Raw genomic sequence first — 56,914 nt, forward strand, 5'->3', positions numbered from 1 at the left:
TTCGTCACGCCGGAAGCGATCAACTTCATGGCCCGCTACGGCCGGGGGCTCGTCTGCCTGACGCTCACCCAGGAACGCTGCAAGCTGCTGAACCTGCCGCTCATGACGTACCGCAACGGCACGCAATACGGCACGGCGTTCACCGTCAGTATCGAGGCGGCTGAAGGCGTCACCACGGGCATTTCGGCGGCGGACCGCGCCCGCACGATCCTCGCCGCCGTCGCGCACGACGCGCGGGCCGAACATATCGTGCAGCCCGGTCACGTGTTCCCGATCATGGCGCAGCCCGGCGGCGTGCTGGTGCGCGCCGGCCACACCGAAGCCGGCTGCGATTTCACGGCGCTGGCGGGGCTCACGCCTGCGGCGGTGATCTGCGAGATCATCAAGGACGACGGCACGATGGCGCGCCTGCCCGACCTGATGGAGTTCGCGCAGGAGCACGGCCTGAAGATCGGCACCATCGCCGACCTGATTCACTACCGCAGCCGCACCGAATCGATCGTGGAGCGGATCTGCGAGCGCACCATGCAGACCGCGCACGGCCCGTTCCGCGCGGTCATGTACCTCGACCAGCCGAGCGGCCAGCCGCACATCGCACTGGTGCGCGGCACGCCCACGCCGGAGCAGGACACGCCGGTGCGGGTGCATGAGCCGCTCTCGGTACTGGACCTGCTCGAAGTCAGCACGTCCACCCACTCGTGGACGCTGGACGCCGCCATGAAAGAAATCGCGGAACGCGAGCTCGGCGTGGTCGTGCTGCTGAACTGCGGCGATTCGAAAGATCACCTGATCGACGTCTTCAAGGCGTTCGATTCGAAAGACAGGGCCGACGCACTCAAGCGCCGCCCGGTCGACTTCAAGACCTACGGCATCGGCGCGCAGATATTGCGCGAACTGGGTGTCGGCAAGATGCAGGTGCTGTCGAACCCGCGCAAGCTGGGCAGCATGTCGGGCTACGGTCTCGAAGTCACCGGCTTCGTGCCGATGCCGGGCTGCCCTGCCCAGACGCCGCAAACGCCTTGACCGGCGCCCGCGGCGCAAAGCTGATCCGACCATTCACGCGCATTAGCGCTTACTCAAACAACACTACGGACTGACTATGGAAATCGGACAATACCAACCGAACCTCGACGGCGACGGCCTGCGTATCGGCATCGTTCAGGCGCGCTTTAACGAGCCCGTCTGCAACGGCCTCGCGGATTCGTGCATCGAAGAACTCGAACGCCTCGGCGTCACCGGTGAAGACGTGCTGCTCGTCACCGTGCCGGGCGCGCTGGAAATCCCGCTGGCGCTGCAAAAGCTCGCCGAAAGCGCCCAGTTCGACGCGCTAATCGCGCTCGGCGCGGTGATTCGCGGCGAGACGTACCACTTTGAACTGGTGTCGAACGAAAGCGGCGCCGGCATCACGCGCATCGGCCTCGACTTCGGCATTCCCGTCGCCAACGCGGTGCTGACCACCGAAAACGACGAGCAAGCCGTCGCGCGCATGACCGAAAAAGGTCGTGACGCCGCTCGCGTGGCCGTCGAAATGGCTAACCTCGCGGTCGCGCTCGAGCAACTCGGCGGCGACGACGAAGAGGAAGACGAGGACGACGAAGAGGAACAGGCATGAAGAGCGCTCGCCGACGTTCCCGCGAACTGGCCACGCAGGGGCTGTATCAGTGGCTGCTGTCGGGCGCGCCCGGCGGCGAGATCGACGCGCAGTTGCGCGGCGCGCAGGGCTTCGACAAGGCGGATCACGAGCACCTGGACGCGCTGCTGCACGGCGTGATCCGCGACTCGGAAGCGCTGTCGGCCGACATCGCGCCGTGCCTCGACCGTCCCATCGACCAGCTTTCGCCGGTCGAACGGGCGGTGCTGCTCGTCGCGGCATTCGAGCTGAAGAATCACGTCGACATTCCGTACCGCGTGGTGATCAACGAAGCCGTCGAACTCGCCAAGACGTTTGGCGGCGCGGATGGCTACAAGTACGTGAACGGCGTGCTGGACAAGCTGGCGGCGCAACTGCGCGCCGACGAAACACAGGCGGCCCGCAAGCGCTAGGCGGTCGCACGCGGACCGGCCCGCCGGAGCGACGCGCTGCGGGCAATCTTCCGCAGCGTGTCGCTCCGGCGGCAGGCAGCGGGCGGGGTCGCCCCGGTTGCACTGCGCCGCGCCGGATCGGGCCGGACCCAGCCGGACTGCACCGCACCGGGAACCATATGCGCCAGGCGCGCCAAGCCCTTGAAACCGCACTTACTGTATGAACTCCGTGACCGAACCATTGGTGCGGCTTGCTGCGCGTGTCGACGCCATCCAGCCTTTCTACGTGATGGAACTGGCGAAGGAAGCCGCCCTGCTGGAGCGCGAGGGACGCGACATCATCCACATGGGCATCGGCGAGCCCGATTTCACCGCCCCCGAGCCGGTCATCGAAGCTGCCGCGAGCGCGCTGCGCCGCGGCGTCACTCAGTACACCAGTGCGCTCGGACTGCACGCATTGCGCGAGGCGATTGCCGGACACTACGCGCAGGCCTACGGCATTCGCGTCGATCCGGCGCGCATCGTGGTCACCGCCGGCGCTTCGGCCGCGCTCTTGCTCGCGTGCGCAGCGCTGGTCGACCGTGACGATGAAGTGCTGATGCCCGATCCCTGCTATCCGTGCAACCGGCACTTCGTCGCCGCCGCGGAAGGCAAGCCGGTGCTGGTGCCGAGCGGCCCGGCCGAGCGCTTCCAGCTGACCGCCGCGGATGTCGAGCGTCTCTGGAACGAACGTACGCGCGGCGTGCTGCTCGCGTCGCCGTCGAACCCCACCGGTACCTCCATCGAACCGGCGGAATTGAAGCGCATCGTCGAAGCGGTCCGCGCGCGCGGCGGCTTCACGATCGTCGACGAAATCTATCAGGGCTTGAGCTACGACGCGCCGCCCGTCTCCGCGCTGTCGTTCGGCGAGGACGTGATCACCGTCAACAGCTTCTCGAAGTACTTCAACATGACAGGCTGGCGGCTCGGCTGGCTGGTGGTGCCGCCGTCGCTGGTGGGCGCGTTCGAGAAGCTCGCGCAGAACCTGTTCATCTGCGCCTCGGCGCTTGCGCAGCACGCGGCACTCGCGTGCTTCGAAGCGGACACGCTCGCGATCTACGAAGCGCGCCGCCTCGAGTTCAAGCGGCGCCGCGATTTCATCGCGCCGGCGCTCGAATCGCTCGGATTTTCAGTACCGGTGATGCCGGACGGCGCCTTCTATGTGTACGCGGATTGCAGCCGGGTCGCCCACACGGCCGCCGGCGACAGCGCCGCGCTCACCCAAGCCATGCTGCACGACGCAGGTGTGGTGCTGGTGCCGGGCATGGACTTCGGCAATCATGCGCCGCGCTCGTATATCCGCTTGTCGTATGCAACCGCGTACTCGAAGCTCGAAGAGGCGGTCGAGCGTTTGCATGGGTTCTTTGGGCGCTGAGCGGATCCAGGCGGGACTGAACCGGACGAACGGCCGAGCGGCGCGCTCGTCAAGCAACACGAGCACGCCGCCAAAAACAAAAAACTTCGCCGCATGAAAAAAGGCACCCGCGGGTGCCTTTCCTATTTGTCCTGCCGGTGCTACGCACGACCTTTACCGCGATGCCGCTGCCGCCATTCAGGCGCCCAGCTCCGAGGTCGAAGCATGCTTGGTCGCCGTGCTGGCGTCGTCCTGTTCCGGCGCCTTCACCGGGGTGGTCGCGGTCAGCGGATGCGCCGCATCGAGCGTCACCTGGACACGCTTGACCGGTGCCGCTCCGCTAGCCGGCGCCGCCACCGACGCAGTGGTCGTGACCGGCGCTTGCGGTGCGTTGATCGGCACCTTGCGGCCACGTGCCACGTCGCGCAGACGGCCACGTTCGGCCATCACCTTCGCGCCATAACCGCCGTCGTCCTGCGTGGTCGAGCCCACATAGAGACGCAGGCCGCCCGGCAATGTACCGCCGCGAGCGATGCAGTCCTTCAGCACGAGCGCCCCAACCTTGATGTTGGCAAGCGGATCGAGCGCGGCGCTTTCGCCGCCGAAATACTGGAATTTATCCGAGTGCACCTTCGACATGACCTGCATCAGGCCCTGCGCCCCCACGCCGCTTTCGGCATACGGGTTGAAGCCCGATTCGATCGCCATCACGGAGAGCAGCAGCAGCGGATCGAGTCCGACTTCACGGCCGGTATCGAACGCCGCCTTGACGAGTTCGCTCACCGGTTCCTGGGCGACGCGATAGCGCCGCGCCAGATAGGACGCCACCAGATCCTGCTCGCGGGTGGAGACCAGCACGCGGTCGTCGCGGGCGTCGGCCGCCACACGTTGCGAAGGAATCAGACGCGCCAGCGCGCTGATGCTTTGCACGGAATGCGGGTCGAGCGCGTTGAACGCCGTGACGCCGAGACCGCTCGTGCCACTGCCGTCAAAGGCGCCGTCATAGCTCGTGTTGCTGGTTGCGCCATTGCTGGCGTCGCTGCCGGCCGCATTGGCGGACAGCGAATCGTCGGACGACACCCCGTTGGAGGGCGCGAACGACGGCAGCGGGTTGCCCTGCAACAGACGGGCGGGGCCGGCCTGCACAGCGGCAGAAATGACCGGCATCAGCTTGGCAGCCAGCGTACCGCGCCAGGTGGGCATCAGCCACAGCGCGAGCGCCAGCAGGATGGCGGAACCGCCAACAATGCTGAACAGATGATGACTCATACGCGTACCGCGACGCAAAACACCGCGCATGGCTTGCGCAAGTTTCTCGTCGGGACGCCACGTTAACCAGGCGTTCATTCAGATCTCCCATCTTGCATGATCTGCGAACCCCACCGGTCGAGCCGGCATCAAAACACGTTCGCAGAGTCAAGACGTCGCGTGCTCTGGTTAGGGCAGCAGCGGCGTCGGGAATACGGCATAACCGTCGGTGGGGAGCCATCTCGGAACTGCTCGGCGCCGTGCCTAAAAAGCACGCACGCAAAGGCTCCCACGCGAAAAACCAGCGTCAGGTCGCGCTGGCGAGGACTGCAAAAAAGGCCGTCAAATACCGTGCAGGGGGGTCGGTAAGCGGTGACGCGTTGCGTCGTAAGGACCGGGGGGCGGTGGTAAAAACGTTCACGCCCTGCAACCAATGTGGACGGATTCTAGCAGGGTTTAATAGATCGTCAACACTATAGAACCGCAAATGTATAACTAATTGTAATAACGAACAGTGTTCAGCAGGTGGAAACCCGCGCGCTGCGCGCCTCTCAGGTCAGTTACAGATTCGCGCCGTAACGTGCGCTAACCAACGCAGGTAAAATCGACAATCGTTCATGCGCGCTGCCTGGCTGTCGCGCCCCACTTTCCCGCCGCGCTGCGCGGCTCTGTATCCGGACCAGATGAAATACAAAGACCTGCGCGACTTCGTCGACCGTCTCGAGACGCTAGGCGAACTACGCCGTATCCCACAAAACGTCTCGCCCGTCCTGGAAATGACCGAGCTATGCGACCGCGTGCTGCGCGCCGGCGGCCCGGCATTGCTGTTTGAGAGCCGGCAGAGCCATGCGTTCCCGGTGCTCGGCAACCTGTTCGGCACGCCGCGGCGCGTCGCGCTCGGCATGGGGATCGAAAGCGGCGAGCAGGACGGCGATAGCGGCGCGCTGGAGTCGCTGCGCGACGTCGGCCGCCTGTTGTCGGCCCTGAAAGAGCCGGAGCCGCCCAAGGGCCTCAGGGACGCCGGCAAGCTGATCTCGCTCGCCAAGGCGGTCTGGGACATGGCGCCCAAGACGGTGAACGCCCCGCCCTGCCAGGAAATCGTCTGGGAAGGCACCGACGTGGACCTCGCGAAGCTGCCGATCCAGACCTGCTGGCCCGGCGACGCAGGGCCGTTGATTACATGGGGCCTGACGGTCACGCGCGGCCCGAACAAGAGCCGCCAAAACCTCGGCATTTACCGCCAGCAACTGATCGGCCGTAACAAACTCATCATGCGCTGGCTCGCGCATCGCGGCGGCGCGCTCGATTTCCGCGAGTTCGCGCTGCAGAACCCGGGCAAGCCGTACCCGGTCGCGGTCGTGCTCGGCGCCGACCCGGCCACCATCCTCGGCGCGGTCACGCCGGTGCCCGACACGCTCTCCGAATACCAGTTCGCGGGCCTGTTGCGCGGCGCCCGGACCGAACTCGCGAAGTGCATCACGCCGGGCGTCGACACGCTGCAGGTGCCGGCACGCGCGGAGATCGTTCTGGAAGGCTTCATCTATCCGCAGGAAGGCGTCCCCGCGCCGGCGCCGGCCGGCGCGCCGCCACGGCCTACAAAAGGAGCAAGCGCCGCATACGAACACGCGCTCGAAGGTCCTTATGGCGATCACACCGGCTACTACAACGAACAGGAGTGGTTTCCGGTGTTCACCGTCGAGCGGATCACGATGCGCCGCGACGCGATCTACCATTCCACCTACACGGGCAAACCGCCTGACGAGCCCGCCGTGCTGGGCGTCGCGCTCAACGAAGTGTTCGTGCCGCTGTTACAGAAGCAGTTTGCCGAGATCACGGATTTCTATCTGCCGCCCGAAGGTTGCAGCTACCGGATGGCAATCGTGCAGATGAAGAAAAGCTACCCCGGACATGCCAAACGGGTGATGTTCGGCGTGTGGAGTTTCTTGCGACAATTCATGTACACGAAGTTCATCGTCGTGGTGGACGAGGACGTGAATATTCGCGACTGGAAAGAAGTGATCTGGGCCATCACCACGCGGATCGATCCGGTACGCGATACGGTGCTGGTCGACCGTACGCCGATCGACTATCTGGATTTCGCCTCGCCGGTCGCGGGACTCGGTTCGAAGATGGGCCTCGACGCCACCAACAAATGGCCAGGCGAAACCGATCGCGAATGGGGCCGTCCGATCGAGATGGACGCCGCGGTGAAACGGCGCGTCGATACGTTGTGGACAGAGTTGGGCCTGTAGTTTCAGCCCGGAATTCAGCCCAGAAACTGCGCCAGCCGCGCCAGATCCACATTGCCGCCGCTGAGCAGCACGCCAACCCGCTTGCCCTGCACCGGCACGATGCCGCTCATCACCGCAGCGGCGGCGAGGCAACCGGTCGGCTCCACAACGATCTTCATGCGCTGCGCGAAAAAGCGCATCGTCTCGATCAACTGGGCATCCGTCACCGTCACCACCTGTTCCACCAGACGCTGGATGATCGGAAAGGTGTACAGCCCCAGATGCGTTGCCGCTGCGCCATCCGCGATGGTGTGCGGCACTTCGATATGCACAATCTCGCCACGCGCCAGCGACTGCTGGCCGTCGTTGCCGGCCTCCGGCTCGACGCCGATCACCTTGCAGTCGGGGCTTAACTCGGCCGCCGCCAGCGCGCTGCCGGCGAGTAATCCACCACCGCCCAGACACACGAACAGCAGATCGAGCGGACCGGTTTGCGCGAGCAGTTCCGTCACGGCCGTCCCCTGCCCGGCGATCACATGCGGATGGTCATACGGCGGAATCAGCGTCATGCCGCGCTCGCGCGCGAGCCGCTGGCCGATCGCTTCGCGATTTTCCTTGTAGCGGTCGTAGATGATCACTTCGCCGCCGTAGCCTTGCGTCGCGGCCACCTTCGCGGCGGGCGCGTCGTGCGGCATGACGATCGTCGCGCGCATGCCCTCGAGCTGCGCCGACAGCGCGATGGCCTGGGCATGGTTGCCCGACGAAAAAGTCACGACGCCGGCATCCCGCTGCGCATAGTCGAAGTGCGACAGCGCGTTATAGGCGCCGCGAAACTTGAACGCGCCCATGCGCTGGAAGTTCTCGCATTTGAAGTAGATCGACGCACCGGTGCGTTCATTGGCCGTGCTGGACGTGAGGACCGGCGTGCGATGAGCGACACCCTCGAGACGCGCAGCGGCATCGACGACGTCGACATAGGTGGGAGCGGGGAGCACTGGCATCGGCGGGGCACTCCAAAGCAGGGAAAGAAGAAGGCATTCTCCCAGCTTCGTCCGCAAAACGAAAACGGCGTAACGCGGCAATCAAGCCTGCGTTACGCCGTTGCGATCCCTCATGCGCTGCGGTTCAGGTGACTGACACCTGCCACTCACCTGCAGCGCGCGTCGCATGCGCGACGATTAGCGGCGATAGTAGCCGTGCCCGTAGTAACCGTGGCCGTAATACCCGTGCCCGTAATAGCCGCGGTGGTAGTACGGACCGCGATAGCCGTAGTAGCCATAACCACCGCCCACCACGACAACCGGCGGCGCATAGACGACCGGCGGAGGCGGCGGTGCGTAATACACCGGCGGTGGCGCGGCATAAACCGGATAAGCCGGCGCCACAGGAATGCCGATCCCGATACCGACGGACACGTGCGCCTGCGCAGCGGTGGCGAGCCCCACACCCAGTGCAGCGGCAACAACAAACGGAATGATCTTTTTCATTTTCTTCTCCAAGCGCGGCCGGATGACCGTGTCGCATGACCATGCATGCTATGGAATTCAATGTATCGAAAAAGGATCGGCACTGCTGTGGACATTTGTTGCAAATTGCAATCGGTGTATAGACGCTGAAATACGCGGCAATCTCTGACTCCACGCCTGGCAGCCTCGCTGTCTCGAAAACTAAGGGTTTGCGCGCGGCCATAGCGTGCGCGGAGCGCGACTTTACCGGCTGGCGGAACGCGGGAGCACCGCGACCGGTAATCTTTAATTACAAATTCACTTCAATCTACGCCGCACTGAAGGCTGGTCGAAACACGGCAATCTGCGAGCCGCGCCGTAAACGCAAAATGCCCGGCGCGACGGCCGGGCATTTCTTACCCTTTGGGGGACAAATCTTCAACCCACTTTTACATAGGTGAATTCGCGGGTCACATTCGGTGGCACGTAGGCCCCGCTGATCTTGACACGTGGCGTGAGGCGCTTTTTTTGATCCCACCAGCGGCGGCGCTGCGAATGAGTCAAGAACCGCAAGTGCTTTCGGTAAGAAAAGATGCTCATAGTGACCTCCCGAATCTGACTGCGAGACAGAAAAAATGCCAACAGCAAACCCACACTTCTTCGACCAAATTCATTCTGAGCAGTTTCCGGGCCTACAGGGGTCGCGCGGGCGGATGACCCGTCGTGCGCACCATACGGCGCAGAAATTGATCTGAGGAAACGGCCGTCGCGGCGCACCTCGTCCCACCCGCTCGGCCGGGGATCCGGCCCCCGGCTCGCGAGCGCTTATTGAATGCGCGATACTCCAGCTTTCCGTTCACATTCATTGTGCCGCCCGGAGCAGGAACCATGTCCCAGTCCTCCTTGCCGCGTCTTGGCTTCATCGGCGCGGGGCGCCTTGCGCGTTGCCTTGCGCTCGGCTTCACCCAGGCCGGCTATCCGGTCACGGCCATTGCCAGCCGCACGCTGGAATCGGCCCGCCGGCTCGCCGGCCAGATCGACCAGTGCGCGGCGTACGACGACCCGCAACAGGTCGTCGACGCCGCCGATATCGTCTTTCTATCCGTTCCCGACGACAGCATCGGTACGACGGCGAACACTTTGCGCTTCAATTGCGCGCCTGGTTCGCCCGACTCTCCCGATGCACCCGCCTCGGCCGGGCGTCTGCGCGCGCTGGTTCATTGCAGCGGCGCCTCGCCGGTGGAACTGCTCGCGCCGGTACAGTCGCAGGGCGCGTCGATCGGTGGTTTTCACCCACTGTACCTGTTTAGCGGCGATCCCGCAGATACGGAGCGGATCGGCGGCTGCTCGATCACCATCGAGGCCGACGGCGCGCTCAAGGAGGCCCTCACGGCACTCGCCGTGGCGCTGCGCTGCCATCCGCTGTCGATTCCGCCGGGCGGCCGCATGCTCTACCACGGCGCAGCCCACTACGCGGCGAGCTTTGCGCTGTGCAGCCTCGCCGAATGCGTGGCGCTCTGGCGCACCCTCGGTTTTGCCGAAGAGGACGCGTTGCGCGCGCTCTTGCCGATGCTGTCCGGCACGCTTCAGACGGCCCGCGACCGAGGTTTGCCCGGCGCGCTCGCCGGCCCGATCTCGCGCGGCGACACGGGCGTCGTGCGCAAGCAGCTTGCGCTGTTCGAAGGACTGGGCGGCGACCACGCGGCGCTATACGGCCTGATGAGCCGGCGTGCGGTTGCACTCGCGCGCCGGCGCGCCACGCCGCCGGCCACGATCGACGCCATCGCGGACGCTGTCGAAGAATCGCTCGCGCGTTCGCTGAATCAGGCGCCGGCGGGTACTAGCGTCAAGTAAGCCGTGATAATGTGACGACCGGCGCAGCGCGCAATCCGCTTGCGCCTCGCTCCGGGACCAACCGACGAGAACGCATAATGATCAAGGTCAGCATCCTCTATCCGTACCGCGAAAACGGCACATTCGACGTGGACTATTACTGCGGCACGCACATGCCGCTGGCGGCCAGGCTGTTCGGGGCAGTGCTCAAAGGCTGGTCGGTGGATATCGGCATCAATGCCGGGCCGCCGGGCACGCCGCCGCCCTACGTCGCGGCCGGGCATTTCCTGTTCGACACGATTGAGGCGTTCTACACGGTCTTCAAGCCGGCCTCCGAGACCCTGCTTGCCGACATCCCGAACTACACCGACGGCGGCAACGGCTCGATCCTGATCAGCGAGATCAAGGTCACGGTCTAGCTCGATTTGCATTGGACAGCGCGGCTTCGGCTTCAGCCGTGGCGGCGCAGCGGATGGCAACGCGCACAGTACGCGAACTTATGAACACGCCGGCGTGCCCATCGGGGCGAGCCGGCGCCCGGCGTCCGGTTCCCATCGGACGCTACCCTGAAGGAAAGGACCTGAGATGTTCGGCGATATCGCCCGTTTTCTGCTCAATACCGTTTTCACGCTGTTCGGCGCGGCGCTGCTGTTGCGCGCATGGCTGCAAGTCGTCCGCCTGCCGCCGTATAACCCGGTCTCGAACGCCGTGCTGCACGCCACCAACTGGATCGTGCTGCCGCTGCGCCGCATCGTGCCCAGTACCCGCAGCATCGATTGGGCGAGCATCCTCGCCGCGCTGATCGCCGCCGTCGTCTATGTCGTGCTGATGGTGGCCGTCACCGGCGTCGATCCGCTCGCGCTGTGGCCAACCTTGCTGATCGTCGCGCTGCTGACGGTGGTCAAGTGGGGGCTCAACCTGATCATCTGGTTGACCATCCTGATGGCGCTGCTGTCGTGGCTCAATCCGCGCTCGCCGGCTATGCCGATTCTGTTTCAGCTCACTGCGCCGTTTCTGAATCCGCTGCGCCGCGTGGTGCCGAATCTCGGCGGCATCGACCTGTCGCCGATCCTGTTGTTCGTGATCGTCCAGGTGCTGTTGATGATCGTCACCCGGGCCGCCGTGCAACTGACGTACTTCGTCATCTGAGTTGTCGTCGTCATGACGCGGTCGCCGACACCGTCCCCGTCGAAACCGCCGCCGCAAGACTGCCCGGCACGGTCGCCAGCAGATGGTCCGCGAGGCGGCCCGCGCGTTCGCGCTCGTCGGCGCTCAGACGCGCCGCCACCCGCGCTTCGACGATCCGCGTCGCCTGCGCGTACACACTGAACCCGGGCTCGGCGGCGAAGCTCGCCTGTGCGCGTCTGAGCCAGGCATCGCCCAACGCCCGGTCCAGCGTCATGCCCTCGCCGGTCAGATAGCGAACGCCAAGTTCGTACTGCATCATCGCATCGCCCAGCAGGGCCTGGTTCAAACACGACAGCGCGGCCCACTCGGCCTCGGCCCCCACGCCTGGCCGCACGGGGACGCTGTTGTTGCCGCTCGTGTCGCTCGCGTGGCCCGTGCCGCCGGTGCCGCCCGACGACGATGCGTCGTCCATCAGCCAATGCGCCTCGCTCGCGCTCAAACCCTGCACGTCGCCCGTGGCCAGCGCGCGCAGAGCCAACGCGATCTCCGACGTATCGGCTCCCTTCGCCGCAGCCTTGCGATGCCAGCTCAGCGCGACCCCATCGTCATGCGGCACGCCGGCGCCCATTTCGTAGAGCCGCGCGATGTCGCTGGCGGCCCAGCTCTCGCCACCGGCCGCGGCTTTCTCGAACCACGCGCGGCTCGCCGTCGCATCCGCCGCGACGCCGCGTCCGGACAGATAGGCCGCGCCCACCATCTCCTTGCCTTCCGGACCGCCGTTTGCCGCACGGCTCGCCCATTCGAACGCCTCGCGCTCATCGCGCTCGCCACCGAGTCCGGTGAGCAGATGCCACGCGAGCGAACCCTGCGCCGAGACGTCGCCTTGCTCCGCGGCCTTGCGGAACCAGTACACGGCCGCGCCGTAGTCGACGGGAACACCGTTGCCCAGATCGTAGGCGTCGCCCAGCATGGACTCGTAGCGGGCTTCGCCATGGCTCGCGAGACGCCACATCCAGTAAGCGCGGGCACTGGCGTCCACGCCCGCCAGATGTCGGTCCAACACCAGAATGCGCGTGGCCGGGAGATCGCCGTTGCGCGCGGCGGCGGAACACCAGCGCGTCGCCGTCGAGACGTCGCGCGGCACATCGACGCCATCCAGATACACCCCGCACAGGGCCGCTTGCGACACCGACTGGTTCGCTTGCGCGCCGCGCGTGAACCAGTCGAGCGCCACGCTGCGATCGGGCGTCACGCCCTGACCGTTCCAGTAGAGACGGCCCAACGCGAGGTAGGCCGGAGCGTAGTGCTGCGCGGCCGACTTCTGCATCCACGCCACGCCGGCACTAACGTCTCCCGCCTGCTTGCGATCGACCAGATGACCGCCGAACAGAAGCTGCGCCTGTGGGTCGCCGGCTTGCGCCGCCGCGCCGAGATACTGCTCGCCGAGCGCGACATCGCGCGGCACGTTGACGCCGGTCAGATACTCCCAGCCGACGGCGCGCGCGGCATCGACGCTTCCCAAATCCGCCGCCTTGCGATACCAGGCGACGGCCTCACGTTTATCCGCCGCCACACCATCGCCTTTGAACAGCAGCGAGCCGACCATCACGCTCGCCTCGCGGTTACCGCGCTCGGCGCCGACGCGCGCGAGCCGGTAGGCGGCGGCGTAATCGCGCGGTGTGCCTGTGCCGCTGTACGCGAAAGAAGCAAGATTGAAATCGGCCACCGCCAGTCCCTGCGCGGCCGCTTTCTCGTACCAGGTTTTTGCTTCGACGAGGTTCTGCGGCTCGCCCTCGCCATGCTGCAGCATCGTGCCGAGATCGTTCTGCGCCTCGGCCACGCCGGCGTCCGCCGCCCCGCGCATCCAGCCGATCGCCGCCGCCGGATCCTTCGGACCGCCACGGCCGTTGCGATACTCGAACGCGAGACCGAACTGCGCGTGCGGATCGCCTTCGAGCGCGGCCTTGCGATACCAGGCGCGGGCAGTCGCATCGTTGCGCGCCACGCCGATGCCGTTCGCGTACAGGTCGCCGAGCCGACGCTGCGCGTAGGTCACGTCACTGTGCGCGGCGCTCGACATCAGCGCGAAACCCCGTTTCGGGTCGCGCGGCAGTCCCGTGCCGCTCAGGTAGAGATCGCCCAGCAGGGCCTGCGCGTCGACGTGATGCTGGGCCGCCGCGGCGCTCACCCACGCGCTGCCCTTCGTCACGTCTTGCGCGACGCCGTTGCCTTGCAGCAAGGCGAGTCCGAGCATGAACTCGCCATCCGCGTCGCCGCCCACCGCGCTGCGCGTGAACCATACGACCGCGCCCGCGGCGTCGCGCGGCACGCCCTGGCCATTCATCATCAGACGGCCGGCGTTGGCCGCGCCGTGCGGGTCGCCGTGCTCCGCGGCGCGTGCGAACAGGGCGTAGGCCGCGACGTTATCGACCGGTGCGCCTTCGCCGCTGTAGTTCATCAAACCGAGGGTGTCTGCCGCAAAACCGTCGCTGCCGTCCGCCGCGAGCGCAAGCCAGCGACGCGCCGTCGCGTAGTCCTGCGGCACCCGCAGACCCTGCCGGTAGAGCGTGCCGAGCAACCGCCCTGCGACGCCGGAGCCGTCGCGCGCGGCGTCTTCAAGCAGCGCGAGGCCGCGCTCGGTGTCGGGCCGCGTAGCCACGCCGAACAGGATCATCTGCGCATAGAGCGCCCGTGCATCGAGACGGCCGGTGGCCGCTTCGGCAGCGCAGGTCGCCAGTAGTTGCGCCGGTTTGGCGAGCGGCGAAACGGCCCATGCGGCGTACGTGCTCGATAGTGCGCATGGGGTCGTGGGATCGCTGAACGCGGCGAGCGGCGCGCGCGTTGTGATCGACGGTGTGCCTGGGGTCTGGGATAGCAGCCATGTTGCGGGGCTGGCGGAGGCGGAGGTGCCAACGGTGCTGGCGGCCGGCATGGCGCCGGCGTCGAGCGCAGACAGCGCCGGCAGGGCGACCATGAGACAGACGTAAAGCCGGTGCAGAACGGGCCGGCGCAGCGCGAGGCCGCGCGAACGGCCGATAGTGTGATTCATTCGATCTCGTGGGAGGGGTCCCGTCCAAACGGCAACCGGCACACGATTCAGTGCCAACCCAAGGGTATCGGCACGCCGCGAAAAAACTTGATGGCTTGCAACGGCAGGTAAGGACGCTGCGCGAGATGCAGCGCGCAGCGGCTTGCACCACCGCCTTTATATAACGACGGCGACGCGATCAGGTCACGCCTCGCTTATTGCGGCGACACCTGACCATAGGCGACAGCGCTGTTGCTCGACGTGTGCAGCGAGTAGAGGATCGTGCGCTGGTACAGCGAGCTGGACTGGATCGGCAGGAACACAATCGCTGCGCTCCCCGAAAGCGTCACGTTCGGCGTTTGGCATGACGTATTCGTGCCGGTGGTGACGTTCAGCGTGTAGAGATTCTGGTTGGACCCGGCAGTAGCCAACAGCATCGTGCCGGAGACCGGGCAGTTGCTCAGCGTGCCGGAAACCGCGCCGCTGCTGCTGATCGTGATGGACGAATTGGTTTCCGCCCACGTACCCGCCACCATGGCTTGGGTCACCGCAAGCGCATTCGCCGGATCGTAGGTCCAGCCGATGTTCACCGTATTGCTGCCTTCGACGTAGCTGCCGTTGAACGCCTGATTGCCCGTGAAAGTCCCCGAGCCCGACGTTGCCGCCGTGTAGATATTCAGGTTGAACAGGCCGCCCGACGTCAATGTCCAGGCCGAGCTGCCCGGCGTGATGACACCGAAGAACTCCTGCATGACGGTCGTACCCAGCACGCTCAGGTACGACAGATTGTTTTGCGGATCGACGAAGGCCGTGGTCTTGTTGACGCTGGACGTGACCGACCAGATCCCTTCCACGCGGTTGCCGGTTGCCGCGGTCGAGCCGGCTTGCGGGCTGCTCAGACTCGGCAGTTGCTCGCCGGTCACGGTCGGTGTGGAAGCCGGCGAGTTCGCTGCCGGTGCGCTCGCCGTCGACGGTGACGACGCGCTGGTGGCGGCAGTCGGCGACGCATTGGAACCCCCGCCCCCGCCGCAAGCCGCCAGAACCAGCGATGCAAGCAGGGATAACGTCAGTGTTGCTTTGTTTTTCATATCTGTTTGTTTTATTGGGCCGGTGCGGCCTCTCAAGTCCGCGATCGCATGCCGTTAGTTAGATTGACCTCGATGGTTTGCTGCCAGCACGTATTCGGTGAATTACTCCAGGTATCCGCTTGACAGATGCACATCTATGCGGATTGGTGTAATAAATTGAAATGGTGCTATGGAGGTATACGGCTGGATTTCTTCTGGCTTTAATATTCTTGTGTGCGAAATCTTTGAGATTTGTGGTGAGGCGTTGTTATTGTGGGGTTTGGCTTGAATGCATAAATTAAGCTGTAACGCAAGGTGTGGCGTGCTTTGGCGAGGAATGCGCTTCTCGTCGCACACGTATGCGCTTTAGATAATTTTTTGATTTATCTTCTATCACGCGCCATCAAGGTATTAACGGACGAACGAGATCGTTCAATGCAATGGATAGTTAGTTGCATTGGCGGTGTATTCGTATCGGTTATAAGAGCGAGATCTGAACACGATTCGTAGTCGTTGAATTGCTAGTTAATTCAGGGAGTTATAGAAAACGAATCGCACCGGGGCCGCTAACGGCGGCCGGCCCGCAAGCTGCTGTTGACAACACCTGCGCGTTTCCGCACCACAGCGTCTACGAGACGCCAGCGAACCAACCGCTTCGGCCCCACGTTACACCCCGCCTACCCAGGCCCGATTTGCCTAAACGACCCAAACCCGCGTAAAATAGCGCGCTCTGCGGGCGTCGTATAATGGTAATACCCTAGCTTCCCAAGCTAGAGCCGTGGGTTCGATTCCCATCGCCCGCTCCACATTCAGCTGACCGTCAGCGGAATTCCAGCACGAGAGCCGCCTCCACGAAGGCGGCTTTTTCGTACTGAGGGCGGTAATGTAGGGCATCGCTGCTGTCGCGCCTTCCGGTGCACGCTGCGCCGCTCCTGCCGCCCTCACTCTTGCCGCTACCTTTGTAGCCATCGAAGATGATCCACGATCCGAACCAAGCCGGCCAGCCAGGCGAGCCCTCCCACACCGCCGAAGACAGCAACGAAGCCAACGCGGCCAACGCAACAAGCGAGTCGACCGATCCGAAAGAAGCCCTGCGTTTGCGCCGCATCCGCAGCTTCGTCACGCGCGCCGGGCGTGTCTCGACCGGCCAGCGTCGTGCGATGGACGAGTTCGGTCCGCGCTTCGTGCTGCCCTACACGCCGCAGCAGCCCGACTGGGACACGTTGTTCGGCCGACAGGCGCCGCGCGTGCTGGAAATCGGCTTCGGCATGGGTGCGACGACGGCTGAAATCGCCGCGCATCGCCCGGGCGACGATTTCCTCGGCGTCGAAGTCCACGAGCCGGGCGTCGGCGCTTTGCTCAAGCTGATGGGCGAGCAGTCACTGTCGAACATCCGCATCATCCAGCACGACGCGGTTGAAGTGCTCGAGCAGATGATCGCGCCGGACAGCCTCGACGGCGTGCACATCTTTTTCCCCGATCCGTGGCACAAGGCGCGGCATCACAAGCGCCGTCTGATTCAGCCGAAGTTCGTCGCGCTGCTGGTATCGCGCCTAAAGCCGGGCGCGTATCTTCACTGCGCGACGGACTGGCAGAACTACGCCGAACAGATGCTCGAAGTGCTGGGCGCGGACCCCGCACTCGAAAACACCGCCGACGGCTATGCGCCCCGCCCGGAGTACCGTCCGGTGACGAAATTCGAGCGCCGCGGCCTGCGGCTCGGCCACGGTGTCTGGGATCTGGTCTTCAAGCGGCGCAACGGCAGTTAAGCACTCGCGCGTTGACCATCAACGTCAAAAGGTCCGCACTCACGCGGACCTTTTTGTTTCCGGCTCAAGGGGTTCAGGAACGAGCGCGTTACTCCGACCAGTCCAGCGCGTCGCTATATCCCAGCAGCAGGATCAGCAAGCCGAAGGCGATCCGATACCACGCGAACACCGTGAAGTCATGCGCCGCGATGTAGCGCAGCAACCAGCGCACGCAAGCGAACGCACTGACGAACGCGGCGACGAAACCCAGCGTGAACAGCCCCAGCGCATCCGCTGATAGCAGACGCCAGCCGCGAAACAGTTCGAAGGCCGTCGCGCCGAAAATAATCGGCATGGCGAGGAAAAAGGAAAACTCGGTGGCCACGCGCCGCTCGAGGCCGAACAGCATGCCGCCGATGATGGTCGAACCGGAGCGCGACATGCCCGGAATCAGCGCGAAGCACTGCGCCAGACCCACCTTCAACGCATCGAGCGGGCTCAGGGCATCCACCGACTGCACGCGCGGCGGCACAACACCGCGAGCGCGCTGCCGCGCCTCCGCCCACAGGATCGCGAGACCGCCCACCACCAGCGCATAGGCAACCGGCAGCGGCGAAAACAGTTCGGCCTTGATGGCCTTTTCGAACAGCAGACCGAGGACGACCGCTGGAATCGTCGCGATCGCCACATTGAGCGCAAAACGCCGTGCATCGGGCCGCGAAGGCAAACCGGTAAGGACGCTGCCGATCCGCCGGCGATACTCCCAGCACACGGCCAGAATCGCGCCGAGCTGGATGACCACATCGAAGGTCTTGGCGTGATCGCCGGTGAAGTCGATCAGACTGCCCGCGACGATCAAATGGCCCGTACTCGATACCGGCAAAAATTCCGTCAGGCCTTCGACGACCCCGAGTATCAGCGCCTTGCCAGCCAGTAACCAGTCCATCCATCCCCCTCATCGCCCACGGTTGTCGAATCAGGGCTGGTCCCGCCTGCAACGCGCGGCCCTGGCGGCCGCGCGCGCGTCATTTCTCGACGATCTGCACGCGTATGCCGTTTGTAAGGATGGTGATTGTACCGGGTTCGTAGTTCACGCCCGCAAATTGCAACTGTTCGGGCTTGAAAGTGTAGATGGGATAGTTGGTCAGCAACTGCGTGGCGAGCAGCGCCGCGGCGGCGTTGATCTGCTGCGTGTAGGCCTGGGCGCCGCCGCTGACATTGACGCTGTCGACGTTCGGTGACTTCAGCACCACGGACTTGCTCGCCTCGTCATAGGCGAGTTCGCTCGACAACGTGAACACGCCATCCACCGGCTGGCGCAGGAAGGGGCTCGCGAGATGCGCATCGAGCCGCACCGAAACGCGGTTGGTATCCGGCAGGAAGCCGACGACGGGGTTGGTCAGCGCAACGTCGAAGACCTGCGAAATCGTGCGCTGATACGGGAATTTGCGTTGCACGGCCTCCTGCACCTGCTGCTGCGAGAACGTGTAATGCGACGGGATGAACGGAAAGGTCGACGCCGCGCAAGCCGCCAGCGACAGCGTGATGGCCGCGGCCGCACTGGCCGCGAGCAGGAATCGGCGCCGGGTCGGCGCAACGGGTTGAGTCATGCACATTCTCCTGTTGAAGCAGCCCCGTTGCGGGGATCGAACCATGGTTGTCAGTGAACGCGGCAGCAGGGTAAGCGGCACATGAGAAGCAGGGCTGACTCAGCCGTGCAGCAGGCCGTGCGCGGCGGGCTGCGTCAGCGTTTCGAGTCGGGTGAGCCAGGCGAGCGCCTCGGTGCGCGTCGTGCCGCACATCTCGGCCTGCGGCTGCAGGCCGGAGCAGCACGCCGGTCGCTCGGGCCGGCCGAAGATGGCGCAGCGCAGGTCGTCGCCGAGCTGCACGCAGCGCACCCCCGCCGGCTTGCCGTGTGGCATACCCGGAATCGGACTCGAGATTGACGGCGCGATACAGCACGCCCCGCAATCCGGACGGCACGCATGACCCACCACGTTAAACGGAGATTCGACAGTCACCACACTCTTCCTGAAACTTCCTGAAACGCATCGACACTCGCTGGCCGTAACCATGCGGCACGCCAACCCTGCATTGTGCCACTGCGCCGCGTGCGACCTTTTTACACAATGCGGAGCATGACTGCTCCCGTAAACTTGGACACATACGAAAGGCCACGCTCAAGAGGCGCCTGTCCCGTTCCATCCGGTCTAGCCGACCCGCAGGTCTCTGTCGCACTCCCCGGCGTGGCGCCCACCGAGCCGCCCATGACCCACGCCGACACGCTCTTCCGCCCCGACCTGCTCGCCAAGTACAGCGCAAACGGTCCACGGTATACGTCCTATCCGACCGCCCTTCAGTTCCGCGACAATTTCGATCCGGCCGACTACCGGCGCGCCGCGGCCGATCCGGGCGCCTCTGCGACGGATCTCTCGCTCTACTTCCACATTCCGTTCTGCGACACCGTCTGCTTCTATTGCGGCTGCAACAAGGTGGCGACGAAAAACCGCGCACGCGCGCGCCCTTACCTCGACCGCCTCAAGCGCGAACTCGCGTTACAAGCGGCCTGCTTCGACACCTCGCGGCCGGTTTCGCAACTGCACTGGGGCGGCGGCACGCCGACCTTCCTGTCGCACGACGAAATGAGCGAGTTGATGGCGGCCACCCGCCGGCACTTCACGCTGAGTCCCGATGCGTCCGGCGAGTTTTCGATTGAAGTCGACCCGCGCGAGGCATCGGCGCAGACCATCGTGCATCTGCGCACGCTCGGCTTTAACCGGTTGAGCCTCGGCGTGCAGGACTTCGATCCGCTGGTCCAGCAGGCCATCAACCGTATCCAGCCGCTCGAGATGACAGCCTCGGTGATGCGCGCCGCACGCGCGACGGGGTTTCACTCTATCGGCGTCGACCTGATCTACGGACTGCCGCATCAAACCGTCGACAGCTTCAGCCGCACGCTCGACACCATCCTCGCGCTCGCGCCTGACCGGCTGTCGGTGTTCGGCTATGCGCACATGCCGCAGCTCTTCAAGATGCAGCGGCAAATGGACGCCACCGCGCTGCCCTCACCCGCCGTGCGTCTGGCGATCCTGCGGCTGGTGGTGGAGCGTCTGACGAGCGCGGGGTATGTGTACATCGGCATGGATCATTTCGCGCTACCCACCGACGAGCTGGCGCGCGCACAGCAACAGCGCACCTTGCAGCGCAATTTCCAGGGTTACAGCACGCGGGCGGAATGCGATCTGATCGGCTTTGGGGTGTCGTCGATCGGCAAGGTGGGCGACGTGTATGCGCAGAACGCCAAGGATCTGCCGGGCTACGGCGCGGCGATCGACGCCGGCCGCCTCGCGATCGCGCGTGGTGTGAAGCTGACCGCCGACGACCGCTTGCGGCGCGACATCATCACGCAACTGATGTGCAACCTCGAACTGCGCTTCGATGAATTCGAAGCGGCGTATGGCATCCGCTTCGCCAAGACGTTCGCCCCGGAACTGGAACGCTTGCGCGGGTTTGCGGTGGACGGGCTAGTGTCGCTCGGCGTCGGCAAGCTCGAAGTATTGATGGCCGGAAGGATGCTGGTGCGCAACATCGCAATGGTGTTCGACCGGTATCTTGGGCAGCAGACCATAGAGCGGTTTTCACGGACGGTTTGAGGGGCGGGTAAGTGCAGACCGGTCGCAGATTCTGCCCGGGAAGCCGATTGTCACCAGGCGAACTTGCCCGGCGCGGCGTTTTCGGACATAATCTGCGTTTCCCGCCGCGCGCAGCCTTATGCGCACGTGTCGCAAGACAAGCCCAGGTGGTGAAACAGGTAGACGCAGGGGACTCAAAATCCCCCGCCGCAAGGCGTGCCGGTTCGAGTCCGGCCCTGGGCACCAGTCAATCGTTTCGTCAAGTTCTACTCCCAACCCCGCAAGAGCCTCGTGCCTGTGGGGTTTGTTGTTTCAAGGGACTCCGCGCAAGTTTGTTGCCGCCGCGCGTGGCAAACCGCCCAGGCGCAGCGACACCCGTGCCCGCCCCGCGGCACGGCGCGTATCTCACCCCTCCAGAAACTCGTTCAGCAAACGATTCACCTCCGACGCCGCTTCCATCTGCACCATGTGCCCTTTGCCCCCTAGCACATGCACGCGGACCTCGCCCGGCAGTCCCTGCGCATGCGAAGCCGGGATGATCTGATCGCCCTCCCCCCAGATCACCAGGACGCGCGGCGCGAGCCCCGCCAGCCGGTCGCGATAGCCCGCGCGCTGCGCGTCGCCCTCAAATGCGGACGCAGCAATCTTGCGCAACGCCTCCTGCACGCCTTCGAGCCGCTTGTACTTGACGATATCCTCCACGAGCTGACGCGTGACGAGCGACGGATCGGCGAACAGCTTCGCCAGTTGCGGCTTGAGCGCATTGCGATTGCTGCCTTCCGTGAAGCCGTTGATGTAAGCGCCATTGATCTCCTTGCCCAGACCCGCACCGGAAATCAAGGAGAGCGAAGCAACGCGCGTGGGCGCCTGATCGGCCACCGTCATCGCCACTAGCGCGCCCATCGAATGGCCGATCAGATGCGCACGTTCGATGCCGCGCTCGTCCATGAACGCGATCACGGCATCCGCCAGCTCCTGCGCACTGCCGCTCTCGACGGCTTTGCCCGACTCGCCGTGACCCGGCAAATCAAGCGCCCACACGGTGCGATGCGCGGCGAGATCGGCGTGATTGAACAGCCAGTTGTTCAGATCGCCACCGAAGCCGTGAATCAGCACCGCGGGTGTGCCGCCCTCGCCCAGCTTCAGATAGCGCACCGTGCGTCCGCCGATCTGCGCTTTCTCAGGCTGTGGCCCGCTTTCGCCCGCTTCCGCGCTGGCCGGCACGAAGTCGCGCTGGAACGCTTCCACCGCGGCATCGATCTCGGCCTCGCCGGCTTCGGCGTCGGCCACCACCGCGAGCAACGTGCCGACGGCCAAGGTGTCGCCCTCCTGCGCGATCTGCCGCCGCAAGATGCCGTCGAACGCACATTCGACGCCCGACGCAATCTTGTCCGTCTCCACGTCGAGGATCTCATCGCCTTTGGCGACCCGGTCGCCGATCGCCTTGAGCCAGCCGTTCACCTGTCCGTGCTCCATCGACAGGCCCCACTTGGGCATCGTAATCATATGAATCGGCATCGCTTAGCCTCGCACTTTCAGCACGGCGTCGGCAATCTGCTGGGCCGACGGGATGTACATGTCCTCGAGCACGCCGGCGAACGGCGTGGGCGTATGCGGCGCGGTCACCATTTCGATCGGCGCCTTCAGCGAATGAAACGCGCGTTGCGCGATCAGTGCGGAAATGTCGGTGGCCATCGAGCAGCGCGGGTTGGCTTCGTCGACCACCACCACGCGGCCGGTCCGCTCGGCGCTCTCGAGGATCGTCTCCTCGTCGAGCGGCGAGGTGGTGCGCAAATCGATCACCTCCACGTCGATGCCGTCCTTCGCGAGTTTTTCCGCGGCCTCCGTGGCGTAGTGCACCATGCGCCCATACGTGACGATCGTCGCGTCGTTACCCTCACGCACCACATTGGCTTCGCCGAACGGAATCGCATACGACTCTTCCGGCACGTCGCCTTCGCGTCCGTATAGCAGCTTGTGCTCGCAGAAGATCACCGGATCGTTGTCGCGGATCGCCTGAATCAAGAGGCCTTTCGCGTCATAAGGCGTGGACGGACACACCACTTTCAAACCGGGGATATGCGTGAACAGCGAGGTCAACATTTGCGAATGCTGCGCGGCCGCTCGCAAGCCGGCGCCCTGCATCGCGCGAATCACGACCGGCGTGACCGCCTTGCCGCCGAACATATAACGGAATTTCGCGGCCTGATTGAAGATCTGGTCAAAGCAGACGCCCATGAAATCGATGAACATCAACTCTGCCACCGGCCGCATGCCGCACGCCGCCGCACCCACTGCCGCGCCGATATAACCGCCCTCGGAGAGCGGCGTATCGAGCACACGGCCCGGATACTTGTGAAACAGGCCTTTCGTCACACCGAGTACGCCGCCCCATGCATCCTGCTCGCCGGGCGAGCCGGCGCCGCCGGCGTTGTCCTCGCCCATCACGATGACGGTTTCATCGCGGGCCATTTCCTGACTCAGTGCTTCGTTGATTGCCTGAGAGAAGGTGATTTTGCGTGCCATGTCTATCTCCTGGATCGTTTAGGTATGCAACGGATGCGTTACGGATAGGACACGTACACGTCGCTCAACAGGTCCTCGGCGGTGGGCAACGGCGCGGCTTTAGCTTCGCTCACGGCGCTGTCGATCAAGCTCTTCACCTCCGCATCGATGCCGCGCAACTGAGCCGCGGTGAGCATCTCCGCGCGCACCACGCGCTCCTCGAAACGCTTCAGGCAGTCTTTCTCGTCGCGCAGTTTCTGCACTTCGCCGGGCGCGCGATAAGTCTGCGCATCGCCTTCGAAATGGCCGAAATAACGCGAGAATTTCACTTCGACGAGCGTCGGGCCGCCGCCCTGACGCGCCCTTTCGATCGCTTCGCCGAGCGCTTCGTGCACCGCGAAGAAATCGAAGCCGTCGACGATCACGCCCGGCATGCCGAAGCCGCTCGCGCGGTCTGCGATGTTGTCGGTCGCCACCGACCACGTCGACGACGTCGCTTCCGCGTAACCATTGTTCTCCGCCACGAAAATCGCCGGCAAGCGCCACACCGAGGCGAGGTTCATCGACTCGAAGATCACGCCCTGATTCGACGCGCCGTCGCCGAAGAAACACACGCCCACGCCGCCGGACTTCTTGTACTTGGCCGCGAGCGCCGCCCCGCAGATCAACGGGCCGCCCGCGCCGACGATGCCGTTCGCGCCGAGCATCCCCTTCGACAGATCCGCAATGTGCATCGAGCCGCCTTTGCCGTGGCACACCCCGGTTTTGCGGCCGTAGATCTCGGCCATCATGCCGCGCACGTCCACGCCTTTGGCGATGCAATGCCCGTGGCCCCGATGCGTGGTCGCCACATAGTCCGCGTCGTTCAGATGCAGCATCGTGCCGACCGCCGACGCCTCTTCGCCCGCGTACAGATGCACGAAACCGGGTATTTCGCCGGTTGCGAACTCCACGTGCAGGCGCTCCTCGAACTCGCGGATCGTACGCATCATCCGATACGCCTTCAGCAATTCGTCCTTGCTCAAATCCGTTGAAACCGACATGGTGTGTCTCCTTGAAATGAATGCCCTGTCTGTCCACCGCTACCTACGTGTGCTGTGCAACGCCATTTGCCACTTCCCGAACCAGTTGCCGCGACGCCGAGTAACGCAGCGTGCGTTCGACATCGACGGTGAGCGGTCCGTCCCAGTCGAGCGAGATTTCGTACTGGTCGCCGCGCTCGAGTTCGATTTCGCGCTCGCCGTCGAAGGCGAGCGTGCCGCGCTCCGTCTCGAGCGGCATCCAGCCGCCGACTTCGAAACGCTCGCAGGTGCGCATCAGCACCCGCTCGACGCGGCCCGGCGCGATCGGCGCGACCAGCGGCACGCCGGATTCGCCGTGCCGCGCGAAACGCAGATGCAGGCCATGCGCCGCCGTACGCTCGACCGGCGCCCACGCGCCGCCGATCGACGACAGGCCGATACCGTCGGGCGAGGCAAAGGTGAGGAACAGCGTTTCGATATCGGACGGCTCGGAGATCGCGCGAGCGCCGACGAAGCGTTGCCGGCTCACGCAGACATCTACGAGCGCGATCTCCGAGCGGCCGCGATTGGGACCGGCGACGCAGCGCACCACGAGCCGCTTGTTGCGCGTGAAGGCCACCTCGGCCGGCACGGCGCCGGAGGTCGCCAGCGCGCCGGCGAGTCCGGCGACGGTCGCCTCGCGCAGATCGGGGAAGGCGTTGTTGGTGCCGGTCGATAACGTCAGGAGCGGCACCCGGCCGCAATGCGCGGCCACCGCGCGATGCGTGCCGTCGCCGCCGAGCACCGCGATCAGTTCCACACCGGCGCGCAGCATCGCGGCGACACCTGCATGCGTGTCGGCGACGCTGTCGGTGATCGGTAGATCGATGAAATCGACCACGGGCCAGCGCTGCTGCGCACCCACCGCCGCATGGGTGTCGAGCGCGCGCAACAGCAGCGCAGCGACGCCGGTGCGATCGCGCAACGTCAGCACACGATCGACGCCCAGCGCGCCGAGTCCCGCCAGCAAACGCACCACCATGTTGGCTTTCTCTGAAGTCGGGAACACGGACGCGTAGCTGGTCAGGCGGCGTATATCGCGTCCCGATGCGGGGTTCGCGATCACACCAACGGTAAAGGGCGCTGGCACTGTGCTTGTCTCCTGTCCACGGGATATGCGGACGTTTTATTCGACACGCGGTCTTCGAATGAACGCGCGTTTGTCGTGAGCGAGACACTGCAAAGCGTGTGCCAATGTTTCCAAACGAGCACGATGCCCCGTGAAAGTGCCTTGTTTAAAGGGCTCTTCTGTTAGTAGCGAGTGTGCGGGCCACGTCGAACGCGGCGTGACGCAACGCGCCGCGCGTCTCAAGCGGACCATGAACGCGCGTCGTGGCGAGACAGGCAAACCGGGCAGCGTCGCGTTGAGCCATATAACGCCTGCTTTGCAGCGCTCAGCGACCGCGTCTCAGGCACCGATGAGACGAACGTCTCACGCGTCTCGCATGCTGCATTGCAGTGTGATTGATGCTGCTGGATGTGCTACAAGATCAGCCTGAACTGACTGTGTGTCGCTCGACTGGAGCCGACCATGCCTTACGTTTCGCAAAACCAGCATGTCGAGCGCGTGCGCGGCGCTATCGAAGGGCGCTTGCCCGCGCCCGCGGATTCCGCGCGGCTCGTCTCGTCATGGCAGCGTTCGTTCGAACAGTACCGGCTCGATCCGGGCGCCGTGATTGGACCGCGCGTCCTCACGTCTGCGGAATTGCGCGACGTACAGGGCAAGGAGGAAGCGTTCCTGCGCGCCTCGGGCCAGTGTCTGACGCGTCTGCACGACATGATCCGCGTGGCCGACTATTGCGTGATGCTCACCGACGCTCACGGGGTCACCATCGATTACCGTATCGACCGCGAGCGGCGCAGCGATTTCAAGCACGCAGGGCTCTATATCGGATCGTGCTGGTCCGAACGCGAAGAAGGCACCTGCGGCGTGGCAAACGTGCTGACCGATCTCGCGCCCATCACCGTGCACAAGACCGATCACTTCCGTGCGGCCTTCACGACGCTGACCTGCAGCGCCGCGCCCATTTTTGCGCCCACCGGCGACATGATCGGCGTGCTCGACGCCTCCGCGGTTCGCTCGCCGGACAACCGCGACAGCCAGCGGCTTGTGTTTCAACTGGTGCGGCAAAGCGCGGGGCTGATCGAAGACGGTTACTTCCTCAATCAAACCACGCAGCACTGGATGCTGTTCGGGCACGCGAGCCGCAACTTCGTGGAGGCGCAACCGGAGGTGCTGATCGCCTTCGACGAAAGCGGCAACCTGGTCGCCGCGAATCGCAAAGCGCGCGAATGCATTCCAGCCTTGAACGGCCCACGTCATATCGACGACGTATTCGACACTGCCGACGTGCATCTGCACGATGTCGCCCGCACGGATGCGATTGTCTGTTTGCGTCTGCGCGCAACCGGATCGACGCTCTATGCGCGGATTCGCGCGCCGCTCAAACGTGCTTCACGGACATCGGCCAGCGCAGCGGTTGGCGCTGCCCGGCTGTCGCCCAACAGCGCCCACGACCACCTGCAGGTTGGCGCACTGAGCCGTTTTCTGGGGAGCGCGGACTCGCGCATCGCACACAACGCGTCCGTGGCGATGCGGCTGATCGGCAAGCGGCTGCCGATTCTGATTCTCGGCGAAACGGGTGTCGGCAAAGAGGTCTTCGCCCGTGCGGCGCACGATTCGGGCGCACGACGCACGCGGCCATTCATCGCGGTAAATTGCGGCGCAATTCCGGAGTCGCTGATCGAGAGTGAATTGTTCGGCTACGCCCCCGGCGCGTTTACCGGCGCACGCAGCCGCGGCGCTCGCGGCAAGATTGCGCAGGCGCATACCGGCACGCTCTTTCTCGACGAAATCGGCGATATGCCGCTCAATCTGCAAACGCGCTTGCTGCGCGTGCTGGCCGAAGGCGAGGTGATGCCGCTGGGCGGCGATGCGCCGGTACGTGTCGACATTGACGTGATTTGCGCAACGCATCGCGACCTCGCGCAGATGGTTGCCGAAGGATCGTTTCGCGAGGACCTGTACTACCGTCTAAGTGGCGCCTGTTTGCCGATGCCGCCGCTGCGCGAGCGCGCGGATATCCGCGATGTCATCGCTGCCGTGTTCGACGAAGAAGCGCAAATGGCCGGCCACGTGCTGACGATAGACCCGCGGCTCGCCGAGCGCCTCGCGAGCTTCGCGTGGCCGGGCAATATCCGGCAGTTACGCAATGTGCTGCGGTATGCGTGTGCGATCTGCGATTCGTCGCGGGTCGAAATGCGGCACGTTGCGCCTGACGTCGCGGCACGGCTCGATCCTGAGGCTGCGGGCAATCGGACGTTGCCCGCAATGTTGCCGCCACAATACGACTCGCGCGACGAACGCACGCGCATAGTCGAAGCGCTCACGCGACATCAATGGCGGCCCAACGCCGCAGCGCAGGCATTGGGGATTTCGCGGGCCACCCTGTACCGGCGAATTGCCAAACTGGAGATCGTGGGGCCGCACCGTAGTTGAACGCGGTTGACGCGTATCGCGAGGCACCGCCTGGATACTCAGGCCGTCACCCCGCAGAAGCATATCGACGGTTAGCGCGTAGCGTGAACCACGGCCCCCGCCCGCCGACGCTTCACCACATAGCCGACCCACATCGCCAGCAACCAGACCGGCACCAGCCACACGGATACGGACAACCCCGGCGTCATCGCCAGAATCACCAGGATCATTGCCATGAAGGCGAGGCAGATCCAGTTGCTAACCGGGAACCAGAACGACTTGAACACCAGCGTCTCTCCGGCCTGCATCATCGCCTTGCGCGACTTCAGATGCGTGAGGCTGATCAGCGCCCAGTTCAGCACCAGCGCTGCCACGACCAGCGCCATCAGCATACCGAGCGCTTCCGACGGAATCACGTAGTTGATGATTACGCAGGTGAACGTAGCGAGCGCCGACAGGCCGATCGCCAGATACGGCACGCCGCGGCGGTCCACCTTCATCAGCGCGCGTGGCGCGTTGCCCTGCTCCGCGAGGCCGTACAGCATGCGGCTATTTGCGTACACGCCGCTGTTGTAAACCGACAGCGCAGCCGTCAACACGACGACGTTGAGGATATTCGCCGTGAGGGTCGAGCCGATTTGCGAGAAGATCATCACGAACGGGCTGCCGCCTGCGGCGACCTGATTCCACGGATACAGCGACAGCAGCACCACCAGCGAGCAGATGTAGAAAATCAGAATCCGGTAGATCACCTGATTCACCGCTTTCGGAATGCTCTTGCGCGGTTCGTCCGCTTCAGCCGCCGTGATGCCGATCAACTCGAGGCCACCGAACGAAAACATGATCACGGCCAGCATCATGAAGAGGCCATGGAAACCGTGCGGGAAGAAACCGCCATCCGCCCAGAGGTTGGTGATCGATGCTTGCGGACCGCCATGGCCGCTGATCAGCAGATAGCCGCCGAACAGGATCATGCCCATCACCGCGACCACCTTGATGATCGCAAACCAGAATTCGGTTTCGCCGTAGGCCTTCACGTTAGCCAGATTGATGGCGTTGATGCCCACGAAGCAGACCAGCGCCGATACCCAGGTGGGCACACCCGGCCACCAGAAATGCACGTAGGTCCCGACCGCCGTCAACTCCGCCATGCTGACCAGCACGTAGAGCACCCAGTAATTCCAGCCCGACAGAAAGCCCGGGAAATCGCCCCAGTACTTGTAGGCAAAGTGGCTGAACGAACCGGCCACGGGCTCTTGCGCGACCATCTCGCCGAGTTGCCGCATGATCATGAAGGCGATGATGCCGCCTATTGCGTAGCCGAGAATCATGGACGGCCCGGCTGCCTGCAACACGCTAGCCGACCCGAGGAACAAGCCCGTGCCGATCGCCCCGCCCAGCGCGATGAGCTGGATATGACGGTTCTTCAGCCCGCGCTTCAGGCCTTCTAGGCCTTCTTGCTGCTGTGGACTATTCAAAATTGCGCCCCACTGTAGGGATGTCGATCACCCAGACAAACTGATGGTTTGAGCTGGCAAAGCCAAAGATTTTAGCGTGTCCGCTATGACCCACGTACTGGGAGGAACCCGTGGCGCGAGATTCGTCCCGTTTCGCATGACGTTTATGCCTCGTGATTCATACGTCTTGGCTGCGTGCGTTTGTGGCGTGCGTTTGTGGCGTGCATTCGCTGCAAGCATTTGCGCGCCATGCGACATCGCATCGCCGCAGGGGCCGCTAGCGAAGATTCGTGTTCGCCAGTTCCACTACCTCGTCGCCGCGACCGTTCAATACTGCCCGCAACATGTACAGGCTGAAGCCCTTGGCCTGGGACCACTGGATCTTCGGCGGCAGCGCCAGCTCATGCTTCGCGATGACCACATCGATCAACGCGGGCCCGGGATGCGCGAAGGCATCGCGCAGTGCATCGCCAATTGCTTCGGAATCCTCCACACGCACGCTGTAGATTCCGGCGGCCTGGGCGATAGCTGCAAAATCCGTGGCGCTGAGATCGGTGCCGCTATCGAGGTAACCGCCGGCCTTCATCTCCATCGCGACGAAGCCGAGCGAACTGTTGTTGTACACCACCACCTTGATCGGCAGATCGAGTTGACGGGCGGTCAGCAGATCGCCGAGCAGCATCGACAGGCCGCCGTCGCCGGACAGCGAGATCACCTGCCGGTTCGGCTGCGCCGCTTTCGCACCCAGCGCCTGCGGCATGGCGTTCGCCATCGAGCCGTGGTTGAACGAGCCGTGCAGGGTACGCTTGCCGTTCATGGTCAGATAGCGCGCGGCCCATAGCGTTGGCGTGCCGACGTCGACGGCGAACACGGCGTCCTCGTCGGCCACTTCGTCGACGATGCTCGTCAGGTATTGCGGATGAATCGGCTTGCCGGGATCCGAGGGACGCGCGAGATCGTCGAGCGTGACGCGCGCAGCGAAGTAATGAGTGCGGGCACGCTCGATGAAATCGCGATCGGTCTTGCGCGTGAGCTTCGGCAGCAGCGCCTGCAGGGTGGGCTTGATATCGCCGACCAGTCCCATCTTCAGGGGGGCGCGCTTGCCGAGCGCGCTGCCACGGCGATCGATCTGCACGATATTGCCGTGCGACGGATAAAAGTTGCGATAGGGGAAATCGGTGCCGAGCATGACCAGCATGTCGGACGACATCATGGCGTAGTAGCCGGAACTGAAGCCGATCAGGCCGGTCATGCCGACGTCGTAAGGGTTGTCCCACTCGACGTACTGTTTGCCGCGCAACGCGTGGACGGTTGGCGCGCCGAGCGCGTCGGCGAGCGCGACGACTTCGTCGTGTGCGCCGGCGCAACCGCTGCCGCACAGAAGCGTGACGCCTTCGGCTTGATTCAGGAGCGTGGCGAGGCGGTCGATATCGGCGGCGGCGGGCAACAGCGTGGCGGGCGCCGATGCGCCGGACCAGGCGGGCGCTTCATTGGGTGCTTCGGCGAGCGCGACGTCGCCGGGTAGCACGATGACTGCGACGCCCTGCTGCTCGATCGCAGTGTGCATCGCGGTGGCGAGTACGCGCGGGAACTGCGATGGGTTCGTCACCAGTTCGACGTAGTGGCTGCACTCTTTGAACAGCGCTTGCGGATGCGTTTCCTGGAAGTAGCCGAGGCCGATTTCCGATGAGGGGATATGCGCCGCGATGGCGAGTACCGGTTGGTGATTGCGATGGCAGTCGTACAGGCCGTTGATCAGGTGCAGGTTGCCGGGGCCACAGCTGCCGGCGCAGACAGCTAGTTTGCCGGTGGCGGCGGCATCGGCGCCTGCGGCGAAGGCGGCGACCTCTTCGTGGCGGGTGTGCATCCAGCGGATCGACCCGAGGCGATAGAGGCTGTCGGAGAGGCCGTTCAGGCTGTCGCCGGTCACGCCCCAGATTCGTTCGACGCCGGCTGCGTGAAGGGTTTTTGCCAGGTAGTCTGCGATGGTCTGGGTGGGCATGGGTTTGCTCCGCAGGGTGGGGGGGCAGGTGGGGTCTATTGTCGTACAGGTTTGGGGGTTTTGTCCTTTGGGACCGGGGTTTTGCCTGCGGCGCCTTGTTTTTGGCTGTTTTCTTGGGGTGTTGGCCTTTCCTTGCATTCTTAGCGGTCTATTAGGTTCGCCCCTGTGCGGGGCGGCACTTACTTTCTTTGCCGCCGCAAAGAAAGTAAGCAAAGAAAGCGGGCTGCAACCGCCAGCCCGTAGTGAGCCACCGCTCATGCGACCACGAAGTGGTCCGAGACAAGACAGTCTTTCGCACCACCCGCGTAAGTGGCACAGCACTCATTCATCCCGCCAGCGCACTGCGTGCGCGGCGGAAGGGTCTGCTAGGGGTGGGATGCGGGTGTGAACACGTAAGGTATGTGCGTTAAATGTTTCGATGCCTAATCATAAGTGAGACGAGACGAGACGTGACAGGCGTACCGAAGATCTGTTGTACCGTGCCGTACGCTATTTAGGCATCCAAACATTTCAATGTAAGCATTGGCAGTTCACACTTGCGTGCCACCATGGTGTGGACCCATCCGCTGCGCACGGAGTGCGAAGGCGGGATGGATGAGCGCTGTGTCACGAACGGTGGAAACGCGATAGCAGGTCTCGTTTTGGGCCGTTCCCGGTGGAAGACCGGGATGGCTCACTACGGGCTAGCGGTGGCAGCCCGCTTTCTTTGCTTACTTTCTTTGCGGCGGCAAAGAAAGTAAGTGCCGCCCCGCACAGGGGCGAAGCTAATAGACCGCTAAGAAAGCAAGGAGAGGCCAACGCCGCAGGAACAACGCCAAAACCAAGGCGCCGCAGGCAAAAACCCCACCCTTACCCCCCCTCCGGCACGCCATCAAGCCGCGCAGCAGCCGACCCAACAATAATGAAAACCTGAACAAAAAACGCGCCGGCCGCGACCAAAAGACAAACCTCCATCCCCCAACACCCACTAACACCCGCACCGAGAAGCGCCCCAACCGGCCGCGCCCCATACGTAGCGGTACTATTGATCGCCGAAACCCGCCCCATCATCCCATCGGGAGTAATAGCCTGACGCAACGTCGTCGACCCCACCACCCAAAGTATCGGCCCAACCCCAAGCAAAAAGAAACTTAGCATTGCCAACCAGAACGACGGCACGATCAACGTCGCCACCATCACCAGCGAAGCCAGCAACCCGCAAAACGGCCCAATCGTCAGCACCCGTCCAAACCTGATCCGCGCCGCGATTGAAGGCGCTGCCAACGCCCCGCACACCATGCCAACCCCATACGCGCCCAACGTCACCCCCACCGCCGACGCCGTCAGCCCAAGCCGATGCACCGCATACGGCACATACACCGCCTGCAACATAAAAAAACCAAGATTGAAAAACACCGCCGTAGCGATCATCGGACGCAACAAGGCATCACGCAGCACGAAACGCGTGCCGTCACGCAACTCACGCAGGAAATGCCGTTGCCCCGTCTGCGCGCGCGGCGGCTCGCGCAACCCCGCCAGCAACGCCACCGCCAACGCCGACAGCCCCGCCGCGCAGCCATACGCCCACCCCGCGCCGATCCAGCCCACCAGCATCCCGCCGAGCGCTGGTCCCGCTGAATACGCCGCGCTGCGCGCCAATTCGAGCCGCCCATTCGCGACAGCGTAAGACTCGCGCGACACGAGCGAAGGCACCAGCGACGGCGCCGCCACGTTGTACGCCACCGTGCCCGTTGCGCCCAGACACCCGAGCGCGGCAAGCCACAGCAAGGTCAACCCATGCAAGCCCACCAGCAACAGCACGCTCAGCATCGCAATCACCCGCATGCCCTCTGCAAGCGCCATCAAGGTTCGACGCGAGCGGCGGTCGGCCCAGACACCGAACGGAATCGACAGCAGCAGGAACGGCAAGGTCTGTGCGGTCTGCAGCAAACCGGTCTCGCGCGCGCTCGCGCTGAGTGCGAATACTGCGACGAGCGGCGCCGCGGCCAGGCTGATCTGCTCGGCAGACTGCGCCACGAGGTTCGACCACGCAAGCCGCTGGAACGCGGCCGGCAGTCTGACAACGGAATGGGGAACAGGAATACGCATCGATGACCTCCGGCTTCAATGAGGTCATCGTCACCGCTTCGGCCGCGCGGTACGCCCCGCTTCTTGCTCTGTTATTGACGGGACGTCGTCGCGAGCCTTTAACGCTTCGCCTGGTTAAGACGCCGGGGACGCCGAAGGCGCAATGGGCACCGCGCACGCTTCATTCGCTCAGGGCGCATACGACGAAGCCATGCCGCTCTCAAGCCCATGATCGAGCGTCGTCCGAATAATCGACAACCCGCGCGCGAGCGCTTCGCGCGACGGCGCGCCGGTCATGCAGACGCGAATCGCGTGCGGCGCAGCGTTGCGCCCAATCACGAAGCTGTCCGCCGTCTTGACGAGTACACCCTCGTGACGCAGCGCCGCCGCGAATTCCGCCGCGCGCCACGGTTCCGGCAGCGGCAGCCACAGGTGCGAGCTGGTCTCCGCATGCCGGTACGCCACACCCTTCAGCACCTCGCTCGCCACCTCGTGCTGGGTCTCGATGTGCGCGCGCTGCAAGCCGTTCAACCGCTCCATCTCGCCGTTCTCGATCCAGCGCGACACCACTTCCGCCATCAATGGCGCCGTCATCCAGCAATCGCTGCGAATCACCGCCGCAATCTTCGAACACCAGGCCGGCGGCGCCTGCAGATAGCCCACACGCAAACCCGGCGCAACGGACTTCGACAAGCCCGCAATCAGAAACGACTGATCCGGCAAACGCGTCGCCAGCGGTTCGGGTGGCGCGTCGAGCAACATGGCCGGCACGAGGTCTTCGATCAGCAGCACGCCATGGCGCTGCAGGATCGCGGCGACGGCGTCGCGCCGCTCGCTCGACATCGTCGCCGTGGTCGGATTGTGGATGGTCGGCACGCAGAAGATGGCGCGCGGATGCAGCGACTTGCACGCCAGTTCGAGCGCGGCCGGCACCAGACCTTCGGCATCGATTTCGACGCCCACCAGATGCAGCCGCAGTTGCCGCGCCAGCGCGATGATGCCCGGATAGCTCACCACTTCGGCCAGCACAGTATCGCCCGGCCGCGCGACCGCGCGCAGCACCGACGCCAGCGCGTGCTGCGCGCCCTGCGTGACCAGCACGCGCGACGCGCTCGCCGGACTGCCCGCCCGGCCAAGCCATGCGGCGCCCGCCAGGCGATGCCGCATCGAGCCCGCCTCCGGCGCGTATTGCAGCAATTCGGCGGCAAGCCGCTCGTCGTTGGCGATCTCATGCAGCGTCGCGGACAGCGCCGCCGCCTCTCCAGTGGACTGCGGCACGTTCTGACCCAGATCGATCAGCGCCGGGGGCTGCGGCATGCCCGGCCGCAACATGCCATGTGCCGCGCCGGACGACATCTCCCGCGCACGGGCCTGCGCCACGTAGGTGCCGTCGCCGACGCGCGCATTCGCAAGCCCCTGGCGTTCCAGCTCGGCGTACGCGCGGCTGATGGTGCCGGTGGTCACATGCAGTTCGCTGGCGAGCGACCGGTGCGGCGGCAGTTTTTCGCCCGCCGGCAACTGGCCGTTGAGGATCGCCTGCGCAAACGCTCGCGCAATGACCTGGTATTTCGGATCACTGCCCGCTTCGATCCGGGGCAGCCACGCGTTCATCGCCATGATGCGACGGTCTCCTTCTTGGTGGCATTGCTCTGCCATGGGTGTCATTAACATGATACGCATTCAATATCACGACATTGCATGCAGTCATTTACTTTAATTGAAGCGATTGAGTTGCTCGTTTCGGCTCCATAGCATGACGTCATTCCCAATTCAATGTGCCGCCTCGATGCGGCACTGCGGCATCCACCCAGGAGCGCCCCATGAGCCGTGAGACACCTCGTATCAGCCGGATCGACATCACGCATCACCAGCTCGAACTCGACCCGCCGTTCCCGGCCTCGTGGGATAGCCAGCCGCGCCGCAAATTTCCCGCCACGATCGTGCGCGTCCATGACGATGCGGGTCATGTCGGCATCGGCTCGGGCGATGCGATGTACGGCTTCGCCGATTACCAGCACCTGTTCGTCGGTACCGATCCGCTCGACCTCGCGCGCCATAGCGCCGTCCTCGACAACATCGGCTTTCACGCCGGCCGCCCGTGGCCGCTCGATATCGCGCTGTGGGATCTGGCCGGCAAGATTCGCGGCGAACCCTGCTGGAAGATGATGGGCGGCCGCAGCAACCGGATTCGCGCGTATGCATCGAGCGGCGTGCACCGGCATCCGGACGAGATGGCGAAAATGGCGCTGCACGTCGCGTCACGCGGCTTCCCGGCGCTGAAGATCCGCTTCGGCCGCCCGAGTCTCGCGGACGATTTCACCGCCCTCGCCGCCGTGCGCGACGCGGTAGGCAGCCGGCTCGAACTGATGGTGGACTGCAACCAGGGCTGGCGCATGCCGTGGGACACGGCTGCGCCGTGGACGGTGAGCGAGGCCCTCGAAGTGGCCCGCGAACTGGAAAAGCAGGACGTCTACTGGATGGAAGAGCCGCTGCACCGCGGCGACTACGAGGGCTACGCCGCGCTGCGCCGCGCCACCACGCTGCGCATCGCCGGCGGCGAAATGACCCGCGAGCGCTATGAGTTCGATCAGTTGCTCGCGCACGACTGCCTCGATGTGTTTCAGCCCGACGTGGCCTGCTCGCTCGGCATGGAAGGCCTGCGCAAACTCGCGCAGGCGGTCGAAGCGCGCGGCAAGGTGTTCACCCCGCACACCTGGGGCAACGGCATCGGTCTCGCGGCCAACCTGCATCTGACGGCGGGCGCCGCGTCGGCGCCCTTCATCGAGTTCCCATACGACCCGCCGGAATGGTCGATCGAGCGGCGCGACTTCATGTTGACGCGGCCGATCGACGTCGACGGCGAAGGCTGGCTCACGCTCTCCGACGAACCGGGCCTCGGTCTGACGCTCGACGAAGACGTGCTCGCCGCAACGCAAAGTTCACGCAGTACTTACGCCTGACGCCTCGCAAGAGGCCCACACGAAAAAGACGGAGACAGACCATGCAAATCAAACCCTGGATGCGCGCCGCTTGCGTCGCGCTGGCCGCCGGTGCCTTATTTCCGGCCGCCGCCCATGCCGGCACCTGGTGCTCGAGCGGCAAGACGGTGCACTTTGCCGGCGTGACGTGGGAAAGCGGTTCGTTCACCTCCGAAGTACTGCGCTATATCGCCGAGAAGGGCTACGGCTGCAAGACCGACACCGTGCCGGGCAGCACCGCCGCCACCGAAACGGCACTCGCACGCGACGATCTGCAGGTCTGGGGCGAACAGTGGACAGGCCGCTCGGAGATCATCGCCAAGGGCGTCGCGGCCGGCCAGGTCAAGCTGATCGGCGACACGCTGCCCGGCGGCACCAACGAAGGCTGGTTCGTGCCGGAATACGTCGTCAAGGGCGACCCCGCGCGCGGTATCAAGCCGCTCGCACCGAACCTGACATCGGTGGCCGATCTGCCGAAATACAAGGATCTCTTTGAGGACGACGAAGAACCCGGCAAGGGACGTTTCCTCAACTGCCCGGCCGGCTGGGATTGCGAACGCGTCAACACGCGCCTCCTGAAAGTGCTCAAGCTCGACGACAGCTACACGAATTTCCGTCCAGGCACCGGCGCCGCGCTCGACGCCGCCATCGCGTCCGCCTATCAGCGCGGCAAGCCGATCCTGTTCTATTACTGGGAACCGGCTGCGTTGATGGCAAAGTACAAGTTCGTGCAACTGAAGATGCCGCCGTTCGACCAGAAGTGCTGGGAGACGCTGCGTGCCGACAACAGCACGTCGCAATGCGCGTCGTCGTATCTGGTCTCGCACCTGAAGATCGGCGTCTCGACGCCGTTCTATCAGGCCGAGCCTGACCTGATGGCCGCTTACGCGAAAGTGACCTTCTCGATGGACTTCCTGAACAAGACCATTCTCGAGATGACCAGCAAGAAGATCGACGGTCAGACGATGGCCAAACAGTTCCTCCACGATCATCCGGAAATGTGGAAACCGTGGGTTTCGAACGACGTCGCGTCGAAGATCCAGGCCTCGCTCGCAGGCGCCTGATCTGCGACGACGTCGCGACGCTTTGGGCTTGGGCTGAACGGATGGCGTTTGACGCCGTCCGTTCAGGCGCATCGGAGGTTTGATCATGCATTCGTTTTTCCTGCACCTGTCGATTGCCGACTGGGTCAACGACGCGGTTCAGTCGTTCGTCACCCAGTACGGCGACAGCTTTCATAACTTCAGCATCGCGCTGCTGCGCTATCTGCTGGTGCCGCTCGAAGGCGCATTGCGCGCGACGCCGCCGTGGCTGATCCTGCTTGCCGTAGGCGCGATTACGTGGAATGCGACGCGGCGGCTCGGTATCGCCGGCTTCTTCGTCCTGCTGCTTTACGCGATCGGCTGCTTCGGTCTGTGGGACAAGCTGATGGAGACGCTCGCGCTGATGCTGGTGGCCACCGTGCTCTCCGTCGCGCTCGGCGTGCCGCTGGGTATCTTCACCTCGCGCAGCGCATGGCTGCGGCGCATCCTGCTGCCGGTGCTCGACATCATGCAGACGCTGCCGAGCTTCGTGTACCTGATCCCCGTGCTGATGCTGTTCGGCCTCGGCAAGGTGCCCGCGATTCTCGCCACCATCATCTATGCGCTGCCGCCGCTGATCCGTCTGACCGATCTCGGCATCCGTCATGTGGATGCAGACGTGGTCGAAGCCGCGCGCGCATTCGGCACGACGCGCTGGCAGTTGCTGGTCAACGTGCAGTTGCCGCTCGCGCGCCCCAGCATCATGGCCGGCATCAACCAGACCACGATGATGGCGCTGTCGATGGTGGTGATCGCCTCGATGATCGGCGCACGTGGGCTCGGTGAGGATGTGCTGGCGGGGATTCAGACGCTCGATGTCGGCAAGGGCACGCAGGCGGGCATTGCGATCGTGATCCTGGCGATTGTGATCGACCGGATCAGCCAGGGGTATGGACAGGATCGTCGTACGCGGCGTCTGCTGGCGTTGCGCAGGAAGGCGAAGGCGGTGTCGCGCGTGCCGTACAAGGTCGCGGCTACCGAAGCCGGGGCGGATGAGGCCAACGGTGAGGCTCATGCCGCTCAGGGCGGCCTTGAAACCCGCGCGGCGAAGTAATCGTCAGGAACGCAGAGAAGCGCTCAGGAGAATGACATGGCAGCGATAGAAGTCAGACACGTCTACAAGCTGTTCGGCCCCGAGACCGGGCATGCACGCGTGCTCGACCTGCTCAAAAGCGGCAAGGGCAAGGCCGACGTGCTCGCGCAAACCGGCTGCAACGTCGGACTGAACGACGTGAGCCTGAACATCGGTTCGGGCGAGATTTACGTGATCATGGGCCTCTCGGGTTCCGGCAAGTCCACGCTCGTGCGCCACTTCAACCGGCTGATCGAGCCGACCGCGGGCGAGATCGTGATCGACGGTTCGGACGTCATCAGGCTGAACCCGCAGGGCCTGCGCGAACTGCGCCGCTACAAGGTCAGCATGGTGTTCCAGAACTTCGGACTGCTGCCGCACCAGACCGTGCTCGACAACACCGCGTATGCGCTGCGCACGCGCGGCGAAGGCAAGGCCGAAGCGAACGAGAAGGCGCGCACGTGGCTCGGCAAGGTGGGGCTGAACGGCTACGGCGAGCACTATCCGGACGAGCTGTCCGGCGGCATGCGCCAGCGCGTGGGCCTCGCCCGCGCGCTCGCCGCCGATACCGACGTGCTGCTGATGGACGAAGCGTTTTCCGCGCTCGATCCGCTGATCCGCACGGAAATGCAGGATCAGTTGCTGCAGTTGCAGGCGACGCTGAACAAGACCATCGTGTTCATCACGCACGATCTGGATGAGGCGCTGCGCATCGGCAACCGCATCGCAATCCTGAGAGACGGGACGCTGGTGCAGGAAGGCACGCCGGACGAGATTCTCACGCGTCCCGCCGACGATTATGTGCGGCGCTTCGTGGAGCGGCGCGCGGGCGTACCGCATTGAAGCAGTCGGATCAAGCGAGGAACCCGGGGCAGACCGTGCGTCTATGTGCGTACGGCACCCGCTCGGCGCCGGGTAGAATGCACGCGAAGTGACAGATTGCGGACCACGGTCCGTCGTCTGCATTTCGCCCTGCCGTTCTCTCGTTCCCCATGAATCTCGAAAGCATTCTCTTTACCCAGGGTTTCGGTTCACGACGTCAATGCCGCGCGCTGATCGCCGACGGCCGCGTGACGATCGACGGCGCGCTCCACGCCGACCCCGATGCCGAGGTGCCGACCGAGGCGCTCAACTTCGCCGTCGACGGCATCACGTGGCCGTACCGCGAACACGCCTATCTGCTGCTCAACAAACCCGCCGGCTACGAATGCTCGCGCGAGCCGCAGCATCATCTGAGCGTGTTCAACCTGCTGCCGCCACAGTTTGCGGCGCGCGGCGTGCAGTGCGTCGGCCGGCTCGATCAGGATACGACCGGCCTCCTGCTGCTCTCCGACGACGGCAAGTTCGTCCATGCGTTCACCTCGCCGAAGCGCAAGGTGCCGAAGGTCTACGTGGCGACCACCCGCCATCCGCTCGACGATGCGCAACTCGGCGCCCTGCGCGAGGGCGTGCTGCTGCACGGCGAGCCGAAACCGATCGCCGCCGTCGCGGCACAGGCACGCAGCGAGCACGCGCTCGAACTCACCGTGCTCGAAGGCAAATACCATCAGGTCAAGCGCATGGTCGCGGCGGCAGGCAACCGCGTGGAGGCGCTGCATCGCGAGCGGATCGGCGGCTTGAGCTTGCCTGCCACCCTGGCCGAAGGCGCATGGCAGTGGCTCGACGAAACCGACCTCGGATCTTTACGGAGCGGGTAAACCGGTAAGCGGGCCGCGCGGCCCCGTGGCGTCGAGCGTCCTGTGTGCACCGCCCCACCCAGGACGGCGTCGCCGCTCCGTTTGCGCTGCGACGCAGCATGCCCTTCCTGACAAGTCGCTCTATACTCGATTAAAGAATGACTACAAAGGTTCAGGGAGGGGCGCCATGATCATCAACAATTCGTTCGAGATCCCGGCCGCGATCATTGGGTTTATCAGCCTTGCTGTGGTCCTGGTGGGTGCGCTGCTGTTCGTCATGCGTGTGCGCCACAAGTATCATCCGAGCCTGATCGGCGCGCTGGTCGGCGCGGTCCTGTGCTTCCTGCTGCTGGAAGCGCTGCCCGCGCTCACCTGAGATCGCTTGAGGCGGGTGTCGCGTCACCCTGCGCGCTGCGCAGGAAATCCGCTACCGTCGGATAGCGCAGACGCACGCGCAGTTCGCGCTTCATCCGCTCGTTCACGAGCCGCCGCGATTCGCGCATGAACGACATCATCATCGGTTCAAGTTGCGCCTCCGCTTGCGCCCGCGTGATACGCGGGGCACGTTCGAGGCCGTACGCGTCGGCCACCGCATCGAAGTACTCGCCCATTTTCAGCGTCGTATCGTCCGACGCGTGGACCACCCGCCCGCGCCGCCCGAGCCGCATCATGCGCACCAGAATCGCGGCGAGGTCGTCGGCGTGGATATGGCTGGTATAGACGTCGTCCGCATCGATCAGCGCGGGGGTGCGCTTTTCGAGCCGCGCGAGCGGCAAGCGGTTGCCCGCATAGATGCCGGGAATCCGCGCGATGCTCGCCTGCACGGCGCCGCGCGCGGTGGCGCGCCGCAATTGCCGTTCGGCCGAGACCCGCCGCATCGCGCGCGGATTGGCCGGGCGGACCGTACGCGTTTCGTCGATCAGCGCCCCGCCACAGTCGCCGTAAACCCCCGTCGTGCTGGCGTAAACCATACGCACGGGCGGGCGCCTAGCGGCAGGGCGGCCTACCCCGTCGGGTACAATATCGGCTGTTTCCCGTTCCATCCATGCAGCGCGCAGGCGGCGCAGCCGTGCTACCGGCGCAACCGCACCGCGTGCCGGACGGATGCGGCGTGCGCTCAGGGCCGCGAGCAACCCGCGTGTGCGGCGGTCGTCGTCACCGGTCTTTTGTGGTGGCGCCAGATGCAGCACGCGCGGTGCGAGGCCCGCGAGCCGCTTCAGGCTGCTGCGCGCATCGAGGTCGCCGACAATCGGCGTCACGCCCGCCGCGCGCAATTCGGCGCACCGGGCAGGCTGGCTTGTCAGCGCAAACAGGCGCGCGCGCGGCCGCAGCAGTTCGACGCAACGCATGCCGACATCGCCGCAGCCCACAATGAGCACGCGCGGCCGGCGCAAGTTTCGTATGGCTTTCATGGTGGACGCATTGTAGCCGTCAAGGACGGCTCGCACCGATTACCGACTCTTCGAACTCGAACACGCTATGGCATTTAATGTAACCCTCCGGCAAAGCGGCCGGCAGTTTCAAGTAGAACCCGATGAACCGGTCCTGACCGCCGCCCTCCGCCAGGGCATCGGCTTGCCGTACGGCTGCAAGAACGGCGCCTGCGGCTCCTGCAAGGGCACCGTGCTGAGCGGTGAAGTCGAACAGCGCCAGCACTCGTCGTCGGCGCTGTCGAACGACGAAAAGACCCGCGGCATGGCGCTCTTCTGCTGCGCGACGCCATGCACCGATCTCGAGATCGACATCCGCGAAGTGGCCGGCGTCGGCGATGTGCAGGTCAAGAAGCTGCCGTGCCGCGTGAACGCAATCGAACGCAAGGCCGACGACGTCGTCGTGCTGAAGCTGCAATTGCCCGCCAACGAGCGTCTGCAATATCTCGCCGGCCAGTACCTCGAATTCATCCTGAAGGACGGCAAGCGCCGCAGCTATTCGATGGCGAATGCGCCGCACGTCGAAGGCCCGATCGAACTGCACATCCGCCATATGCCCGGCGGCGCATTCACCGATCACGTCTTCAACACCATGAAAGAGCGCGACATCCTGCGCTTCGAAGCGCCGCTCGGCACCTTCTTCCTGCGCGAAGATTCGGACAAGCCGATCGTGCTGCTCGCCTCCGGCACCGGCTTCGCGCCGCTGAAGGCGATCGTCGAACACGCGGCGTTCAAGAATCTCGAGCGGCCCATGACCCTCTACTGGGGCGCGCGCCGCAAGAAAGACCTGTACCTGCTGGAGCTCGCCGAGCAATGGGCGCGCGAGATCCCGAACTTCAAGTTCGTGCCCGTGCTGTCCGAGCCGGACCCGAGCGACGCCTGGACCGGCCGTACCGGCTTTGTTCATCGTAGCGTCATCGAAGACCTGCCAGACTTGTCGGGTTATCAGGTGTACGCCTGCGGCGCACCGGTGATGGTCGAATCGGCGCAGCGCGATTTCACGCAGCACCACGGCCTGCCGGAAGACGAGTTCTATGCGGATTCCTTCACGAGCGCAGCGGATCTCGCCAACCCGGTGTAACTCGCCGGTGAAGCCATGAAGCGCGCCACCGTAAGCTCTGAAAGCCCACGCGGCGGACCCAAAAAATCCGCCGCCGACTAAATTCATGGTTTACACCGGCGCTCGCGTTGTCGTATTCTTTCGCCCATGAACCGCATCCAGTCCGAACTTCGACGTCGCCGCTCGCTGCTCCCTTAGGGACGCCGCCGGCTTTGTCACGGATTCGCGCCGATCAGGCGCATGTTGTTCGAATCACGAAAGCCACGGCATGCCGTGGCTTTTTTGTTTTTGCCGTTTCCTTTTTCCGATCCTTCACCCCTGCAACGCCCGGAGCCTGCCGCCATGAATTTCAATGAGTACCCCGTCGAGTCGCTGATGTACATCACCAACCGGCCCGAGATCGTTTTCACGCACGGCAAGGGTTCGTGGATCTACGACAACACCGGCAAGCGATACCTCGACTTCATCCAGGGGTGGGCCGTCAACAGCCTCGGGCATTGCAACGAAGGCATGATCGACGCGCTGAACAAGCAGGCGCAACTGTTGATCAATCCGTCGCCGGCCTTCTACAACGCGCCGATGGCGCAGCTCGCGGGCCTGCTCACGCAGCATAGCTGCTTCGACAAGGTGTTCTTCGCGAACAGCGGCGCCGAAGCCAACGAAGGCGCCATCAAGCTCGCTCGCAAGTGGGGCAAGAAGCATAAGGACGGCGCTTTCGAGATCATCACGTTCGACCACAGCTTCCACGGCCGCACGCTCGCCACCATGTCGGCAAGCGGCAAGCCGGGCTGGGACACCATCTACGCGCCGCAAGTGCCGGGTTTCCCGAAGGCCGACCTGAACGACATCGCCTCGGTCGAGAAGCTCATCAGCGGCAAGACCGTCGCCGTGATGCTCGAACCGATCCAGGGCGAAGGCGGCGTGATCCCCGCGACGCGTGAGTTCATGCAGCAACTGCGCGCGCTGACGCAGAAGCACAACCTCCTGTTGATCGTCGACGAAGTGCAAAGCGGTTGCGGCCGTGCAGGCACGCTGTTCGCGTATGAGCTGTCGGGTATCGAGCCTGACATCATGACGCTCGGCAAGGGCATCGGCGGCGGTGTGCCGTTGGCGGCGCTGCTGTGCAAGGCCGCGGTCGAAGTGTTCGAAGCCGGCGATCAGGGCGGCACCTATAACGGCAACCCGCTGATGACGGCGGTGGGTTACTCGGTGATCTCGCAACTGACCGCGCCGGACTTCCTCGAAGGCGTGCGGGCGCGCGGCGAATATCTGCGCGCGAAGCTGCTGGAGCTATCCGAAGAACGCGGTTTCGAGGGCGAACGTGGCGAAGGGTTGCTGCGCGCGCTGCTGCTCGGCAAGGACATCGGCAACCAGATCGTCGAAAAGGCTCGCAACATGCAGCCGGACGGCTTGCTGCTGAACGCGGCGCGCCCCAACCTGCTGCGCTTCATGCCGGCGCTGAACGTGACGAACGAAGAAATCGACCAGATGATGGCCATGCTGCGGTCGATTCTCGACACCCTGTAATCCGCCCGGAGCGCATATGACGATGACGACGACCGCACCGCTCTCGATCCGCTGCTTCGAAGCCCGCGACACCGATGCCGTGGTCGCGCTGTGGCAAGAGGCGTTCCCCGAGTACCGGGACCTCACACGGCCGCAGCGCAATCCGCATCTGTCGATCGCCAACAAGATGACCACGCAGCCGGAACTGTTCTTCATCGCCGAGTTCGAGGGACAGCTGGTCGGCACGGTGATGGCGGGCTATGACGGGCACCGAGGCTGGATGTACTCGCTCGCAGTGGACACGACGCGGCGGCGGCTCGGCATCGGCACGCGGCTGGTCGCACATGCGGAGGCGGCGCTGACCGCGCGCGGCTGCCCAAAGGTGAATCTGCAGGTGCTCTCGGCGAAGGAAGATATTCGCGGGTTTTATGAAGCGCTCGGATATCGCGCAGATGCTGTGATCAGTATGGGCAAGCGGCTGGGGGAATTCGCCGACGCCGCGCCGGACGTCATGTGTCTGAAATGACAAAGGCCGCATGCATCGAACGACGCATGCGGCCTTTTTTCCTTAGCAGGTCAGCGAAGCTTACTCACCCAGATAAGCAGCCCGAACCTTCGGATCATCCAGCATCTGCTTCGCGTCGCCGGACATCGTCACCAGACCCGAGTCCATCACGTAGCCGCGATTGGCCGCCTGCAACGCCAGACGCGCGTTCTGCTCGACCAGCAGCACGGTCATGCCTTCGGCCGAGATCGCCCGCACCACTTCGAAGATCTTCTCGACCATGATCGGCGACAGGCCCATCGACGGCTCGTCGAGCAACAACAGCTTAGGCTTGCTGATGATTGCGCGCGCCATCGCCAGCATCTGCTGCTCACCGCCCGACAACGTGCCCGCGTACTGCGAAGCGCGTTCCTTCAGACGCGGGAAGAAGCCGAACATGCGATCCACGTCCGCCTTGATGGCGTCCGTGTCGTTACGCAGATACGCGCCCATCTGCATGTTCTCGACAATCGACATGCGCGAGAAGATGCCACGGCCTTCCGGCACCATCGCCAGACCGCGCTTGAGCAGCTCGTGTGCGGGCAGGCCCTTGATCGACTCGCCCATGTACTCGATGTCGCCCGCCGCGTACGCCTTCAGGCCGGTAATCGCCTTCATGGTCGTGGTCTTGCCTGCGCCGTTCGCGCCGATCAGCGTGACCAGTTCGCCCTGCGCCACTTCCAGGTCGATACCCTTGACGGCCTGAATACCGCCGTAATTGACCTGCAGGCCCTTGATTTTCAACATTGCCGTAGCCATCAGTGGACCCCCGCACCCAGATATGCCTCAATCACCTTCGGGTCCTTCTGCACGTCTTGCGGCAGACCCTGGGCAATCACCTTGCCGTAATCGAGCACTGTCATGTTGTTGCACAGGCCCATCACCAGTTTCACGTCGTGCTCGATCAGCAGGATCGTCTTGCCGTCGCTGCGGATCTTGTCGAGCAGCTTGGTGAGTTCGACCTTCTCCGTCGCGTTCATGCCGGCGGCCGGTTCGTCCAGCGCCAGCAGCTTCGGATCCGTAGCCAGCGCACGAGCGATTTCCAGACGACGCTGGTGACCATACGACAGGTTGCGCGAGGTGTAGTCCGCGTATTGCAGCACGCCGACGTACTCCAGCAACTCCAGCGCGCGTTCCTTGATCTCGCGCTCTTCCTTGCGCTCCGACGGCGTCTGGAATACGGCGCCGATCAGGCCATGCTTCGTGCGCACGTGACGGCCCACCATCACGTTTTCCAGCGCGGTCATGCCGCCGAACAGACGGATGTTCTGGAACGTACGGGCAATGCCGGCCTTCGCAACCTGGTACACCGCGGTCGGCGTGTAGGTCTCGCCGTTGAGCCTGAAGTCGCCGGAGTCCGGCGTGTACAACCCCGTGATCACATTGAAGAACGTGGTCTTGCCGGCGCCGTTCGGACCGATCAGACCGTAGATCTCACCGGCCTTGATTTCCAGGCCCACATCGGACAGTGCCTGCAGGCCGCCGAAACGCTTGTTCACGCCCTTGACGGACAGGCGGATTTGATTGTCGCTCATTAGATTTCTCCTCCAGGCCTTAGGCGCGCACCGGCTTCTTGCTGTTGCGCTTCGCGATTTTCGCAATCTTGTCCTCGTGCTTCGGTGCCGGCCACAGGCCTTCCGAGCGGTACAGCATGATGAGAACCATCGCGAGACCGTACAGCAACTGACGGATCACTTCCGTATCGACAATTTCATGGCCGAAGATCATGTTCTGCAGCGGACCCATCGTCGAGCGCAGGAATTCCGGGAACACCGCGAGCAGCACCGCACCGAGAATCACGCCCGGGATGTGGCCCATACCGCCCAGCACCACGCAGGCCAGCACCACGACCGATTCCCAGAAGGTGAACGATTCCGGCGACACGAAGCCCTGGAAGCCGCCGAACATCGCGCCCGACAGGCCGCCGAACGATGCGCCCATCGCAAACGCCAGCAGCTTCACGTTACGGGTGTTGATGCCCATCGCCTTGGCGGCGATTTCGTCTTCACGAATCGCGGCCCATGCACGGCCGATCCGCGAGTGCTGCAGACGCGTACACACCCAGATCACCAGCAAGGCACACAGCACGAACAGGTAGTAATACATGTACACCGTCGTGAACTGGAAGCCGAGGAACGTATGGGTCTGCGCGAGACTGAAGCCGCCGACCTGCACCGGGTCGATCCCCGTGATCCCCTGCGGCCCGTTGGTGATGTTCACCGGACGGTCGAGGTTGTTCATGAAGATCCGCACGATTTCCCCGAAGCCCAACGTCACGATGGCGAGGTAGTCGCCGCGCAGACGCAGCGTCGGAGCGCCGAGCAGCACGCCGAACATCGCCGCGAGCGCCATGGCGATCGGCACGATGATCCAGAACGGCGTATGCAGGCCGCCCGGGAACAGATGCGCGATCCAGGCGAACTGGGTCGTCAGGTGCGGCGACGACAGCAGGGCCGTCGTGTAGGCGCCGATCGCGTAGAACGCGATGTAGCCCAGGTCCAGCAGGCCGGCGAAGCCGACCACCACGTTCAGGCCCAGTGCCAGCATCACGTACAGCATCGCGAAGTCGAGCACGCGCACCCAGTAGTTGCCGCCGACTGCACCGATGATCATCGGTGCGGCGATGACGAAGATCGCGGTGATGACGCCGACCGTCAGGGTCTTCGTCATGTTCTTTTCAGGGATGAGCGTCGTGGACGGCTCGATCGGTTGAATTGAGGTCATGTTATTTGCTCCTTAGCCCAGGTCAGGCGCGATCTGCGACACGTTCGCCAAGCAGGCCCGACGGACGGAACACCAGCACGACGATCAGCACGATGAATGCGAACACGTCCTGGTAGTTACTGCCGAACACGCCACCCGTCAGGTTGCCGATGTAGCCCGCACCCAACTGTTCGATCAGGCCAAGCACGACACCGCCGACCATGGCGCCGCCGAGATTGCCGATGCCGCCCAGCACAGCCGCGGTAAAGGCCTTCAGACCGGGGATGAAGCCCATGTAGAAGTGCGCGTTGCCGTATTCCGAGGCGATCATGACGCCGGCCAGCGCAGCGAGCGCCGAGCCGATCATGAAGGTGGCGGAGATCACGAAGTTCGGATTCACGCCCATCAGGCTCGCGACGTTCGGATTTTCGGCAATCGCACGCATGGCGCGACCGAGCTTCGTCTTGTGCACGAGCAGCAGCAGCCCGCCCATCACGAGGAACGCGACCACGATGATGACGATTTCAGTCATCGAGATCACGGCGCCCGGATTGTTGGGGCCGGCCTTGATCACGTTGAGCGGATCGGTAGGCAGCAGTTGCGGGAACGGCAGCGGATTGCGCGACCAGATCATCATCGCGAGCGTCTGCAGCAGGATCGACACGCCGATGGCGGTGATCAGCGGCGCGAGACGCGGCGCACGGCGCAACGGCCGGTAGGCCACGCGCTCGATCGTATAGCCGACCACCGAGCACACGACCGCTGCGATGATCAACGCGATGATGAGCGTCGGCACATTGCCTAGCCCCGGAAAGTGGTTCTGAAGCACGCCTATGGCTGAGAGCGCAACCATCGCGCCCACCATCAACACATCGCCGTGCGCGAAGTTGATGATGCCCAAGATGCCGTAAACCATCGTATAGCCCAGTGCGATGATGGCGTAAACGCTGCCAAGCACCAGTCCGTTGAGGATCTGCTGGATGAAGATATCCATTTAATGCTCCTTAGCCCGTGCGACTGGATTCGCGTCTGCATCGACCGGTGGGCGGTCATGTTGTACGGAATCGCAACGGCACTGCGGGTACTGATGTAAAAGACCGGTAAGGGTTATCCGCCGCCAACTCGTCATGCGACCGGGATGCAGTCGCCGCTTCGTCGGCACCGGATGCAAAAACGACACCAATGGGTGGGCCAGGTGCCGTCAGGCTGTACTACCGTCATTACATCTCTACGGCGTCGAGGACCGCTGCTTCGCTGTCCTTGAAGTCGTAAAGCGTAATGGCGCCTTCTTTCAAATCACCCTTGTGGTCGAATGCGATGTGGCCGGTTACCCCGTTGTAACCGGTGGACGGCATCGCAGCCAGCACCTTGGGCGCGTCGATTGAGTTGGCGCGCTTCATTGCATCGACGATCACGCACAAAGCGTCATGCGTGAACGGCGCGTCAATCTGCACCGGCGTGTGGGAACGGTCTTCGGCCTGCTGCTTGAAGTCCGCTCCCGGGTTCCGCATCGAAAGCACAACACCCGCCTTCGAACAGACCGGGTTGCGCATGGCGGATTCCGCCAGCTCCCCCACCTTGGCGGTATACACGCCGTCGCCGCCAAGGATTTGTGCCCCGATACCGGACGTGGCCGCCTGCTTCGCATGCGCCCCGTCCGTCGTGTTCATTCCGCCGGACTGGCCTACGTCCGGCTGAACACGCTTGAACATGGTGAGAATGGCCCGGATCTCCGGGACCTCGTCATTTGCTAACGGGACGCGCTGGCTGCCGCTCGCCCGCCGCTCGATGCTGATTTCCTCAACCGCCAATCGCGTCCCGTTTTCGTTGTGTTTGCCTGGATAGGCAATCCTTCCCATTAATGGGGCCGCATGACCGGCGATGGCGCTCGTTGCGCCCGTGCCCGCCTCGACATCGCTCTTCTTGCTGCACGCGGTCAGCATCTCTACCGCGGCCGGAGCGGACACGGCGTAAGCAAACTTGACTCGCATTAAGTAGGTCTCCAGCGCCTTGCCAAATTCATTGCTCGAGACCCGGAGGCCTTGAGAACGCGCGCATTGTAACTCCAATTATGCGATGGGCAATATTGTTGAAACGGCAGGGTTTTCCTGCATTGCAACCGCATTTTGTGAGCAATAACGCACAAAAGGCGCAACCCGGTTGCGACATTTTTTCGTGCATCAGTTGCACCATCGTAGACCCCAGCAGCATCAAGTGTTGCAGCGATCGTGGTGGCCGCCTGATTTCATCGCGCTGAGCGATAGGTACTACGTTTCTATATCGGCCGGACTGTCCGCACAATGTTAGTGCATCAAAAATCGCCAGTGTCGAATATCACGGTCACAAATGGGGATCGATCATTGCCCGGACGATAAAATAAAATCATCGGGACGCAGAAAATTTGTGTGGCGTGCGCTGAAAACAGCTCCATTTTTGTGATTTGGCACTTATTAATGGAAAGCGCCGCTTCCTCGGGGGACATAAAAAAAGCGCGCCCAAGGCGCGCTTTCTTACAGAGACGTGAGCGGAATGTCAGGCCGGCAAGCCCAAACCGCGCGGCAACGGAAACGCGATGTTTTCTTCGATGCCTTCAAGCGCGCGCACGTTGCGCACACCCAGTTCGCGCAAACGGGCAATGACCGCCTGGGCGAGCACCTCGGGAGCCGAGGCGCCGGCTGTCACGCCAATGCGGCGCTTGCCGACGATCCAGGCCGGATCGATCTGGTCGGGCGAGTCCACCATATACGAAGGAATGCCGCGCTTCTCGGCAACCTCGCGCAAGCGGTTCGAATTGGAACTGTTCGGGCTGCCCACCACGATCACCACGTCGCACTGCGGCGCCATGAACTTGACCGCATCCTGGCGATTCTGCGTGGCGTAACAGATGTCCTGCTTTTTCGGCTCCTTGATGGCCGGATACTTGGCCTTGAGCGCGGCGATGATCTCGGCCGCATCGTCGACCGACAGCGTGGTTTGCGTGACGAACGCAATCCGTTCCGGGTCGGCGAGTTGCAGCGCCTGCACGTCCTCGATATCTTCGACGAGATACATGCCCTCGCCCGCCTGCCCCATCGTGCCCTCGACCTCCGGGTGGCCCTTGTGACCGATCATCACGATATCGAAGCCTTCCTGGCGCATCTTCGCCACTTCGATATGCACCTTGGTGACGAGCGGACAGGTTGCGTCATAAACCCGCAGGCCGCGCGATTCGGCTTCCGAGCGCACGGTCTTGGAGACGCCGTGCGCGCTGAAGATCACCGTATTGCCGGCCGGCACTTCTTCCAGCTGCTCGATGAAGATGGCGCCCTTCTTGCGCAGATCCTCGACGACATAGGCGTTGTGGACAATTTCGTGGCGCACGTAGATGGGTGAACCGTGCAGCTTGATCGCGCGTTCGACGATTTCGATGGCCCGATCGACACCCGCGCAAAACCCACGCGGTTGCGCCAGCAGGATCTCGGCTTCAGTCAGAGTCGTATCCGTGGTGCTCATGTTTACAGAATCCCGATGATTTTCACTTCGAACGCCAACGCCTGGCCGGCGAGCGGGTGATTGAAATCGAACAGGGCGGACGTTTCGCCGACTTCCTTCAACACGCCTGCGTAACGTCCGCCACCTGGTGCGTTGAATTCGACGAGATCGCCCGGCGAAAAATCCTCACCGATCATGCTGTTTTCGCGCAACGTGGCGAGCGAAACCCGCTGAAGCAGTTCCGGATTGCGGGGGCCGAACGCCTGCTCCGGCGTTAGCTGAAAGGTCGAATGGTGGCCGACCTTCAATCCCAGCAAAATATCTTCCAGCGGCGGAGCCAGTTGACCGGCGCCCAGCAGGAGCGTGGCCGGCTTTTCGGTAAAGGTGTTGATGACTTCGGCGCCATCGGCAAGCGAAAGCCGGTAATGGAGCGTGACGTGCGAACCGGGTTTCACTTCAGAGATGTCGATGATGCTCATGCAATAACTCGTTCAGTCGGGACGCGCCGCACACGTGCGCGCAGAGCGCAGCCGGTGCGGGTGGCAAACCGTCATGGTGCCGTGCGCAAAGGCCCTATTGTAAGCCACATATCCAGCGGCGGCTTGGGTGCATCGTATCCGCTGCCGCCACAGGTGAGGACTTTCCCGCCTTCTAACCGGAGAACAATGAGATGGACGATTACGCCTGCGTGGAAACAGCGGCAGATCCTGTAGAGACCAACGCTGCGGCGAAAGTGTCCGGGCTAGCGGCGCCCCAAGCGGCGGCGCGCAGGCCGGCCAGGCTCAGGCTGGCCGCATGCGCGGGGGTGCCCGAGCCGCACGGACCGGGCACCCCCGCCGCCAGGCCAGACAAGTTCGGGGCGGACGTGCTCGCGTTCAGCGCGGCCCGCCCGGATACATCGTGGGCAACCCCGCGCCGGCCCACCGGACGCAAGCGTTCGCGCGGCAAACGCGATATGCCGCGCGAACGCCTGCTCGATTTCGGGCCCGCAACCCTGAGCAATGCCGATCTGGTCGCATTGGTGCTCGGTTCGGGGCTGCCGGGGCACGATGTATTTCGCATCGCCCACTCCCTGCTGAAGCGATTCGGCTCGCTGCGGGCGCTGCTCGACGCCACACCGGCGGATTTCGACGGCCTGCCGGGCATCGGCCCGGCGAAAACGGCCCAGTTGCTCGCCATCCTCGAACTGGCGCGGCGCTCGCTCGTGGAAAAGATGCGCGAAAAGCCGCTGATCGATTCCCCCGAAGCAGTCGAAGACTATTTGCGCCTGTTGATCGGCTCCAGGCCCCATGAAGTCTTCGTGTGCCTCTTTCTGGACGCCCGGCACCGCCTGATCGACTTTGAAGAAAGCTCGCGCGGTTCGCTCACGCGCATGGCGGTCTATCCGCGCGAAATCGTCCGCCGCGCGCTAGCGGCAAATGCAGCCAGCATGATCGTGGCGCATAATCACCCCTCCGGCGCGGTCAAACCCAGCGCCAGCGACCGGCGCCTGACGCAGGTGCTGCGCGACACCCTTGCGTTGATCGACGTCCAACTGGTCGATCATCTCGTGATCGGCACGCACGAGACGTTCTCGTTTGCCCGAGCCGGCTGGTCGTGAGCTTGCGCGGTCCCGGCGCCGCGGGGCCCGCCGTATCGCTGCTGCGCCCTTACGCCGTCGCGCCGTTGTCGTACGGTTGCCCCCATGGCCGATCGCAAATAAGGTTTGATTTATCGGGTTTTTTTCTGCTAGAATTCCGGTTTGCCTGTTTCCAACCCTGTTCCGAAGCCATCAAAGGCCTTCCGGCGGATAAGCGACTGAGTAATCATCGCAACCCTTCCGGATAACTTTCGCGGCGTCCGAACTCAGAATTAGCGTATTAGGAGTGCTCTCATATGGCACGCGTATGCCAAGTAACTGGGAAAGCGCCGATGAGCGGCAACAACGTTTCCCACGCGAACAACAAGACCAAGCGCCGGTTCCTGCCGAACCTGCAAAACCGCCGTATTTGGGTGGAAAGCGAAAACCGTTGGGTGCGTCTGCGCGTTTCGAACGCCGGCCTGCGTCTGATCGACAAGAACGGTATCGACGCTGTGCTCGCAGATCTGCGCGCACGCGGTGAAGCCTAAGGAGTAAATGATGGCAAAAGGCGCACGCGACAAGATCAAGCTGGAATCGACCGCAGGCACGGGTCACTTCTACACCACGACGAAAAACAAGCGCAACATGCCGGAAAAGATGGAGATCAGCAAGTTTGATCCCGTCGTCCGCAAGCATGTGCCGTACAAGGAAACCAAGATCAAATAAGATCTTGCTTCCTGTTTGTTGACGAAGACGAAAGCCCCGCATCCGTGCGGGGCTTTTTGTTTTCAGCGCGCTTTTTTCAGCACCGCCCATCAACGTCGTGCGAACCGCGGCCCTGAGCGTACCTGAGCGTCTCAGCCCATTTCCCTGCACGTTCTCCTTTGCTTGCGGCATTGGCCATTCGGCTAGCTTTCCCTCGAGTCATGCGACGCGTATCCTCTCTCGTTTATCGGTGAGCGGCGACACGAGTCGCAACGGCTGATCAAGCGATGGAGACGCAGGAAATGAATTTTGATGTGGCAATTGTCGGTAGCGGCCTGGCGGGTCTGAGTGTTGCATTGAATCTGGCGGAGACGCGGCGGGTCGCGGTGATTGCCAAGGTTTCAATGACCGAAGGCGCGAGCGACTGGGCACAGGGTGGCATCGCCGCCGTGCTGGATTCCGCGGACAGCATCGAAAACCATGTCAGCGACACGCTGATTGCCGGCGGCGGCCTGTGCGACGAAGCGGCCACGCGGTTCATCGTCGAACATGGGCGCGAAGCCATTGAATGGCTGATCGCCCAGGGCGTGCCGTTCACCAAAGACGATGCGGCCGAACTCGGCTTTCACCTCACGCGCGAAGGCGGCCATAGTCACCGCCGGATCATTCATGCAGCGGACGCCACCGGCCACGCGGTCGTCGCCACGCTCAGCGAGCGCGTGCGCCGACATCCGAACATCACGCTGCTGGAAAATCACTATGCCATCGACCTGATCACGTCGGACCGCCTCGGCCTGCCGGGCCGACGCTGTCACGGGCTGTATGCGCTCGATCTGGAAAGCGGCCGCACGGTCACCATCGAGGCGCCGCATACGGTGCTCGCCACGGGCGGCGCGGGCAAGGTGTACCTCTACACCACGAACCCGGACACCGCGACCGGCGACGGTATCGCCATGGCGTGGCGCGCCGGCTGCCGCGTCTCGAACATGGAATTCATCCAGTTCCATCCGACCTGCCTGTTCCATCCCTACGCCAAATCCTTTCTGATCTCGGAAGCGGTGCGCGGCGAAGGCGGCATTCTGAAGCTGCCGGATGGCACGCGCTTCATGCCCCAGCACGACGAGCGCGCCGAACTGGCGCCGCGCGACATCGTCGCGCGGGCGATCGACTTCGAGATCAAGAAGCGCGGCATCGACTGCGTGTACCTCGATATCAGTCATCAGCCCGCGAGTTTCCTGCAAGAGCATTTTCCGACCATCCTCGCGCGCTGCCTCGAGTTCGGCATCGACATCACCAAAGAACCCATTCCGGTCGTGCCCGCGGCGCACTACACCTGCGGCGGCGTCGTCACGGACCTGGCAGGCCGCACCGACCTGTCGGGCCTCTATGCGGTCGGCGAAACCTCCTGCACCGGATTGCACGGCGCCAACCGCCTCGCCAGCAATTCGCTGCTGGAGTGTCTCGTGATCGGCCGCTCCGCGGCGGCCGCCATCGAAGCGGAAGGTTTCAGCGCCGCCGCCCATGCGCCGCTGCCCGATTGGGACGAGAGCCGCGTGTCCGACCCGGACGAAGAAGTGGTCGTCGCTCACAACTGGGACGAATTGCGCCGCCTGATGTGGAATTACGTCGGCATCGTGCGAACCGACAAGCGGCTTGCCCGCGCCAGGCATCGCCTCGCGCTGCTGCGCGACGAAATCCTCGAGTACTACGCAAACTTCAAGGTAAGCCGCGATCTGCTCGAATTGCGCAACCTGGTGGACGTGGCGTCGCTAATCGTCGACAGCGCCCGCTCGCGGCGCGAAAGCCGTGGACTCCATTTCAGCCGCGATTGGCCCGCCGCGCTACCGAAAGCATTGCCGACAGTGCTGTCGCCCGAGAACGTGCGGAACCGCAACATCTGATACGCGGTTTATCGTGCGGGCGGCGGGTCATCCATCGTCCCGACCGAACCCGCGTGAAAGCGAAAAGGCCATCACTGGTGTGCGATGGCCTTTTCGCCGCAGAGGCATTGATGCACGGCACGGCAGCCTGAAGCCGAAGCCGAAGCCGAAGCCGAAGCCGAAAAATCAGACAATCCGCATCGAGTAATCCGTTGCGCGCACGTCCTTCGTCAACGCGCCGATCGAAATACGATCCACGCCGGTCTCCGCGATCGTCCGCACCGTCTCGAAGTTCACGCCGCCCGATACTTCGAGCACCGCCCGCCCCGCCGTGAGGCGCACGGCATCGCGCATGGCGTCGAACGAGAAGTTGTCGAGCAGAACGGATTGCGCACGATGCGCCAACGCCGTTTCAAGCTGCTCCAGCGTCTCCACCTCGATCTGGATCGACACGCCCGCGTTCAAGGCGAGCGCGGCGTCCATCGCCGGCCCCACTCCGCCCGCTGCCGCGATGTGGTTTTCCTTGATGAGAATGCCGTCGTAGAGCGCAAGCCGCTGGTTGGCGCCGCCGCCCACGCGCACCGCGTACTTCTGGGCGAGCCGCAGACCAGGCAAGGTCTTGCGCGTATCGAGAACGCGCGCCTGCGTATGGGCGATGGCGTCGACGTAGCGGCGCGTCGCGCTCGCCACACCTGAAAGCATTTGCAGGAAATTCAGCGCGTTGCGCTCAGCCGTGAGTAATGCGCGCGCCGGGCCGCGCAGTTTGCAAACCGTCGTGTCGGCCGTCATAAGTTCGCCTTCACGATAGCGCCACTGCACGTCGATGCGCGGATCGACGTGGTGCATCACTGCGTTGAACCACGGCACGCCGCACAACACAGCGTCCTCACGCACAATGATGCGGGCGTCGCGTAGATCGTCGGCGGGCACGAGGCGGCCGGTCTGATCGCCGGCGCCCACATCTTCCGCCAGCGCATCGGCAACATTGCGCGCGAGCGCTACGTCGAACGCCGCGCCGTATTGGGCACGCACTTCCGCAAACAACGGGGAGACCGCGTCAACCTGATACCGCGTGTATGTCTGTTCGACCGCCCCCATTACGCCGCTCCCACGTTCGAAAACAATGCCGTGTCTTTCGCGAGGTCGCCGCTCGTCTGCACCCGCTTCTTGTGACGCGCGGCGAAGTCGAGCATGCGGTCGATCGGCAAGCGCGCCCGTTCGCCCACGGCGCGATCGACAAGGATCTCGTTGTGACCACGCTCCAGCACGTCGGCCAGATTCGCCAGTCCGTTCATTGCCATCCACGGGCAATGCGCGCAACTTTTGCAGGTTGCGCTATTGCCGGCCGTCGGGGCTTCGATAAAGGTCTTGCCAGGCGCAGCCAGACGCATCTTGTACAGAATGCCGAGATCCGTCGCCACGATAAAGTGCTTCGCATCGAGCCGTTGCGCGGCGTCGATCAGTTGAGTCGTCGAGCCCACGACATCGGCCAGCGCCACAACGCTCTCCGGAGACTCGGGATGCACCAGCACCTTGGCGTCCGGATACTGTTCGCGCAGCAGATCGAGTTCAATCCCCTTGAATTCGTCGTGCACGAGGCACGAGCCCTGCCAGAGCAGCATGTCCGCGCCGGTCTTCTTCTGGATGTAGCTGCCGAGATGCCGGTCCGGCGCCCAGATAATCTTTTCGCCGCGCGCGTGCAGGTCGGCGACGATCTCGAGGCCGATCGACGACGTCACCATCCAGTCCGCCCGCGCCTTCACGGCTGCGCTGGTGTTCGCGTAGACCACCACCGTACGATCCGGATGCGCGTCACAGAATGCGGAAAACTCGTCGACGGGACAGCCCAGGTCGAGCGAGCAGGTTGCATCCAGATCCGGCATCAGCACGCGCTTGCCGGG

Annotated in this window: 51 protein-coding genes and 2 tRNA genes (2 of these 53 running past the window's edge); 26 read left to right on the forward strand and 27 right to left on the reverse strand. The window is 63.9% G+C overall.

The window, feature by feature from the left end:
• From ribBA to BUS12_RS27490, 4 genes are all read left to right on the forward strand, one after another.
• A protein-coding gene (ribBA, locus tag BUS12_RS27470) for a bifunctional 3,4-dihydroxy-2-butanone-4-phosphate synthase/GTP cyclohydrolase II (protein WP_074300531.1) crosses the window boundary here: on the forward strand, window positions 1–1,023 show its 3' portion. It extends 114 nt beyond the left edge of the window; only the last 1,023 of its 1,137 coding nucleotides appear in the window; its start codon lies beyond the left edge, outside the window; it ends in the stop codon at window positions 1,021–1,023.
• A 76-nt stretch (window positions 1,024–1,099) separates the two neighbouring features.
• On the forward strand, window positions 1,100–1,612 hold the full coding sequence (ribH, locus tag BUS12_RS27475; protein WP_074300532.1) for a 6,7-dimethyl-8-ribityllumazine synthase: 513 nt from the start codon (window positions 1,100–1,102) through the stop codon (window positions 1,610–1,612).
• A complete protein-coding gene (gene nusB, locus BUS12_RS27480; protein WP_074300533.1) occupies window positions 1,609–2,043 on the forward strand; it encodes a transcription antitermination factor NusB in 435 nt (144 codons plus the stop codon). The genes ribH and nusB overlap by 4 nt, the downstream gene beginning before the upstream one ends.
• A 199-nt stretch (window positions 2,044–2,242) precedes the next feature.
• Window positions 2,243–3,436: a pyridoxal phosphate-dependent aminotransferase gene (locus tag BUS12_RS27490; RefSeq protein ID WP_074300535.1), complete on the forward strand. Its 1,194-nt coding sequence runs from the start codon at window positions 2,243–2,245 to the stop codon at window positions 3,434–3,436.
• A gap of 177 nt (window positions 3,437–3,613) precedes the next feature.
• Here the strand turns inward: BUS12_RS27490 and BUS12_RS27495 are convergent, their stop codons facing one another.
• The gene (locus BUS12_RS27495) at window positions 3,614–4,762 is read right to left on the reverse strand and encodes a lytic transglycosylase domain-containing protein (protein ID WP_074300536.1); all 1,149 of its coding nucleotides are present in this window, start codon (window positions 4,760–4,762) and stop codon (window positions 3,614–3,616) included.
• A 584-nt stretch (window positions 4,763–5,346) separates the two neighbouring features.
• Here BUS12_RS27495 and BUS12_RS27500 point away from each other — a divergent pair.
• Entirely contained in the window at window positions 5,347–6,915 is a 1,569-nt protein-coding gene (locus BUS12_RS27500) for a UbiD family decarboxylase (RefSeq protein WP_074301737.1), read from the forward strand.
• A 14-nt stretch (window positions 6,916–6,929) separates the two neighbouring features.
• Here BUS12_RS27500 and BUS12_RS27505 read toward each other — a convergent pair whose 3' ends face one another.
• The 3 genes from BUS12_RS27505 to BUS12_RS38980 all read right to left on the reverse strand — a co-directional run bounded on the left by BUS12_RS27505 (window position 6,930) and on the right by BUS12_RS38980 (window position 8,939).
• Complete coding sequence (locus BUS12_RS27505) at window positions 6,930–7,895, reverse strand: threo-3-hydroxy-L-aspartate ammonia-lyase (protein WP_074300537.1); 966 nt, start codon at window positions 7,893–7,895, stop codon at window positions 6,930–6,932.
• 177 nt (window positions 7,896–8,072) lie between these two features.
• Entirely contained in the window at window positions 8,073–8,381 is a 309-nt protein-coding gene (locus tag BUS12_RS27510) for a hypothetical protein (RefSeq protein WP_074300538.1), read from the reverse strand.
• A 396-nt stretch (window positions 8,382–8,777) separates the two neighbouring features.
• A complete protein-coding gene (locus BUS12_RS38980) occupies window positions 8,778–8,939 on the reverse strand; it encodes a hypothetical protein (protein WP_171029713.1) in 162 nt (53 codons plus the stop codon).
• A 288-nt stretch (window positions 8,940–9,227) separates the two neighbouring features.
• Between BUS12_RS38980 and BUS12_RS27520 the strand changes: the two genes are divergently transcribed.
• The 3 genes from BUS12_RS27520 to BUS12_RS27530 all read left to right on the forward strand — a co-directional run bounded on the left by BUS12_RS27520 (window position 9,228) and on the right by BUS12_RS27530 (window position 11,321).
• On the forward strand, window positions 9,228–10,193 hold the full coding sequence (locus BUS12_RS27520; protein ID WP_074300540.1) for a Rossmann-like and DUF2520 domain-containing protein: 966 nt from the start codon (window positions 9,228–9,230) through the stop codon (window positions 10,191–10,193).
• A gap of 77 nt (window positions 10,194–10,270) precedes the next feature.
• Window positions 10,271–10,591, forward strand: coding sequence for an EthD family reductase (locus BUS12_RS27525; RefSeq protein ID WP_074300541.1), 321 nt, complete (start codon window positions 10,271–10,273; stop codon window positions 10,589–10,591).
• 166 nt (window positions 10,592–10,757) lie between these two features.
• Window positions 10,758–11,321, forward strand: a complete 564-nt coding sequence (locus BUS12_RS27530) for a YggT family protein (protein ID WP_074300542.1) — start codon at window positions 10,758–10,760, stop codon at window positions 11,319–11,321.
• Window positions 11,322–11,331: 10 nt separating this feature from the next.
• Here BUS12_RS27530 and BUS12_RS27535 read toward each other — a convergent pair whose 3' ends face one another.
• Both BUS12_RS27535 and BUS12_RS27540 read right to left on the reverse strand, forming a co-directional pair.
• Window positions 11,332–14,349, reverse strand: a complete 3,018-nt coding sequence (locus BUS12_RS27535) for an SEL1-like repeat protein (protein WP_143788476.1) — start codon at window positions 14,347–14,349, stop codon at window positions 11,332–11,334.
• Between the two features lie 194 nt (window positions 14,350–14,543).
• On the reverse strand, window positions 14,544–15,416 hold the full coding sequence (locus BUS12_RS27540) for a hypothetical protein (RefSeq protein ID WP_074300543.1): 873 nt from the start codon (window positions 15,414–15,416) through the stop codon (window positions 14,544–14,546).
• A 711-nt stretch (window positions 15,417–16,127) separates the two neighbouring features.
• On the opposite strand from BUS12_RS27540, the gene BUS12_RS27545 reads away from it, so the two are divergent.
• Window positions 16,128–16,201: transfer RNA gene (locus BUS12_RS27545), tRNA-Gly, on the forward strand.
• A 168-nt stretch (window positions 16,202–16,369) separates the two neighbouring features.
• Window positions 16,370–17,164 (forward strand): tRNA (guanosine(46)-N7)-methyltransferase TrmB, encoded by a 795-nt coding sequence (trmB, locus tag BUS12_RS27550; protein ID WP_074300544.1) that lies wholly within the window; start codon window positions 16,370–16,372, stop codon window positions 17,162–17,164.
• Window positions 17,165–17,252: 88 nt separating this feature from the next.
• On the opposite strand, the gene BUS12_RS27555 is transcribed toward trmB, so the two are convergent.
• The 3 genes from BUS12_RS27555 to BUS12_RS37915 all read right to left on the reverse strand — a co-directional run bounded on the left by BUS12_RS27555 (window position 17,253) and on the right by BUS12_RS37915 (window position 19,140).
• Entirely contained in the window at window positions 17,253–18,089 is an 837-nt protein-coding gene (locus BUS12_RS27555) for an undecaprenyl-diphosphate phosphatase (RefSeq protein ID WP_074300545.1), read from the reverse strand.
• A 79-nt stretch (window positions 18,090–18,168) separates the two neighbouring features.
• Window positions 18,169–18,753 carry a DUF1439 domain-containing protein gene (locus BUS12_RS27560; RefSeq protein WP_074300546.1) on the reverse strand — a complete coding sequence of 195 codons (585 nt, stop codon included), beginning with the start codon at window positions 18,751–18,753 and terminating at the stop codon, window positions 18,169–18,171.
• A gap of 99 nt (window positions 18,754–18,852) precedes the next feature.
• Window positions 18,853–19,140: a YkgJ family cysteine cluster protein gene (locus tag BUS12_RS37915; protein WP_083640749.1), complete on the reverse strand. Its 288-nt coding sequence runs from the start codon at window positions 19,138–19,140 to the stop codon at window positions 18,853–18,855.
• A 270-nt stretch (window positions 19,141–19,410) separates the two neighbouring features.
• On the opposite strand from BUS12_RS37915, the gene hemN reads away from it, so the two are divergent.
• Window positions 19,411–20,796: an oxygen-independent coproporphyrinogen III oxidase gene (gene hemN, locus BUS12_RS27565; RefSeq protein ID WP_074300547.1), complete on the forward strand. Its 1,386-nt coding sequence runs from the start codon at window positions 19,411–19,413 to the stop codon at window positions 20,794–20,796.
• Window positions 20,797–20,936: 140 nt separating this feature from the next.
• Window positions 20,937–21,021: transfer RNA gene (locus BUS12_RS27570), tRNA-Leu, on the forward strand.
• Between the two features lie 159 nt (window positions 21,022–21,180).
• On the opposite strand, the gene BUS12_RS27575 is transcribed toward BUS12_RS27570, so the two are convergent.
• From BUS12_RS27575 to BUS12_RS27590, 4 genes are read right to left on the reverse strand one after another with little or no spacing between them, the layout of a single operon-like run.
• Window positions 21,181–22,293 carry an acetoin dehydrogenase dihydrolipoyllysine-residue acetyltransferase subunit gene (locus tag BUS12_RS27575; protein ID WP_074300548.1) on the reverse strand — a complete coding sequence of 371 codons (1,113 nt, stop codon included), beginning with the start codon at window positions 22,291–22,293 and terminating at the stop codon, window positions 21,181–21,183.
• A 3-nt stretch (window positions 22,294–22,296) separates the two neighbouring features.
• Window positions 22,297–23,301 (reverse strand): alpha-ketoacid dehydrogenase subunit beta, encoded by a 1,005-nt coding sequence (locus BUS12_RS27580; RefSeq protein WP_074300549.1) that lies wholly within the window; start codon window positions 23,299–23,301, stop codon window positions 22,297–22,299.
• A gap of 38 nt (window positions 23,302–23,339) precedes the next feature.
• Complete coding sequence (locus BUS12_RS27585) at window positions 23,340–24,323, reverse strand: thiamine pyrophosphate-dependent dehydrogenase E1 component subunit alpha (protein ID WP_074300550.1); 984 nt, start codon at window positions 24,321–24,323, stop codon at window positions 23,340–23,342.
• 43 nt (window positions 24,324–24,366) lie between these two features.
• Entirely contained in the window at window positions 24,367–25,431 is a 1,065-nt protein-coding gene (locus tag BUS12_RS27590; RefSeq protein ID WP_074300551.1) for an ATP-NAD kinase family protein, read from the reverse strand.
• Between the two features lie 441 nt (window positions 25,432–25,872).
• Between BUS12_RS27590 and BUS12_RS27595 the strand changes: the two genes are divergently transcribed.
• On the forward strand, window positions 25,873–27,840 hold the full coding sequence (locus BUS12_RS27595) for a sigma-54-dependent Fis family transcriptional regulator (protein ID WP_074300552.1): 1,968 nt from the start codon (window positions 25,873–25,875) through the stop codon (window positions 27,838–27,840).
• 71 nt (window positions 27,841–27,911) lie between these two features.
• On the opposite strand, the gene BUS12_RS27600 is transcribed toward BUS12_RS27595, so the two are convergent.
• From BUS12_RS27600 to BUS12_RS27615, 4 genes are all read right to left on the reverse strand, one after another.
• The gene (locus tag BUS12_RS27600; protein ID WP_074300553.1) at window positions 27,912–29,297 is read right to left on the reverse strand and encodes an amino acid permease; all 1,386 of its coding nucleotides are present in this window, start codon (window positions 29,295–29,297) and stop codon (window positions 27,912–27,914) included.
• A 256-nt stretch (window positions 29,298–29,553) separates the two neighbouring features.
• Window positions 29,554–31,278: a ubiquinone-dependent pyruvate dehydrogenase gene (gene poxB / locus BUS12_RS27605; protein ID WP_074300554.1), complete on the reverse strand. Its 1,725-nt coding sequence runs from the start codon at window positions 31,276–31,278 to the stop codon at window positions 29,554–29,556.
• Window positions 31,279–32,127: 849 nt separating this feature from the next.
• Complete coding sequence (locus BUS12_RS27610) at window positions 32,128–33,366, reverse strand: MFS transporter (RefSeq protein ID WP_074300555.1); 1,239 nt, start codon at window positions 33,364–33,366, stop codon at window positions 32,128–32,130.
• 168 nt (window positions 33,367–33,534) lie between these two features.
• On the reverse strand, window positions 33,535–34,962 hold the full coding sequence (locus BUS12_RS27615) for an aminotransferase-like domain-containing protein (protein WP_074300556.1): 1,428 nt from the start codon (window positions 34,960–34,962) through the stop codon (window positions 33,535–33,537).
• Window positions 34,963–35,165: 203 nt separating this feature from the next.
• Here BUS12_RS27615 and BUS12_RS27620 point away from each other — a divergent pair, with 203 nt between their 5' ends.
• The 6 genes from BUS12_RS27620 (at window position 35,166) to BUS12_RS27645 (ending at window position 40,529) form a co-directional block, all read left to right on the forward strand.
• Window positions 35,166–36,305 carry a mandelate racemase/muconate lactonizing enzyme family protein gene (locus tag BUS12_RS27620; RefSeq protein WP_074300557.1) on the forward strand — a complete coding sequence of 380 codons (1,140 nt, stop codon included), beginning with the start codon at window positions 35,166–35,168 and terminating at the stop codon, window positions 36,303–36,305.
• A gap of 41 nt (window positions 36,306–36,346) precedes the next feature.
• Window positions 36,347–37,387 carry an ABC transporter substrate-binding protein gene (locus BUS12_RS27625; protein ID WP_083640646.1) on the forward strand — a complete coding sequence of 347 codons (1,041 nt, stop codon included), beginning with the start codon at window positions 36,347–36,349 and terminating at the stop codon, window positions 37,385–37,387.
• An 85-nt stretch (window positions 37,388–37,472) separates the two neighbouring features.
• Window positions 37,473–38,459 (forward strand): ABC transporter permease, encoded by a 987-nt coding sequence (locus BUS12_RS27630; protein ID WP_074301740.1) that lies wholly within the window; start codon window positions 37,473–37,475, stop codon window positions 38,457–38,459.
• A 36-nt stretch (window positions 38,460–38,495) separates the two neighbouring features.
• Entirely contained in the window at window positions 38,496–39,320 is an 825-nt protein-coding gene (locus tag BUS12_RS27635; protein WP_074300558.1) for a quaternary amine ABC transporter ATP-binding protein, read from the forward strand.
• Window positions 39,321–39,469: 149 nt separating this feature from the next.
• Window positions 39,470–40,174 (forward strand): pseudouridine synthase, encoded by a 705-nt coding sequence (locus tag BUS12_RS27640; RefSeq protein ID WP_074300559.1) that lies wholly within the window; start codon window positions 39,470–39,472, stop codon window positions 40,172–40,174.
• A 166-nt stretch (window positions 40,175–40,340) separates the two neighbouring features.
• A complete protein-coding gene (locus BUS12_RS27645; protein WP_074300560.1) occupies window positions 40,341–40,529 on the forward strand; it encodes a hypothetical protein in 189 nt (62 codons plus the stop codon).
• Here BUS12_RS27645 and BUS12_RS27650 read toward each other — a convergent pair.
• Window positions 40,522–41,565, reverse strand: coding sequence for an NAD-dependent epimerase/dehydratase family protein (locus BUS12_RS27650; protein WP_074300561.1), 1,044 nt, complete (start codon window positions 41,563–41,565; stop codon window positions 40,522–40,524). The two genes, BUS12_RS27645 and BUS12_RS27650, sit on opposite strands and share 8 nt — an antisense overlap.
• 67 nt (window positions 41,566–41,632) lie before the next feature.
• On the opposite strand from BUS12_RS27650, the gene BUS12_RS27655 reads away from it, so the two are divergent.
• The 3 genes from BUS12_RS27655 to BUS12_RS27665 all read left to right on the forward strand — a co-directional run bounded on the left by BUS12_RS27655 (window position 41,633) and on the right by BUS12_RS27665 (window position 44,675).
• Window positions 41,633–42,664 (forward strand): CDP-6-deoxy-delta-3,4-glucoseen reductase, encoded by a 1,032-nt coding sequence (locus BUS12_RS27655; protein ID WP_074300562.1) that lies wholly within the window; start codon window positions 41,633–41,635, stop codon window positions 42,662–42,664.
• 321 nt (window positions 42,665–42,985) lie between these two features.
• Window positions 42,986–44,170, forward strand: coding sequence for an acetylornithine transaminase (locus tag BUS12_RS27660; RefSeq protein ID WP_074300563.1), 1,185 nt, complete (start codon window positions 42,986–42,988; stop codon window positions 44,168–44,170).
• Window positions 44,171–44,192: 22 nt separating this feature from the next.
• The gene (locus tag BUS12_RS27665) at window positions 44,193–44,675 is read left to right on the forward strand and encodes a GNAT family acetyltransferase (protein WP_074301741.1); all 483 of its coding nucleotides are present in this window, start codon (window positions 44,193–44,195) and stop codon (window positions 44,673–44,675) included.
• Between the two features lie 60 nt (window positions 44,676–44,735).
• On the opposite strand, the gene BUS12_RS27670 is transcribed toward BUS12_RS27665, so the two are convergent.
• The 7 genes from BUS12_RS27670 to BUS12_RS27700 form a co-directional block, all read right to left on the reverse strand.
• Window positions 44,736–45,452: an ABC transporter ATP-binding protein gene (locus BUS12_RS27670; protein ID WP_074300564.1), complete on the reverse strand. Its 717-nt coding sequence runs from the start codon at window positions 45,450–45,452 to the stop codon at window positions 44,736–44,738.
• A complete protein-coding gene (locus tag BUS12_RS27675) occupies window positions 45,452–46,228 on the reverse strand; it encodes an ABC transporter ATP-binding protein (RefSeq protein WP_074300565.1) in 777 nt (258 codons plus the stop codon). The genes BUS12_RS27670 and BUS12_RS27675 overlap by 1 nt, the downstream gene beginning before the upstream one ends.
• 19 nt (window positions 46,229–46,247) lie before the next feature.
• Window positions 46,248–47,417, reverse strand: coding sequence for an ABC transporter permease subunit (locus BUS12_RS27680; RefSeq protein ID WP_074300566.1), 1,170 nt, complete (start codon window positions 47,415–47,417; stop codon window positions 46,248–46,250).
• Window positions 47,418–47,439: 22 nt separating this feature from the next.
• Window positions 47,440–48,390: a branched-chain amino acid ABC transporter permease gene (locus BUS12_RS27685; protein ID WP_074300567.1), complete on the reverse strand. Its 951-nt coding sequence runs from the start codon at window positions 48,388–48,390 to the stop codon at window positions 47,440–47,442.
• Between the two features lie 226 nt (window positions 48,391–48,616).
• Window positions 48,617–49,387: an ABC transporter substrate-binding protein gene (locus tag BUS12_RS27690; protein ID WP_074300568.1), complete on the reverse strand. Its 771-nt coding sequence runs from the start codon at window positions 49,385–49,387 to the stop codon at window positions 48,617–48,619.
• Window positions 49,388–49,928: 541 nt separating this feature from the next.
• Complete coding sequence (ispH, locus tag BUS12_RS27695) at window positions 49,929–50,888, reverse strand: 4-hydroxy-3-methylbut-2-enyl diphosphate reductase (RefSeq protein ID WP_074300569.1); 960 nt, start codon at window positions 50,886–50,888, stop codon at window positions 49,929–49,931.
• 2 nt (window positions 50,889–50,890) lie between these two features.
• Window positions 50,891–51,346, reverse strand: a complete 456-nt coding sequence (locus BUS12_RS27700) for an FKBP-type peptidyl-prolyl cis-trans isomerase (RefSeq protein WP_074300570.1) — start codon at window positions 51,344–51,346, stop codon at window positions 50,891–50,893.
• Window positions 51,347–51,654: 308 nt separating this feature from the next.
• Here BUS12_RS27700 and radC point away from each other — a divergent pair, with 308 nt between their 5' ends.
• The 4 genes from radC (at window position 51,655) to nadB (ending at window position 55,034) form a co-directional block, all read left to right on the forward strand.
• Complete coding sequence (radC, locus tag BUS12_RS27705; protein WP_143788557.1) at window positions 51,655–52,467, forward strand: RadC family protein; 813 nt, start codon at window positions 51,655–51,657, stop codon at window positions 52,465–52,467.
• A gap of 275 nt (window positions 52,468–52,742) precedes the next feature.
• Complete coding sequence (gene rpmB / locus BUS12_RS27710) at window positions 52,743–52,976, forward strand: 50S ribosomal protein L28 (RefSeq protein ID WP_007180631.1); 234 nt, start codon at window positions 52,743–52,745, stop codon at window positions 52,974–52,976.
• A gap of 10 nt (window positions 52,977–52,986) precedes the next feature.
• Window positions 52,987–53,154, forward strand: a complete 168-nt coding sequence (gene rpmG, locus BUS12_RS27715; RefSeq protein ID WP_074263557.1) for a 50S ribosomal protein L33 — start codon at window positions 52,987–52,989, stop codon at window positions 53,152–53,154.
• Window positions 53,155–53,435: 281 nt separating this feature from the next.
• A complete protein-coding gene (gene nadB / locus BUS12_RS27720; protein ID WP_074301743.1) occupies window positions 53,436–55,034 on the forward strand; it encodes an L-aspartate oxidase in 1,599 nt (532 codons plus the stop codon).
• Window positions 55,035–55,199: 165 nt separating this feature from the next.
• Here nadB and nadC read toward each other — a convergent pair whose 3' ends face one another.
• Window positions 55,200–56,111, reverse strand: coding sequence for a carboxylating nicotinate-nucleotide diphosphorylase (gene nadC / locus BUS12_RS27725; protein WP_074300571.1), 912 nt, complete (start codon window positions 56,109–56,111; stop codon window positions 55,200–55,202).
• Window positions 56,111–56,914 carry the 3' portion of a quinolinate synthase NadA gene (gene nadA / locus BUS12_RS27730; protein WP_074300572.1) on the reverse strand. It continues 336 nt past the right edge of the window, so 804 of the gene's 1,140 nt are visible here — the last part of the coding sequence; its start codon lies beyond the right edge, outside the window — the gene reads right to left on this strand; it ends in the stop codon at window positions 56,111–56,113. Before nadA ends, nadC begins: the two co-directional genes overlap by 1 nt.

Origin of the sequence: Paraburkholderia phenazinium (genome assembly GCF_900142845.1) — a bacterium.
Classification (GTDB): Bacteria; Pseudomonadota; Gammaproteobacteria; order Burkholderiales; family Burkholderiaceae; genus Paraburkholderia; species Paraburkholderia phenazinium_A.

Bases quoted from the DNA above. Each gene is read 5' to 3' on its own strand.
- BUS12_RS27520 (WP_074300540.1), top strand. From the start codon at position 9,228: ATGTCCCAGTCCTCCTTGCCGCGTCTTGGCTTCATCGGCGCGGGGCGC.
- BUS12_RS27650 (WP_074300561.1), bottom strand. From the start codon at position 41,565: ATGAAAGCCATACGAAACTTGCGCCGGCCGCGCGTGCTCATTGTGGGC.
- BUS12_RS27690 (WP_074300568.1), bottom strand. From the start codon at position 49,387: ATGCGAGTCAAGTTTGCTTACGCCGTGTCCGCTCCGGCCGCGGTAGAG.
- BUS12_RS27585 (WP_074300550.1), bottom strand. From the start codon at position 24,323: ATGTCGGTTTCAACGGATTTGAGCAAGGACGAATTGCTGAAGGCGTAT.
- BUS12_RS38980 (WP_171029713.1), bottom strand. From the start codon at position 8,939: ATGAGCATCTTTTCTTACCGAAAGCACTTGCGGTTCTTGACTCATTCG.
- BUS12_RS27670 (WP_074300564.1), bottom strand. From the start codon at position 45,452: ATGGCTACGGCAATGTTGAAAATCAAGGGCCTGCAGGTCAATTACGGC.
- BUS12_RS27555 (WP_074300545.1), bottom strand. From the start codon at position 18,089: ATGGACTGGTTACTGGCTGGCAAGGCGCTGATACTCGGGGTCGTCGAA.
- BUS12_RS27610 (WP_074300555.1), bottom strand. From the start codon at position 33,366: ATGCGTATTCCTGTTCCCCATTCCGTTGTCAGACTGCCGGCCGCGTTC.
- BUS12_RS27580 (WP_074300549.1), bottom strand. From the start codon at position 23,301: ATGGCACGCAAAATCACCTTCTCTCAGGCAATCAACGAAGCACTGAGT.
- BUS12_RS27595 (WP_074300552.1), top strand. From the start codon at position 25,873: ATGCCTTACGTTTCGCAAAACCAGCATGTCGAGCGCGTGCGCGGCGCT.
- BUS12_RS27625 (WP_083640646.1), top strand. From the start codon at position 36,347: ATGCAAATCAAACCCTGGATGCGCGCCGCTTGCGTCGCGCTGGCCGCC.
- BUS12_RS27635 (WP_074300558.1), top strand. From the start codon at position 38,496: ATGGCAGCGATAGAAGTCAGACACGTCTACAAGCTGTTCGGCCCCGAG.
- BUS12_RS27540 (WP_074300543.1), bottom strand. From the start codon at position 15,416: ATGAAAAACAAAGCAACACTGACGTTATCCCTGCTTGCATCGCTGGTT.
- BUS12_RS27685 (WP_074300567.1), bottom strand. From the start codon at position 48,390: ATGGATATCTTCATCCAGCAGATCCTCAACGGACTGGTGCTTGGCAGC.
- nusB (WP_074300533.1), top strand. From the start codon at position 1,609: ATGAAGAGCGCTCGCCGACGTTCCCGCGAACTGGCCACGCAGGGGCTG.
- BUS12_RS27505 (WP_074300537.1), bottom strand. From the start codon at position 7,895: ATGCCAGTGCTCCCCGCTCCCACCTATGTCGACGTCGTCGATGCCGCT.
- trmB (WP_074300544.1), top strand. From the start codon at position 16,370: ATGATCCACGATCCGAACCAAGCCGGCCAGCCAGGCGAGCCCTCCCAC.
- BUS12_RS27490 (WP_074300535.1), top strand. From the start codon at position 2,243: ATGAACTCCGTGACCGAACCATTGGTGCGGCTTGCTGCGCGTGTCGAC.
- BUS12_RS27615 (WP_074300556.1), bottom strand. From the start codon at position 34,962: ATGGCGATGAACGCGTGGCTGCCCCGGATCGAAGCGGGCAGTGATCCG.
- BUS12_RS27560 (WP_074300546.1), bottom strand. From the start codon at position 18,753: ATGACTCAACCCGTTGCGCCGACCCGGCGCCGATTCCTGCTCGCGGCC.
- BUS12_RS27495 (WP_074300536.1), bottom strand. From the start codon at position 4,762: ATGAACGCCTGGTTAACGTGGCGTCCCGACGAGAAACTTGCGCAAGCC.
- BUS12_RS27510 (WP_074300538.1), bottom strand. From the start codon at position 8,381: ATGAAAAAGATCATTCCGTTTGTTGTTGCCGCTGCACTGGGTGTGGGG.
- BUS12_RS27640 (WP_074300559.1), top strand. From the start codon at position 39,470: ATGAATCTCGAAAGCATTCTCTTTACCCAGGGTTTCGGTTCACGACGT.
- BUS12_RS27500 (WP_074301737.1), top strand. From the start codon at position 5,347: ATGAAATACAAAGACCTGCGCGACTTCGTCGACCGTCTCGAGACGCTA.
- ispH (WP_074300569.1), bottom strand. From the start codon at position 50,888: ATGAGCACCACGGATACGACTCTGACTGAAGCCGAGATCCTGCTGGCG.
- BUS12_RS27525 (WP_074300541.1), top strand. From the start codon at position 10,271: ATGATCAAGGTCAGCATCCTCTATCCGTACCGCGAAAACGGCACATTC.
- BUS12_RS27655 (WP_074300562.1), top strand. From the start codon at position 41,633: ATGGCATTTAATGTAACCCTCCGGCAAAGCGGCCGGCAGTTTCAAGTA.
- rpmB (WP_007180631.1), top strand. From the start codon at position 52,743: ATGGCACGCGTATGCCAAGTAACTGGGAAAGCGCCGATGAGCGGCAAC.
- BUS12_RS27575 (WP_074300548.1), bottom strand. From the start codon at position 22,293: ATGCCGATTCATATGATTACGATGCCCAAGTGGGGCCTGTCGATGGAG.
- nadB (WP_074301743.1), top strand. From the start codon at position 53,436: ATGAATTTTGATGTGGCAATTGTCGGTAGCGGCCTGGCGGGTCTGAGT.
- BUS12_RS27680 (WP_074300566.1), bottom strand. From the start codon at position 47,417: ATGACCTCAATTCAACCGATCGAGCCGTCCACGACGCTCATCCCTGAA.
- nadC (WP_074300571.1), bottom strand. From the start codon at position 56,111: ATGGGGGCGGTCGAACAGACATACACGCGGTATCAGGTTGACGCGGTC.
- BUS12_RS27645 (WP_074300560.1), top strand. From the start codon at position 40,341: ATGATCATCAACAATTCGTTCGAGATCCCGGCCGCGATCATTGGGTTT.
- BUS12_RS27660 (WP_074300563.1), top strand. From the start codon at position 42,986: ATGAATTTCAATGAGTACCCCGTCGAGTCGCTGATGTACATCACCAAC.
- BUS12_RS27535 (WP_143788476.1), bottom strand. From the start codon at position 14,349: ATGAATCACACTATCGGCCGTTCGCGCGGCCTCGCGCTGCGCCGGCCC.
- BUS12_RS27620 (WP_074300557.1), top strand. From the start codon at position 35,166: ATGAGCCGTGAGACACCTCGTATCAGCCGGATCGACATCACGCATCAC.
- BUS12_RS27700 (WP_074300570.1), bottom strand. From the start codon at position 51,346: ATGAGCATCATCGACATCTCTGAAGTGAAACCCGGTTCGCACGTCACG.
- hemN (WP_074300547.1), top strand. From the start codon at position 19,411: ATGACCCACGCCGACACGCTCTTCCGCCCCGACCTGCTCGCCAAGTAC.
- BUS12_RS27665 (WP_074301741.1), top strand. From the start codon at position 44,193: ATGACGACGACCGCACCGCTCTCGATCCGCTGCTTCGAAGCCCGCGAC.
- BUS12_RS27530 (WP_074300542.1), top strand. From the start codon at position 10,758: ATGTTCGGCGATATCGCCCGTTTTCTGCTCAATACCGTTTTCACGCTG.
- ribH (WP_074300532.1), top strand. From the start codon at position 1,100: ATGGAAATCGGACAATACCAACCGAACCTCGACGGCGACGGCCTGCGT.
- poxB (WP_074300554.1), bottom strand. From the start codon at position 31,278: ATGCCCACCCAGACCATCGCAGACTACCTGGCAAAAACCCTTCACGCA.
- rpmG (WP_074263557.1), top strand. From the start codon at position 52,987: ATGGCAAAAGGCGCACGCGACAAGATCAAGCTGGAATCGACCGCAGGC.
- BUS12_RS27675 (WP_074300565.1), bottom strand. From the start codon at position 46,228: ATGAGCGACAATCAAATCCGCCTGTCCGTCAAGGGCGTGAACAAGCGT.
- BUS12_RS27630 (WP_074301740.1), top strand. From the start codon at position 37,473: ATGCATTCGTTTTTCCTGCACCTGTCGATTGCCGACTGGGTCAACGAC.